This window comes from Myxococcus eversor, from assembly GCF_010894455.1.
In the GTDB taxonomy this organism is placed as follows: Bacteria; Myxococcota; Myxococcia; order Myxococcales; family Myxococcaceae; genus Myxococcus; species Myxococcus eversor.
Window position 1 is genome coordinate 1 of the sequence record NZ_JAAIXY010000035.1, and the last position, 57,671, is coordinate 57,671.

The window sequence follows — 57,671 nt, forward strand, 5'->3', positions numbered from 1 at the left end:
GGAGCGCCGACGACGACGTCGTCCTGGCCGGAGTAGCGGGAGAGGAGAAGCTGGAAGGCGGCCAGCAGCGTCATGAAGGGAGTGGTGCCCTGGCGCTGGCAGAAGGCGAGCAGCTCCTCGGAGAGGGAGTGGGAGAAGGAGACAGGGACGGAAGCGCCGCGGTGGGACTGGACGGAGGGGCGGGGCTTGTCGGTGGGCAACTCCAGCAGGGCAGGTGCACCGGAGAGCTGGTGACGCCAGTAGTCCAACTGACGCTGAAGCACGTCCCCCTGCAGCCAGCTGCGCTGCCAGGCCGCGAAGTCGGCGTACTGCACCGGCAGCGGTGGAAGCTGGGGCTGGGTGCCAGAAGTCCGCGCGGCGTAGAGCTCCGCCAGTTCGCGCACGAGCACGCCAGAGGACCAGGCATCGGACACGATGTGGTGCATGCACACGAGCAGCAGGTGCTGCTCCTCCGAGAGCCGGAACAGCAGCGCTCGGAAGAGCGGGCCCTGGGCGAGGTCGAAGGGCCGCATGACCTCCACGCCGATCAGTCGCTGTGCCTCGGCCTCTCGCTGCTCGGAAGCCAGTGCGCTCAGGTCCACCACCGGCAGCGAGAAGTCCGTGGCCGGGGGGATGACCTGGATGGGCTCGCCGTCCAGTACCGTGAAGGTGGTGCGCAGGGACTCATGGCGGCGGACCAGCAGGTCGAAGCCGTGCTCCAGCGTGTCGACCTCCAGCGAGCCCTCCAAGCGCAGCGCGGCGGGCATGTTGTAGACGGCGCTGCCGGGCTGGTACTGGTCGAGGAACCACAAGCGCTGCTGGGCGAACGACACGGGCAGCGGGCCCCCTCGGGGCACGGGGACGATGGCGGGCGCCAGGCCCGCGCTGGCGGATCGCCGGGCGGAGTCGACGCGCTCGGCGAGCGCGGCCACGTTGGGGGCCTCGAAGAGGGCACGGACGGGCAGCTCCACCTGGAAGGACTGCCGCAGCCGCGACACCACCTGCGTGGCCAGCAGCGAATGGCCTCCCAGTGCGAAGAAGTCCTCGCGCACGCCGACCTTCTCCACGCGCAGCAACCCCGCCCAGATGGAGGCGATCTCCTCCTCGGTGGGCGTGCGCGGGGCGACGTAGGAGGCCTCGCTGGAGGGCGCCTCCGGAGCGGGCAGGGCCTTGCGATCCACCTTGCCGTTGGCCGTCAGCGGAAGGGCCTCCAGTGCGACGAAGGCGGAGGGCACCATGTAGGCCGGCAGCCGCTCCTGCAGGAAGGCCCGGAGTGACTCGGTGGGCACGGGCTCGGACGGGACGACGTAGGCGACGAGCCGCTTGTCGCCGGGCACGTCCTCGCGTGCCACGACCAGTGCCTCGAACACGGCGGGGTGCTCGCGCAGGGCAGTGGCCACCTCGCCGGGCTCCACGCGGAAGCCACGCACCTTCACCTGGAAGTCGGCGCGGCCGATGAACTCCATGCGGCCGTCCAGCAGCCAGCGGACCTTGTCGCCGCTGCGGTACATGCGCGCGCCCGGCACCGGGCTGTAGGGGTCCGGCACGTACCGCTCGGCCGTCAGCTCCGGCTGGCCCTGATAGCCGCGCGTCACCTGGGCGCCGCCGATGAACAGCTCACCGGGCACGCCCACGGGCACCGGTTGCAGGCGCCCATCCAAAACATACAGGCGTGTGTGGTCCAGCGGCCGTCCCAGGGGCACGGTGGTGGGAGCCATGCCCGGAGCGGGCTGCTCCACGCGGCCCGCGAGCACGCCGACCGTCGTCTCGGTGGGGCCGTAGTGGTTGAACACCTCGCAGTCGGGAGCCAGCGCGCGCACCTGGTCCAGCAGGGCCCACGTGGAGGTCTCGCCGCCCAGCACCAGCTTCTTGCGGGGCAGGACGTGCCGGGGCTCGGCCGCCGTCATGAGCGCCGCCAGGTGCGAGGGGACGATCTTCACGCAGTCCACGGGGTGGCGCTCGAAGTACTCGGCCACGCCGGCGGGGCTGCTGGCGCGCTCCTGGGTGAGCACGTGCAGCAGTCCGCCGGTGCAGAGGGCGGGGAACAGCACCGTGTTGCCCAGGTCGGCCACGAAGGTGGACACCAGGGCGAAGCTGGCGCACTCCGTCAGGCCCAGCCGCTCGGTGGCCGCGCGCACGTACTGGACGAGCTGCGCGTGCGTCACGGCGACGCCCTTGGGCCGGCCGGTGCTGCCCGAGGTGAACAGCACGTAGGCCACGTGGTCCGCGGAGGACTCGCGCGGCGGCGCATCCGTGCGCTGCGCCGCCAGCGTCGCGGCGTCCACGTCCACCAATACCCGGTGCGCGAGGGACTCACCGAACGCCGCGGCGTACCGCGACTCCGTCACCACCACCGGTGCGCGGACCTCGTCCACCAGCGAGCGCAGGCGCGGGGCAGGCTGGGAAGGATCCAACGGCACATAGGCGCCGCCGGCCTTCCAGACGCCCAGCAGCGCCACCACCATGTCCACCGAGCGCTCCAGGCACAGGGCCACGCACCGCTCGGGGCCCACGCCCAGGGAGCGCAGGTGCCACGCGAGCTGGTTGGCGCGAGCGTCCAGCTCGCCATGGGTGAGGACCTGCTCCTCGCAGCGCACCGCCGGCTTGCCGGGGTTGAGCGCGGCCTGCTCCTCGATGAGGGCGTGCAGGACTCCCCCGGCGGAGAAGGGGGCTGGCGAGGCGTTGAAGGACTCCAGAACCTGGTACCGCTCGGAGGCCGGCAACAGGGAGAGCTCACCCACGCGGGTGTCCGGCGCGGCGGCCACGGCCTCCAGCAGGGTGGTCAGGTGCGCCACCATCCGGGCGGCGGTGGACGCGTCGAAGAGGTCCGTCCGGTAGTTCAGCGTGCCGCCGATTCCTTCCGGCGTGTGTCCCAGGAACAGCGTCAGGTCGAACTTCGCGGCCTGATGTCCCGTGTCCACGGGGTGCAGCTCTAGCGGGTCACTGCCCGGGGGGCCCACCAGCTTCGCGGACGCCGTGGGCGTGGTCTGCAGCGACAGCATGACCTGGAACAGCGGCGAGTGGCTGAGGCTGCGCTGGGGCTGCAGCTCTTCCACCAGCTTCTCGAAGGGCACGTCCTGGTGCTCGTAGGCCCCCACCGTGGTGGAGCGCACCTGGGCGAGCAGCTCGCGGAAGGTGGCCTCGGGCCGCACGCGGGCGCGCAGTACCAGCGTGTTGACGAAGAAGCCGATGAGGCCCTCGGTCTGTCCCTGGGTCCGGCCCGCGATGGGCGAGCCAACGCAGAGGTCGTCCTGGCCGGAGTAGCGCGACAGGAGCACCTGGAAGGCGGCCAGCAACACCATGAAGGGAGTGGCGCCCTCGCGCTGGCCCAGCGACTGGAGGCCCCCGGTCAGCTCCGCGGACAGGCGCACCGGCACGTGGGCGCCGCGGTGGGACTGCACGGCGGGGCGGGGCCTGTCGGTGGCCAGCTCCAGCAGCGCGGGAGCGCCGCCGAGCTCGCGCTTCCAGTAGTCCAGCCGCTTCGCCAGGGCCTCGTCGCGCAGCCAGCCGCGCTGCCACGCCGCGAAGTCACCGTACTGCACCGGCAACGGGGGCAGGCGTGCCTCGGTGCCGGAGGCATGCGCCGTGTACAGCGCGCCCAGCTCGCGCACCAGCACGCCCATGGACCAGCCGTCGGAGACGATGTGGTGCATCGTCACCAGCAACACGTGCTCATGCGCGTCCAGCCGCAGCAGGCCGGCGCGCAGGAGCGGGCCGTTGGCCAGGTCGAAGGGCCTCACGGCCTCCTCGTGGGCCAGTCTCCGGGCGGAGTCCTGCTGCTCGGATGCGGGCAGGTCCCGCAGGTCCACCACGGGCAGCGGCATGCGCGCGGGCGGGTGGATGCGCTGCAGGGGCTCGCCGTCGCGCGAGGTGAAGGTGGTGCGCAGCGCCTCGTGCCGGGCGACCACGTCCGTGAGGGCCCGCTCCATGGCCTCCACGTCCAGCGCTCCCGCCAGCCGCACCGCCGTGGGGATGTTGTAGAGGGCCGTCCCCGGCTCGAGCTGGTCGATGAACCACAGGCGCTGCTGCGCGAAGGACAGCGGCAGCTCGCCCGTGCGGGGCACCGGGGTGAGCGCGGGGAGGGCCAGGCCCTGGCGGGCCAGTCGGGCGACGTCCACCTCCCGGGCCAGGCCGAGGACGGTGGGCGCCTCGAACAGCTTTCGCAGGGGCAGCTCGGCGCCGAAGCTGGCGCGGATGCGGGAAACCAGTTGGGTGGCCAGCAGCGAGTGGCCGCCCAGCTCGAAGAAGCTGTCGTTCACACCCACGCGCTCGACGCCCAGCACCTGAACGAAGATCTCCGCGAGCGCGGACTCGGTGGGCGTGGACGGCGCCACGTATTGGGTGCGACCGGCCGCCGGGGCCTCCGGGGCGGGCAGGGCCTTGCGGTCCACCTTGCCACTCGGCGTCAGCGGCAGCGCCTCCAACCGCACGAAGGTGGAAGGCAACATGTACGCGGGCAGTTGCTTCAGCAGTGCGTCCCGCAGCGCCGCCTCGTCCAGCGTCCCGCCGTCCGCGACGACGTAGGCCACCAGGCGCTGATCTCCCGCCGCGTCCTGGCGCACCACCGCCACCGTGTCGCGCATGCCGGGCCACGCGAGCAGCGCGGCCTCGACTTCACCCAGCTCGATGCGGAAGCCGCGCAGCTTCACCTGGAAGTCGGCGCGGCCCAGGTACTCCACCGTGCCATCCGGCAGCCACTTCGCCAGGTCGCCCGTCTGGTACATCCGCGCGCCCGGCGTGGCGCTGAACGGGTCCGGGATGAAGCGCTCGGCGGTCAGCTGGGGCCGGCGCCAGTAGCCACGACCCACCTGCACGCCGCCGATGAAGAGCTCCCCGGGCACACCGGGGGGCACGGGCTGGCCATGGCGGTCCAGCAGGTGGATGCGGGTGTTGGGAACCGGGCGGCCAATGGGCACGCTCCGGCGCTCATCGCCCCTGGGGCAATCCCAGGCGGTGACCTCCACCGCGGCCTCGGTGGGGCCATAGAGGTTGTGCACCTCCGCCACCGGCAGGCGCGCGTGCGCCTTGCGCACCAGGTCCGAGGGCAGGGCCTCGCCGCTGCACACCACGCGGCGCAGCCCGGTCAGCCCCTCAAGCCCTGGCTCCTCCACGAAGGCACGGAGCATCGAGGGCACGAAGTGCACCGTGGTGACGCGCTCCTGCTCCATCACGCGCACCAGGTAGGCCGGGTCCTGGTGCCCACCCGGGCGGGCCAACAACAGCCTCGCGCCCGCCATCAGGGGCCAGAAGAACTCCCAGACGGAGACATCGAAGCTGAACGGCGTCTTCTGGAGCACCGTGTCCGCGGCGGTGATGCCGTAGCGCTGCTGCATCCACAGCAGACGGTTGACGACACCCGCGTGCGCATTCATGGCCCCCTTGGGGCGGCCGGTGCTGCCAGAGGTGAAGATGACGTAGGCCAGGGCCTCGGGGCCGGCCAGCGGGGCCGGGCGGGACTCCGGCTGGCGCGCCACGATGTCCCACTCGGAATCCAGGCGGAGCAGGTGGGCGGAGTGCGGCGGCAGCACGTCCTTCAGGTGCTCCTGGAGGAGGATGACGGGCGCGGCGGTGTCCTCGAGCATCCACGCCAGCCGCTCACGCGGGTAGGCGGGATCCATGGGGACGTAGGCGGCGCCGGCCTTGAGGACGCCGAACAGGGCGACCACCATCTCCAGCGAGCGCTCCACGCAGACGCCGACGAGGGACTCGGGGCCCACGCCCAGCGTGCGCAGGTGGTGCGCGAGCTGGTTGGCGCGAGCGTCGAGCTGGGCGTAGGTGAGCCGTTGGCCCTCGAAGTCCAGGGCGATGGCGTCGGGGGTGAGGGCGGCCTGGTCCTCGAAGAGCTGGTGGATGCACACGTCGCGCGCGTACTCCACGCGGGTGTCATTCCACTCCACCAGCACCTGCTGGCGCTCCTGCTCCGACAGCAGGGACACGGAGGTCAGGAGGGCCTCGGGCCGCTCCAGCATCGCCTCCAGGGCCGTCAGCCAGTGCCGCAGCAGCCGGTCCACGGTGCCGGGCGGGAAGCGGGTCTCATCGAACGTGAGGCGCAGCTCCAGCCGCGAGCCGGGCGACACGAGCGCCACGAGCGGCAGGTCCGGCTGCTCGGTGGTGGTGAAGTCGCGGATGTCGTACTGGCCCCCGCTGGAGCGGACGGCCTCGTCCACGGGGTAGTTCTCGAAGACGTAGAGGCTCTCGAACAGGCGCGAGCCGCGCGGCACGTCGCTCCAGGTCTGGGCGAGGGCCAGCGGCGTGTGCTCGTACTGGCGCAGCTCGAGCATGCGCGCGTGGAGGTCCGCCAGCCACTGCCGCACCTGCACCTGGGGCTCGACCTGGATGCGCACGGGCAGGGTGTTGATGAACATGCCCACCATGTGCTCGATGCCGGGCAGCTCGGCGCCGCGTCCGGAGACGGTGGCGCCGAAGAGGACGTCGGGCTCTCCGGCGTGGCGGGAGAGCACCAGGGCCCAGGCGCCTTGCAGCACCGTGTTGGCCGTGAGCTGGCGCTGCCGGACGAAGGCCTGGAGCGCGCGGGTGCTCTCCTCGCTCAGGTAGACGGCCTGACTGCCCTTGCGAGGCCTGGCCCTGTCCTGTCGGGGAGGCAGCGCGCCCGGCAGCGGGGTGGGCGAGGAGAAGCCGCTCAGGACCTTGCGCCAGTATTCCCGGGTGCGCTCCTCGGACTGCTGCCGCAGCCAGGCGATGAAGCCGCGGAAGGCCGACGCCTGCTCCAGCGAGGGCTGGCGGCCACCGACGGCGGCGTCGTAGGCGGTGAACAGCTCCTTGAAGAGGATGCCGAGGCTCCACCCGTCCAGCAGCAGGTGGTGAGAGCTCCAGAGCACGCGGTACGCGCCGTCCACCAGCCGTATCACGGTCAGCCGCATCAGCGGCGGCTGGCCCAGGTCGAAGCCGCGCTCGCGGTCCGCGGCCAACAGCGCGTCGAAGCGGGCCTGCTGCTCGGACGTGGGCAGCTCGCTCCAGTCGAGCTCCTCCCACGGCAGCACCGCGTTCGGGCTCACCCGCTGAAGGGGCTGCTCGAGTCCGTCCCAGGCGAACGAGGTCCGCAGGATGGCGTGCCGCTCCACCACCGCCTTCCAGGCGAGACGGAAGGCGGCCATGTCGACGCCCGCGCCGAACGTCCACGCGCACTGCGTGACGTAGACGCCGGAGCCGGGCGCCATCAGGGACTCGAACAGCATGCCGTGCTGCAGGGGCGACAGCGGGTAGAGGTCCTCCACGGGCGTGCCAGCGGGCAGCACGTGGTCCAGCGCCGCCTGAGACAGGCGCGCCAGGGGGAAGTCCGCGGGCGTGAATCGGAGCGCGTCCCCGGTCGCGCGGCCGTCAATCAACGCGCGCAGGGAGGCGAGCATGTCGCGGGCCAACCCCTCGATGGTGGTGCGCTCGTGCAGGTGCTCGCCGTAGGTGATGGAGAGGTGGAGCTTCCCGTCGCTGACGCGTCCGCCGACCTCCAGCAGGTGCGAGCGCGGGTCGCCAGCGTCGCGTGACGCGCCGGAGGACTCCCTGGCGAAGGCGAAGGCGGTGGAGGCCGAGGTCGACGCGTCGAGCTGGCCGAGGTAGTTGAAGGAGACCTGGGGCTGGGGCAGCGCGCGCAGGCGCGACGCCGCGTCCTCCTCGCCCATGTGGCGCAGCAGCCCGTAGCCCAAACCCTTGTTGGGCAGTTGGCGCAGTTCGTCGCGCACCGCGCGCAGCATGTCCCCTGGCGAGCCCGAAGGAGGCAGTTGGAAGAAGACGGGGTAGGTGGCGGTGAACCAGCCGACGGTGCGAGACAGGTCCACGCCCTCGAAGAGGTCCTCGCGGCCGTGGCCTTCCAGCTCCACCAGCACGTGGTGCCGGCCCGTCCAGCGCGACAGGGCGTGGGCGAGCGCCGTGAGGAGCACGTCCTCCAGGCGGGCCCGGTACGCGGTGGCCACGTCCTGAAGCAACAGTCGCGTCTCCTCCACCTCCAGCGAGAAGTCCACGGACTGGCTGGAGCCGAAGGTGTTGGTCTCGGGCGCGGACGCCTTGTCGACCGGCAGCGGCTGGACCTCCGCGCGCGCGCCGCTCAGCCAGTAGGTCAGCTCCTGTTGAACGGACTCGGAGCGGGCGTGCCGCTGGAGCTTCTCCGCCCAGGCCTTGAAGGACGTCGTCTTCGGAGGGAGGGCGGGCTGCTGGCGCTGGGCGAGCTGCTGGTAGACGGCCTCCAGGTCCTCCATGAGGACTCGCCAGGAGACGGCATCCACCACGAGGTGATGGGCCACGAGCAGCAGGCGGGACGGCTGTCCCGCGCCAGGGTCCATGAGGGTGGCGCGCAGCAGCAGCCCCTCGTCCAGGACGAGGCTCCGCTGCACGTCATTGGCCACGACCTGGATGGCGGAGGCGAGGTCCTCCGGAGCGACGCCGGAGAGGTCCTCCCGGCGCAGGCGCGGCGGGGCCTGCGGGCCCGGGGACTCCTGGTGCCAGGCGCCGTCGGGCTGGCGGGTGAAGCGCAGGCGCAGGGAGTCGTGGTGCTCCACCAGCTTGCCCAGGGCCTGCTCCAGCAGGGCCGGCTCCAGGGGCCGGCGCACCTCCAACAGCAGGGCCTGGTTGAAGTGGTGGGGCTGGCGAGGGGCCTGCTCGAAGTAGCCGTGCTGCACGGGCGTGAGGGGCACCGGGCCTTGCACCAGGCCCTGCTCGGCCGACGACGCCTGGGCCACCTTCACCACCGTGGCCAGCGCTTCCACCGTCTGGTGCTGGAAGAGCTGGCGCGGAGTCAGCTGCAGTCCGGCCTGCCTCGCCCGCGCCACCACCTGCAGGGTGATGATGGAGTCGCCGCCCAGCTCGAAGAAGTTGTCGCGGATGCCGACCTGGGGAAGGTTCAGAACCTGGGCCCAGACCTCGGCCAGTGTCTTCTCCGCGGCGTTGCGCGGCGGCAGGTATTGGGAGGACAGCTCCGCCTGCGCGCCGTCCACGGCGGGGAGCGCCTTGCGGTCCACCTTGCCGTTGTCCGTCAGCGGCAGCGCTTCCAGGCGCATGAAGGCGGCGGGCACCATGTACTCGGGCAGCCGCTGCTTGAGGAAGGCGCGCAGCTCGGTGATGGGGGCCTGGCCCTCGAAGTAGGCCACCAGACGCTTGAGGCCCTTGTCCTCGCGCGCGACGACGACGGCCTTGGTGACCGCCGGGTGGGCCAGCAGCGCCGCCTCCACCTCGGGCAGCTCGATGCGGAAGCCGCGGATCTTCACCTGCGTATCCGCGCGGCCCAGGAACTCCAGCACGCCGTCGGCGCGGCGGCGCACCAGGTCTCCGGTGCGGTACATGCGCGCGCCGGGCTGCGGGTGGAAGGGGTCGGGCAGGAAGCGCTCGGCGGTGAGGTCCGGCTGCCGCAGGTAGCCCCGGGCCAGGCCATCGCCGGAGATGAAGAGCTCACCGGGCACGCCGAAGGGCAGTGGGTGCAGGTGCTTGTCCAGCACGTACATCCGCGTGTTGCCAATGGGGGTGCCAATGGGCACCGAGGAGCCCGGCTGGGAGGGCTCCGTCATGCGGAAGCAGGAGGCGAACAGCGTGGACTCGGTGGGGCCGTAGCAGGCCGTCACCGGGATGCGCAGCCGCTCCAGCACGCGGCGCACGTGGGGCGCGGAGACGACGTCGCCGCCAGTGAGCAGTTGCTTGACGGAGCCCAGGCCCTCCAGGTGGGCATCCACCATCTGCGTGAAGAGGCCCGCGGTGAGGTGGAGCGTGGAGACGCGGTGGCGCTCCAGGACGAGCTGCAGCTCGCGCACGTCATTGGGCGCGTGGGGTGGGAAGAGGACCAGCCGGCCGCCGTGGAGCAGCGGTCCCCAGACCTCGAGCGTGGAGGCGTCGAAGGAGATGGGGGCGATGAGGAGGAAGGAGTGCTCGGGCCCCAGGTCCATGTAGTCGACGCGGCCCAGCAGCAGGCGCATGACGGAGCGGTGCTCGATGCAGACGCCCTTGGGCCTGCCGGTGGAGCCGGAGGTGAAGTCGATATAGGCCAGGTTGCGCGAGGTGGTGGCGCAGGGCGGAGGCGACGCGGGAAGCCCTGCCAGCTCCTCGGTGAGCTCCTCGATGAAGAGGCACGCCATGCCTTCGCAGGGGAGCTGGGAGGCCAGGGCGCGGGAGGTGATGAGGACCTGGGGCTGGGAGTCCTCCAGCATCTGGGTGAGGCGCTGGCGGGGGTAGGAGGCGTCGAGGGGGACGTAGCAGCCACCGGCCTTGAGGATGGCCAGCAGGGAGACGACGAGCTCGACGGAGCGCTCCAGGCAGAGGGCGACGCGAGAGTCGGGGCCCACGCCCTGGCGTTGCAGCAGCCAGGCGAGCGAGTTGGCCTGGGCGTCCAACTGACGGTACGTCAGTTGATGGGAGGCGTCCTCCAGGGCGATGGCGTCGGGGCGCAGGGCCACCTGCTGGGCGAAGACCTCGTGGATGCAGGCGTCGCGCGGGTAGTCGTACGCGGTGGCGTTGCACGCCTCCAGCGCCTGGTGCCGCTCGGCGCCGGTGAGCAGGCCGTGGACGGAGAGCGGAGCGTCCGGCCGCGCGGCGAGCGCCTCGAACAGGCCCTGGGCGTGGGCGGCGATGCGGCCGGCGGTGGCGGCGTCGAACAGGTCGGTGGCGTACTCCACCACGCCGTGGAAGCCCTCTTCTGATTCCACCAGCGTCAGCGTCAGGTCGAACTTGGCGGCGGTGCCTTCCGACTCCACCGGGCGCAGCACCACGCCGGGCAGCGAGAGGGGCGCCATCGGCGCGTTCTGCAGCGCGAACATCACCTGCGCCAGCGGCGTATGGCTGAGGTTTCGCTGGGGCTGGAGCGCGTCCACCAGCTTCTCGAAAGGGAACTCCTGATGGGCGAAGGCGCCCAGCGTCATCTCCCGCACCTGGACCAGAAGCTGGCGGAAGCTCCGCGTCCATTCCACCTGGGAGCGCAGCACCAGGGTGTTGATGAGGATGCCGATGAGTCCACCCAGTCCCGGGCGGTTGCGGCCAGCGATGGGGGTGGCGACGGAGATGTCGTCCTGCCCGGAGTAGCGGGAGAGCAGCACCTGCCACGCGGCCAGCAGCGCCATGAAGGGCGTGGCACCCTCCTTCTGGCACAGGGCCTTCAGCTCGTCGGAGGCCTGCCTGGAAAGGCGCACCGGCACGGTGGCGCCGCGGAAGGACTGCACCGCCGGACGGGGGTGGTCCGTGGGCAGCTCCAGCACCTGCGGCGCCCCGGAGAGCTGCTGGCGCCAGTAGCCGAGCTGCGTCTCCAGCACCTCGCCCTGGAGCCAGCCGCGCTGCCACACCGCGTAGTCCACGTACTGGAGGCCGGGCTCGGGCAGGGGAGAGGGACGGCCCGAGAGGAAGGCGTCGTAGAGCGCCGCGAACTCGCGGATGAAGACGCCCATGGACCAGCCATCCGAGACGATGTGGTGCATCGTCAGCAGGAGGATGTGGTCCTGGGGGGCGAGCCGGAGCAGGGTGCCGCGGATCAGCGGACCCTGGACGAGGTCGAAGGGGCGCAGGGCCTCCTCGCGCGCCAGGCGGAGCGCCTCTGGCTCACGTGCGTCCTCGGGCAGGTGGCCCAGGTCGACGACCGGGAGGGTGACGGACGCCGCGGGTGCGATGACCTGGACCGCGCTCTCCGGGCCGGGCCGGAAGGTGGTGCGCAGCGACTCGTGGCGGCGGACGACCTCGGACGCGCTGCGCTCCAGCGCCGCCACGTCCAGGACGCCCTCCATCCGGACGGCCGCGGGGATGTTGTACGCCGCGCTCCCCGGGTCCATCCGGTCGAAGAACCACAACCGCTGCTGTGAGAAGGACAGCGGGTAGGCATCCGCGCCGCGGGGTTGGACGGGGATGGCCGGCTGCTGGGCGCGAGTCGACTTCTCGCGCAGCTGCCGCATGAGCTGTTCCCGCTTGTCCGCGGGGAGGGAGGCGAGACGCTTGAGAATGTCACTGCTCATCTGACTTCACTCCAGGCGCAGCGTCCGTGCCATCCGGGGCCGCGAGCATCCGCTCCCGCATGTGACTTTCCGGAAGAGTTGGGTTCAGCGGGCCGACGAGGCCCGCAGCGGGCCGGAGGCGGCGGGAGCAGGGCTCACGGACACCTGGAGCCCATGGCGTGAACGGAGCGTGACGACGGGGTCTGGAATCACCGTCTGTCCCGGCACGACATTCACCTTGAAGCGCTGAAGCATCATCGTCAGCGCCACGGTGGACTGCATCAGGGCCATGTTGCTGCCAATGCACAGCCGCTGGCCCGCGCCGAAGGGGAAGTACGCGAAGCGCGGCCGCTTCCCGGCGCTCTCCGGCATGAAGCGCTCCGGCATGAACTTCTCCGGCTCTTCCCAGAACGCCGGGTGCTTGTGGACGATGGGCTGCATCATCATCATGACGGTGCCCGCCGGCACGTCGTAGGCGCCCAGCTTGTCCTGCTCCTTGGCCTGTCGGGCCATCACCCACGCGGGGGGGTACAGTCGCAGCACCTCCTCGAACACCGCGGTGATGTAGCGAAGCTTCGGCAGGTCCTGGAGCTGCGGGGGCCTGTCGCCGAGGGTGGAGACGATCTCGTCGCGCATCCGCTGCTCCACCTCGGGGTGCTGGCTGAGCAGCAGCCAGGTCCACGCCAGCGCCACGGCCGTGGTCTCATGGCCCGCGAAGAAGAGGTTGACGCACTCGTCGCGAAGCTGCTCGTCGCTCATGCCGTCGCCCGTCTTCGGGTCCCGAGCCGCCATCATCTGGCCGAGCATGTCGGGATGGGCCGTGGGGTTCTGGCGGCGGCTGGCGATGGCCGCGTACACGGCGGCGTCCAGGGTGGCGATTCCCGCGCGGAAGCGCTTGCGGCGCTGCGTGCGGAGCTTCAGCGCGGTGATGAGGTACACCATCCACCACTTGCGCCGCATGTTCTGCATCCGGACGATTTCCTGGCACGCCTCCAGGATCTCCGGCTGCTCTTCCACCATGTCGTCGGTGAAGACGCCGCGGCCGACGATGGAGAGCGACAGCCGGGTCATGTCGTTGGCGATGTCGAAGACCTCTCCCGTGCGCGTCCGGGCCTCCCACCGGTCCAACATCTTCCGCACGCTGTCCACCATGGTGGGGACCAGCGCCGCCATCCGCTCGGGGTGGAAGGCCGGCTGGATGAATCGCCGCTGCTGGCGCCAGAATTCGCCCTCGCTGGGGAACAGCCCCTTTCCGAGCAGCTTGCCCGGCGGGTTGTGCGGCTTGGGGTAGTTCTGCGCGTTGTCGACCAGGACATGTTTCACGTAGTCCGGGTGGCTCAACAGGAAGACGGTCTGTCGTGGACCGACCCGGATGCGGACCGCATCCCCATATTGCTGGAAGGTTCGTCCGAAGAAGCCAAGCGGGTCGGCCTGCGCCTCCAGCATGCTGCCGAACAACGGCTTTCCCTTGGGCCCGGGTGGGAGGGTCAAGAGGTCTTTCCCGGTGGTCATCGTGGTGTCTCCAGCGGAGCGCGTCAGGGGCACGGGCGCGGATCGAACCCGTGCCGCCTCCGTGCGGGTGGCTTTGCGAGAGGGAGCAGGGCTCCCGCGCGGTGGGGGATGGAATACGCTCCAGCGGAAGGGCCGCTCGCACCTGGCGGGGAGCGGCCTTCCACCCGGAGGCGGCCTACTTTCCGACGGGCATCGCGCGCCGCGCGGGAGCGGGGGCCTTGCCCGGGATGAACCAGCGAGGCCCGCCGAAATACATCAGCGCTTCCTGCTTCTTCACGAAGATATCCATCGCGATGGAGATGCGCTCGTGCTTGCCCAGGTAGGGCCGCACCTCGTGTCGGACGTAGCTGGGGAAGAAGAAGAGCTTGCCCTCGACGGGGGTGACACTCACTCGCCAGTCGTTGTCCCACGGGCTGGTCTGCCCCGCGGCCTTCCCTCCGTGGCTGCGGTCCAGGAAGCCGGGACGGAAGTACACCGTCTGACCGCCCTCGGACTCGTCCGGCGCCTCACCCGGGCCGTAACCCGTCTGCACCTGGTAATGGCCGCTGATGTACGAGGGGTCGTGGTGGTGGACCTCGAGGAACTCCCCGTACCGCAACACGTTCGCCCAGCAGGAGATGCCGACAATCTGCATGCCGGGGTCGTCCGGATTCTCGCCCTGCAACTTGAATGTCTCGCGGATTCCTTCCAGCACGTGCTTACGGAACTCGGCGATCTCAGGGTACTCCCAGTTGAGGACGTTGAACTCCAGCCAGTACGCCGTCAGGCCCTGCTTGATGCCCGCCACCAGCGTCGGCTTGTGCTTCGCGAGAATCTCCTGCTCCTTCTCCCGGATGATTCGCGCGAGCCCTTCGTTCAACTCTTTGGAATCCTTGAAGTGGATCGCCAAGGTGGTGGTCGGCCACATCACTTCTGCCTTGACGATTTTCTCCATCGGTTCTGCCCTGTGCCTTTTCGCGAGGTGTCGTGACTGTGCTGAAGGGGCCGCATGGTTCAGTCATGCGGTTCCCGGACAATCCTAGCAAAAGAGCCGAAAAACTGGGAATAGCCCTGGGAGTTGCTTCCTTGGGATGCAGGGGAGAGACTGCGGTCACCGGAATCAAGAGCGCGGGCTACCAGCGGCCCTGCATGTGCCGGATGAAGGCATAGGGGGTGCCGGGGTCCAGCACGCCCGCCGCATCCAGCCGCTTCATCTGCGAGGCGTCCAGCTTCAAGGCCGCCGCCTTCAGGTTCTCGTCGAACTGGCTCACGCTGCGCGCCCCGAACACGACGGACGTGACGGCCTTCTTGTGTAGCAACCAGGCGAGTGACACCTGGGCGGGAGTGGCGTCCAGCTCCTTCGCCACGGCCTCCACTTCGGCCAGGACACGCCAGTTGCGAGGGGTGTCGAACTCCGCCCTGCGCTCGCTCTCCACCGCCAGTCGAGTGGCCTCTGGCGGCTCCTGTCCCTGGCGATATTTGCCGGACAGGAAGCCCGAGGCGAGCGGTGCCCAGGCGAGGAGGCCTACGCCCAAATGCTCACAGAGCGGCAGGTACTCACGCTCGGCATCGCGCACCACCAGGCTGTATTGCGCCTGGAGCGACACGAACCGGGACAGCCCCAGGTGGCGGCTCGTCCACAGGGCGTCCACCATCCGGTAGGCGGCATAGTTGCTGGCGCCGATGTAGAGCACCTTGCCCTGGCGCACGAGGTCTTCCATGGCACGGAGCGTCTCCTCCACGGGCGTGTCCACGTCCTGCATGTGCACCTGATACAGGTCGATGCGGTCCGTTTTCAGCCGCCGCAGGCTGTCCTCCACCGAGGTGCGCAGGCTGAGTCGCGAGCCCCCCGCGTTGTTCGGCCCCGGCATCAAGCGCAGACGGAACTTGGAGGCCAGCACCATCTGGTCCCTCCGCTCGTTGCCTTGCCCGAACCACTTCCCAATCAGGGTCTCCGAGACCCCCATCCCGTACACGTTGGCCGTGTCCAGGAAGTTGATGCCCACCTCCAGGGCCCGATCCAGGATGGCAAGGGAGGTCTTCTCGTCCGTACCAAAGCCCTGGCTGGCCGAGCCCTCCAATGGCTCGCCGAGCGCCATGGTCCCGAAGCACAGCGTCGACACTCTCAACCCGCTTTGTCCCAGCCTGCGGTATTCCATACGCATGCAGCTCTCCGGTGTCATCCGCGTCCGGGATGGATGGCGGCGCCCCGTGAACTACTCCAGCCACGCATGATGCGCTACGGGTGTTCCAGGGATGTCTCGTGCGAGCCCTTCACCTTTTTGGGAAGCACGTCTGGAAGTTCGTCCTCTGCCGGGTGCGTCATTGGAGGCCCGTCCCGCCGGGAATGAGGCCCGAGGAAACAAGTCCGCGCCCAGGGCCGACAACTCCGGTGGCAGTGCATTTCATTCGCCACTGGGAGAGAGCTGGCCATGTCCACCCGCATCGACCGAAACCCTCGCACGAACGTGGGGGCGACGCAGAAGCAGGAGCCCGCGTCCACCGCGGCCAAGAGCACTGCCGGGAACAGCGTCGCGGAGCGCTCTCGCCTGAACGGCGCCACCGTGGATGCCTTTCAGGGGGCACCACTGACCCAGCGGGCGCTGGCCAGCCTGGGCAATCCGACGGCGACGGCGAACCAGATCGCCGCGACACCCGCTCCGGTCCTGAGTCGTGAGGAGGAGGCCGCGGCGAGGAAGGCCCTCGAAAACGCGACGAACCGCGAGGACCCCTCCTACATCACCGAGTGGCTGAAGGCCCATCCAGACCCCGCGCAGCAAGCGGCCTTCATGGACATGCTCTTCGAATACGGCGCGCCGGCCGGCAACCTCCTCGACAAGGCGGGGAAGCTGAGCCCCGAGGACCAGAAGCTCCTCTCCAAGGCCGTTGACGCGGCCTACCGCTCGGGCGCGCTCACCCTCGACGAATTGACGGAGGCGGTCGGCTCCCACGGCAACGGCTCCTGGGGGGGTGAGACGCACGAGACGCTGGCGAACATCATCGCCGGAACGGGGAACCCCGAGCTCATCAACGCCTATGTGGAGCGCGAGCTGGAGATCATGACGGCCAGCAACGCCGAGGACCCGGCGCGCTCCGTCGCCATCGCCACGGCCCTCGCGGGGCTTCCCCCGGCCGAGCTCCAGAAGTTCCTGGAGCGCCACCCGGACATCGTTCCGCTCCTGCTCAAGAACCTCGAGGACCCCATCGTCATCGGCGGCGGCTCCGCGCTCGGCAAGCTCCTGGACGCGGCCAGCGCCATCCAGCCTCCCACCGAGCAGTCCCTCCAGGTGTTCATGGACAGCATCAGCCACTTGGGGGAGAACTCCGACTCCCGCGCGGCGGCGGCCCGGTTCTTCCAACGCAACGCGGACGCGATTCTCTCCGCGCTCGAGGACGCCTCCGGGTCCATTGGCAGCCACGGTGCCGGAAAGCTCTCCGAGTTCTTTACCCGCACGCTCTTCACGGAGCCCGCCTACGAAGGACAGGAGGCGTTCCATGAGTTCGTCACGGGGAAGCTGAGCGAGATGCAGCAGGCGCTGGAGACGCAGGCCCAGGCCCGCTCTCCGTCGGAGGAGACCCAGCGCCTGGCCCGGACCATGGGCAGTCTCGTGGGAGCGATTGAGGGTGGCTTCCTTCTGGCCGTCGAGGAGCTGGACAAGCGCAACGAGGCCGTCGAGGGACTGGTGGGCCTGCTCTTCAAGCTCAAGGGGCTGCTCCCCAGCTCGAAACTCCCCGGCGCCGGGAAGCTCCAGGACCTCACCATCGACCAGATCGAGAAGTGGGTCGTGAATGCGCTGAAGGAGCACGCGGACGACCCGAAGGACGCCATTCCCTTCCACCGCCTCTTCGGGGAGCAGATCTCCAATCCCATTCTCCGCAGCCTCTACGACGCCGCCCGGTTGACGTCCCTGGAGAACCGCGAGCTCGGGCTCAACGATTGAGCCAGCGGTCTCCGCCCTGACGATGTCTGGCCATGCCCTCCAGGTGTGCGGGCATGGTCAGACAAGGCTGCGGGGCTCTTCCGGGCACCCTGATGCGCTCCAGTCAACGCCAATAACATCCACAATCCGTCGCGCGTGGAGGTTGGGTTGCGTCTCGCTTTCTCGATTGATTTATGTGCGGCCCGTTTTACCGGTCCGTTCCGAGAAGCGGGTTTTCCTGGAGGTTGTCGTGGTTTCTCAGCGTCATGTGTCGCGCGGTGTGGTGTTGTCCGTGGTGTCCCTGGTCCTGGCGTTCTCTTCGGCGTGTGGTGGCGGGGCTCCTGAGTCTGTCGATGAAGTGACGGAGCCTGTCCTGATGGATGAGGCCTCTGTCGAAACGCAGTCACAGGAGCTCGCCGGGCCGTGCGACTTCTACAATTACTATCGGGATGAGACCCGGAACCCGGGCGGGGCCTACCGGTGCAACAACAGTTGTCAGTGTGACGGCATGCGCACCTGCAGCCAGTGGGGGTGGTGCCAGGGCGCGGCGCGTCCTTCCGTGAGCTGCACCAGTCCCCAGTACCACTGGAACGAGGCCTGGAACTCGGGGGGCTCGAACCGCTGCTCCAACGCCTGCCAGTGTGATGGTCGTCGCACGTGCAGTTCATCCGGCTGGTGCCAGGGGACCGCGCGCTAGGTCCGGCGCACGGGGCTGGACGGCATGTGGCAGGCGTCCAGCCTTTCGCTGGTCCAGCACCCAGCCCGGCGGGGCTGAAGATTGCCGACTGCTGAACAATCCGGGGACGTCGAACGGTTGTTCGGGCTGGCAAGTGGCCCGAGTCAACCGCAGGTTGGGCCCTGTGTGCTCGCGCGCGCACACCTCTTGACCCGGGCCCCCCACACCTGGGTCCTCACGTTCCCCGGAATTCCCCAATGAGTCCGCCGCAGAACTTCGACACCGGAATCCCCAGCCTCAACGTGCTCCTGGCGGGTGGGCTGCCTCATCGCCAGTCCATCATCGTCACCGGCACGCCCGGCAGCGGCAAGACGGTGCTGTGCAGCCAGGTGGCCTTCGCGGCCGCGACGCGGGGCATCCCCGTCGTGGCGGTCACCGTCACTTCCGAGCCTCATGACAAGCTGGTGGAAGCGCTGTCCGGCTTCGCCTTCCACAAGCCCGAGGTATTGGGCGAAAACCTGTTCCTCATCAGCGCCTACTCGGCGCTGAAACGGGGCGCCAAGGAAGCAAGAGACCTGCTCCTCCAGACGGTGCGCGAGCGAGGCGCCCGCCTGCTCTTCATCGACGGCCTGCGCTCCATCCGCGACCTGTGGCAGGACGAGGCGCGGCTGCGCGAGTTCCTCTACGAGCTGGGGCTCGGCCTGGCGGCGCTCAACTGCATCGGCATCTTCACCACGGAGTATCCGCTCCAGCGACTGATGGAGCTGCCGGAAGCCACCACCATGGATGGCATCGTGGCGGTGTCCGTCCGGAGCCAGGGCGCGCTCCGCATGCGCCGGGTGGAGGTGGTGAAGCTGCGCGGTCGTCCGCACCTGCTGGGTGAGCACGTCATGCGCATCACCACGCAGGGCGTGGACTTCGTGCCTCGACTGGAGGCGACGCTGCCAGCCTTGCCGGAAGCGCCTCTGGACCACGAGCGCAGGGGCTTCGGGCTCCCGGAGCTGGACGCCTTGATGTACGCCGGCTTTCCGTCCAACAGCGCCACGTTGATCGCCGGGAGCATGGGCATCGGCAAGACGCTGCTGGCGTCGTACTTCGCGCTGGACGGCGCTCGCCGTGGGGAGAAGTCGCTCTTCGTCTCGTTCTTCGACTCACCCGAGCGCGTGCTCGCCCGAGCGCTGCGGGTGGGGCTGGACATGCGGCCCGCATACGAGTCAGGGATGCTGGAAATCATCAATGAGCTGCCCGTGGAGGTCGAGGCCGACGTCCTCGTCCGCCGCGTCCTCCAGCGCATCGAGGAGCGGGGCGTGAAGCGCGTCGTCCTGGATGGGCTGGCGGAACTGGAGCAGTCCATCATGGAGGGCGAGCGACGCCGCCCCTTCCTGGCGACCCTCGCGCTGCGCCTGCGACAACTGGGGGTGACGTCGTTGTTCACCCGCGAGGTGTCCAAGATCGTGGGCACCGAGCTGGATTTCAGCGACTCGCCCGTGGCCATGCTGGCGGAGAACGTGCTGCTGCTGCGCTTCGTGGAGCTGCACGGCCGCCTGCACAGAATCATCTCCATCCTGAAGATGCGCGACAGCAAGTACGACAGCACCGTGCGCGAGTTCGAGGTGGCCGACACGGGCCTGCGAGTGCTCGCCCCCATGCGTTCCTCCCAGGGATTGTTGACGGGGCAGGCCCGTCCGGTGGGAACCACCATCGGGGGGAGCACGACATGAGCCTGATCCTCATCGCCGAGGACGAAGAGGCGCTCCTGGAAGTGTTCTCCGAGGTGCTGGAGGACCTGGGCCACCGCGTCGTGCGCGCGAGCAATGGCGAGGAGGCCCTGATGCTCGCGCGCACGGAGCCTCCGGACCTGGTCATCAGCGACCACATGATGCCCCGGCGCACGGGGATGCAGTTGTTCTATGCGATGCGCTCGGAGCCCGCCCTGGCGCACGTGCCGTTCGTGCTGCTCAGCGCGGCGCGACCACCCGGTCGCGAAGAGGCGGAGACGTTCCTGGCCAAGCCGGTGGACCTGGCCACCTTCGAGAGAACCGTCACCGCCGCGCTGGCCCGTCACGACCGGACCCTGCCGGACACCCCTCCGCCTTCGCGCGAGTCCGCCTCCTCCTTGGGCGCGGCGCGCGAGGAGATGCTCAACTGGGTCGCACACGAGCTGAAGACACCGCTGAGCTCCGCGCGGCTCAACGTCCAGCTCCTGCTGCGCAGGCTGCTCAAGCGCGGCGCCTCCGAGGACGAGCAGCGCTCCGCGGAGTCGGTGATGCGCCAGCTCGACCAGATGAATGGGTTGGTGACCTCCATCCTGGACGCCTCACGGCTGGCGGATGGAAAGCTGGAGCTCCAGCGCGTGCCCGCGCCCCTGGTTCCCTTCCTCCAGGAGGTCGTCCAGGACTGGTCCGAGGCCCAGCCGGAGGTGACCTTCCGGCTGGAGGCGCAAGAGCCTCCGGAGCAGGTGTCCTTCGACGCGGAGCGGACGCGGCAGATCCTCAACAACCTGCTGTCCAATGCGGTGAAGTATCGCGGCAACTCTCGCGAGGTGGACATCCGGACGGCGTTGGACCCGGGCGCGGTCCTCATCCATGTGCGGGACAAGGGCGTGGGAATCCCGGCCGCTTCGCTGCCCCACGTCTTCGACCGCTTCCGCAGGGCGGACAGTCAACAGGGGCGAGGCCATGGACTGGGCCTGTTCATCGCCTCGTCGCTCGCGCGGCTTCACGGTGGCTCGCTGGCCGCCCGCTCGCAGATGGGCGAGGGCTCCACCTTCACCCTCCGACTGCCCCTCCGCTCCTGAAGAAGGGGGCCGGGATGTTCCTCCCGGTCCCCCTCCCGAGGGTTACTGCTGACGGCCTTCGATGGCGCACATCAGGACCGCCGCGGCGATGCCGAGCCGCCGGTCCAGCGCGTGCCGGTCGTCCATCGAGAAGTCCAAATCGATCTTCTGGATGAACGGGTTGAAGCGCTGGTGGAAGGCGAGGACCTGCGTGGTGCCCAGCGTGCCGGAGAAGGACTGGGGCACCAGGTTGGTGAGCAGGCGGCGCACGAGCGCCAGCATGATGCTGTCCTCTTCAATCTTCCCCACCTCCTGGTCGTTCGTGTCCAGGACGAGCCACTGGTCTCGGAGGAGGGAGCGCAGGCCCTTGCGGCGCAGCGCGCCCACGCGCTCTCCCGAGACGGCGTCCGTCACGTCGTAGGTCATCCCGAAGTCGAGGATGCCTCGGGCCTTGATGGTGAGCAGCTCCTCGCGCATGTCCTCATCGCCGTAGATGCGCAGGTCCTCCTTCAGCTTGAAGGCCTTCATCTTGGAGTAGAACGCGAGGTTGCCCGCCTCGTCGTAGATGTGGAAGGCGCCACCGAACAGCTTGAAGAACTGCCGGCGAATCATGTAGCGCGTCTGGCCAAAGCGGCCGGGGGCCAGCGTGCTGGGGGAACGGGTTTGGAGTGCGGAGGACATGGGGCCCTCCCATAGCAAAATCCGGGTCCGCTGGCCCAAGCCCACCAGGGCAGGGTCCGTGAGGACGCAACTCCCGGTCCTCATTCTGAGAGAATCGAATACCCGGAGGCCTGCTCTTGATCCCCTCGATTCCTCGCCGCGTCGCCACCCCCACGACCCAGACGGACGCCAAGAAGGCGCCGGCGGCCGAGGCTCCCGTGACGCCTCCAGCCCCCGCGCCCTTTTTCAAGGATGGCCTGGACGCCGCCAGGCCCAGCCCCGTGAATCTCACGGGCATCGGGCCCCAGGCCGCGGTCGCGGATTCCGCGCGAGTGGCGACTGCCGCGACTTCCACGAGTGGCTCGGCGCCCGTCGGTCCGGAGCTGCTGCATCTGGACGCGGGCTGGACGCCCCAGGGGCAAGGGTACGACGCGAAGCGCGGTGAAGTGCTCACGACGTATTACTCCGACGACCACGATGTGTTGCTGTCGGTGCAGGACAAGGACTCGGGCAGTGAGTCGCTCCAGGTGCAGCTCGGTGGGACCGACCCCAAGCACCCCGAGGAGGGCAAGCCCACACATGGCGGTGGTGTCTCGACGGACGGTGAGTTCGTCTACGTCTCCGACACCCGGGGCATCTACGTCTATACGCGCGAGGAGTTGGAGCGGGCGGCGAAGACGGGGACCGTGGCACAGGCCTCCCAGGTGATGGAGGTTCCGTTCCCCGAGGGCGTGAAGGACCCCGCCACCGGCATGGACCTGGTCTCCGCTGGCAGCTACATGACCGTGAAGGACGGCTACGCGTACATCGGCAGCTACAGCAAGGATGGCGATGGCAAGGCGGGCGCTGTCTGGCGTTACAAGCTCGACGAGAAGACAGGTGAGCTCATCCAGGACTCGCGGCAGGGTCCCATCCGTGCGCCGGACCGCGCGCAGGGCATGACGGTGGTCGACGGCGCGATCATCTTCACCACGGGCGACCAGAAGCTCATCTACCAGCCGTTCGAGGCCAGCGAGGACTCCTTCACGGCGAACATCGACAACCGCGTGGACATCGGCAACGGGTTGATCGACCCGTATGCCCAGGGCGTGAACGTCATCGATGGCGAGCTGTGGGTGACGTACGAGAGCGGCTCGCACAAGTATCGCGACGGCCTCAATTCCAAGTACGAGCCTCGCGAGCACATCCAACGCATCCCGCTGGAGGACCTGGACCTCGGCGCGGCCTGCGTCACGCCGGAGCAGCTCGACAGCTGAGCCAGACTGCCTCCCTCCGGGTCAGGGAGTCTTGCGCATCCGGTTCTTCTGGGGGCTTCCCGTCGCCATGGCCTTGCTCACGCGCGAATAGGCAGACACGTAGGGCTGAAGGACCGCGCGAGGCCAGCGTCCCGGAATCCACAGGTAGCTGTAGAGCGGATGTCGTCGCGCGCCCCGGCGTCGCTTCGTCTCGTACGCGCTGGGGCCGAGCCAGAGCTTCCGCGCGCCCAGCTCGTAGGCCCGACGCAGCGGCTCGTAGAAGCCGAGGTTGAAGTACAGCGGCGTCTCCGAGGCACCGGCCTCGGCGCGACCGACGCGGTAGAACCACACCTCGTCGTGCTTCTGCAGCAGCAGGGAGAACCCGATGGGCGCTCCGCCCTGATAGCCCACCACGACCTCGGCCTCGGGGGTGACGTGCTGCTCCAGCGCGGACCAGAACGCGGGCGGGTGGCGGAGGTGCTCGCTGCCGTACTTCGAGTAGGTCACCTCGTAGAACCGCTCCAGCAGCTCGCTCAGCTCGCCCATTCGCGAGACGCGCTCGAAGCTCACGCCCGCGTCCCGGACGTTCGCCATCTCCTTCTTGATGAACCTCCGGGCATCGCTCTTGAACTGGCCCAGGTACGCGTCGAGGCTCTCTCCCGGCGGCACGTCGATGACGTTGTCGTCGTAGATGAAGACCTCTTGGAACGACGCCGTGGTGAGCGCCTCTCGCAGCGCCGCGTCGTCTCCATCCACTCCGTAGAAGTAGACGGGGAGCCGCTCGCTCGTGGCCAGCTCACGCAGGCCCCGGAGGATGAGCTCCCGAGCCTGGCGCGCCAGGTCCGGTGTCTGGGGTGAGCAGATGATGCCGCTGCGCATGCTGAGCGGACTGGTGACGAAGACACCTCCGTCAATGCCAGCCCCCGTGAGCCGCGCCAGCGAGTGGTAGAGGTCCGCCACCGAGACGGCCACCCGGCTCAGGCCCCCCGCGTTGGCAAAGCCTTTCTTCCAACTGCTGAAGAAGAAACTCTCCAGGGCGTAGGGGGTGTAGATGTTCTTGCTGCGGGTGATGAAACACGGCGCCAGCGCGACGGGGATATCACCCTGGCTGACAATGGCATACCGAAGCGACAGCTCCCCCCGGACCATGAAGGGGAGGTCGACCGCGTCCAGCATCCGGAGCCAGCGCCGGCCGAAGAACACACTCGACTCGGACGTGAGGACATCCAGCGCCGCGTCACTCAGATGGCTGACGGAGTCATGGAACTTCAGGGTGAGCGTCATGGCCGGAGGGCTTCGGATGCAAGGGTTCCGCTCAGCCGTTGAGGAGCTGGACGGGCGGGTTGCGCTTCGGGGAGGCGATGTATCGCGCGAGGTTGGGGCGCTGGCCCATCCGCTCGAAGAACGAGCGCAGGCGCGGGTAGTTGTTCTCCAGCACCTCCATCAGCCCGTTGTCGACGAGCAGCTCCAGGAAGCCGAAGACGCTGGTGTCCGCCACGCTCACCGCGGTGCCGACGAAGAAGCCGTCGCCGCTGCCGTTGTTCGTGAGCACCCGCTCGAAGTGGGCGAGCCACTGGGGCAGCTCCTCGCCCAGGATGATGGGGAGCTGCTCGCCCAACTGGTCCGGGCTGAGGGACGTCAGGCTGCGCGCGCGCGCGGTGACCTCCTCGACGCCTTCGATGATCATGTCGCAAGCGGCGCTCTCACGCGGGTTTGAGCCGTAGAGGCCCCGGGTGCGCGCGACGTGGCGCAGGATGGCCAGGCTCTGGACGACGCGGAACCCGTCCGGCTCCTCCCACAAGGGCACCTTGTCGAAGGCCAGCTTTCCAGCGCGCTTCAGCTCCTCGAACGGAGGCGTCTTCTCCTTCGCCTGCACGTCGTACTTGCCCAGGTCGATGTCCTCGTACTCGGTTGCGGACTCGGCCAGCGCCAGGCGGATCTTCTCCGCGACACCTCGGCCCGTGAAATACGAAAGACGCGGCAATGATGATTGATCGCTCATACAGGGAACGCCGTTGAGAGGGACGGGCTGTATACTAGAGTAGGCGGACAATCCGGAAGGGGCAGACTTCCTTGACCGCTGTACCCGAGCCTCTGGAATTCACGATGTCCGTTTCACCCTCGCTTGTCCCGCTTGCTCCAGGCATGGCGCTGTGGCCCTGGGCCGCGCTGCGCGGCGCCGGTTTCCCCGCGGAGGATGTGCTCCGGCTCGCGGCGCCCACGGCCGCGGCCGCCGCCGAGGCCTGGCTCGAGACGGGGTCTGATACACCCGGTGACGCGCTGCGTGCCGCGTTCGACGCGGACCTGCTGAACATCAGCGGAGCGCTGCGCTCACTGGCGGGTGAAACACGACTGCGCGAGGCCCTCCTCTGGCAGAACCGCCATGCCTACAAGACGGGAGTCGAGCCGCTCGCGGCGCTCCCCGCCACGGCTCGCAACAGCAAGGCCCGGCAGCGCGAGCGCCTGGTGGCCTCCTACGTCCAGCGATACAGCACGAAGAACGACACCATCGGCTTCTTCGGCCCGGTGGGTTGGGCGCGGCTGACGCAGTCGAGCGACGCCCTGAGTCTTCTCCCCGGACAGCAGCTCGTCTCGCGGCGCGCGGTCTACTTCGAGGCGTGGTGCATGGACACGCTCGGCGCCGCGCTGGCCCAGGACGCGTCCTTGCGCCGCTGGGCTCAGCCCCGACTGTTGCCGTACTTCCGACTGGAGGGCCACGTGCTCCACGGCCCCATGCCCGAGCCCGTGGAGCTGTTGCCGTCGCAGGCCGCGGTGCTCGCGCGGTGTGATGGCTCGGTCAGCGCCGTGGCCATCTCGGAGGCGCTCACGCGTGGCGACGCGCCCGCCTTCGCGAACGTGGACGATGTCTACGACGCGCTGGACCAGGCGAGCGGCATGGGTGTCCTCGCCTGGGGTTGGGACGTGCCGCTGCTGGTGCGACCCGAGGCGGTGCTGCGCGGCGCGCTGATGGCGATTCCCGATGCGGAGGCGCGGGCTCGCGCGCTGGCCCCGCTGGAGCGGCTGGAGCGCGCGCGCGCCGGTGTCGAGGCCGCGGCGGGTTCTCCCGAGGCGCTGGATGCGGCGCTCGCGGAGCTGGAGGGCGTGTTCAAGGACGTGACGGGCGCGCTTCCGACGCGCGCGGCGGGCAAGACGTACGCCTCGCGGACGCTCATCTACGAGGACTGTGTGCGAGATGGCTCGCTGGAGCTGGGAGCTCCGCTGCTCGCGCGGCTCGGTCCCGTGCTGGAGCTGCTGCTGACAGGAGCTCGCTGGTTGGTGGGCGAGGTGACCCGGCGCACCGGCGTGGGGTTGGAGGTGCTGTTCGACAAGCTGTCTCAGGGGGGCTCGCCCGTGGAGCTCACCACGCTCCAGCTCGCCTTCGTCCAGGGCATCCAGGACCCGGCGTCCTCGGGAGCGCTGATGCCCATCCACGAGATTGTCGCCGAGCACCGTCGGCGCTGGCGTGAGCTCTTCGCGCTCGAACCGGGCGTGCGCCGGCAGACGCGCACCGTGGAGTCGCTGCGTCCTCTCGTGCGCGAGGCCTTCGTCACGCGTGGGGCAGGGTGGAAGCCCCGGTGGCATGCGTCACCAGACGTGATGATCGACGCGGCGAGCGCCGAGGCGGTCCGCGCTGGTGACTACCAGTTGGTGCTGGGCGAGCTGCACCTGTGCAACAGCCTCTCCTCTCTCTTCGTGGAGCAGCACCCCGCGCCCGCGGAGCTGTTCGCGCTCGCGGAGCGCTGCGCCTCCGAGGCGGACATCGTCCCCGTGTTCCCCAAGTCCGAGTGGAGCCAGCGGACGTTGCCGTGCCTCTTTCCTCGCGGCAGCCTCCACTACCTCTCCGGACAGGAGCCGTCGCCCAATCCGGGCGCGCGGGCGCTGCGCGTGGGCGACCTGGTGGTGGAGCGGCGTGACGGGGCGCTGGAGGTGGTCGACCGCGTGAGCGGGCGTCGCTTCGGGCTGATGGACTTCCTGGCCGTCTACCTGGAGCACCGCTGCGCGAGCGCCTTCGACCTGGCGCTGGGCGAGGACTACTCGCCGCGACTGACGGTGGACGGGGTCATCGTCGCCCGCGAGCGGTGGAGCGTGCCGGCGGCCAGCCTGGGCTTCGCGGGTATCACGGAGGCGCTGGAGCAGTGGCTGGAGGCCCGGCGCTGGCAGCGCGGACTCGGCATCCCACGCTTCGCGTTCTTCAAGGTGGAGAACGAGCGCAAGCCCTGCTTCGTGGACTTCGACAGCCCGCTCCTGGTCGAGATGCTGGCCAAGCTCGTGCGGCGGGCGGTGGAAGAAGCTCCCGCTTCACGGGTCAGCTTCTCGGAGATGGTGCCGGACCCGGACCACCTCTGGCTCACGGATGCGGCGAAGCACAGGTACACGAGCGAGCTTCGCGTGGTCTGCGAGCTGTCTTGAGCCACTCCCACGCGGTCAACGTGTTTCACTTCTACACATGAAGGAGCAGTACGGCATGCGCGCGCCCGAGCGGATTCCCGGCGGAACGTTCCCTCCCGACATCAAGGCGTTGCACGGGGGATTGTCCTCCGCGGCCGCGGAGTTCCTGGACTTCGCCGAGCGCGTTCCAGAGACCTTCGCGCGGCACCATTTCACGCCGAGCGAGGCGTCGCCGCTCTTCCCTTATCCGCTTCACGCCTGGCCCCTCTTCATCGACGGCGCGGCGGTATCGACGATGCGGGAGATGGCCACGGGCTTATGCCGACTCATCAAACGCGCACCTCGGCGACTGCTCGGGGACGCGGCTCGCGCTGCGGCCTGGTATGGGCTCTCCCAGGAGCGCGCCAGCGTGGCGCTGGACTCCCTCGCGCGCACGGACGACGCGCGGGGCGCCATCAGCCGGGGGGACTTCATCCACGATGGCACGGCCCTGAAGTGCCTGGAGTTCAACCTGACGGCGGGCGTCGGTGGCTGGGAGACGGCCTTCCTGGTCCAGCAGGTCATGTCGCAGCCCGCGATGCACCGCTTCGCCACCGAGCAGGGGCTGCGCATCCGTCAACCCCGCACACTGCGCGACTTCTTCGCCAACATCGTGACCTGCGTGCGCCGCGACACCGAGTGGGAGGGCGAGTGCAACATCGGCATCCTCTTCCCTCCGAGCGGCCTTCCAGCGCCGGCGCTCGCGGAGCAGGCGTGCGGGCTCTTCACCGGCCAGCTCATGGAGCTCCTTCGGCCGGAGGGTGCACGGGGCGAGGTCTTGATGACGACCTACGGCGCGGTGAAGAGCGCCGAGGGACACCGCCTCACCACCCAGGGCAAGCGGCTGCACGCCGTGGTCGAATATGAAGCCAGGGATCGCCTCCTGATGGCGGGCCCGGAGTTCATCGCGAACGCCCAGGCCGCCATCTCCGCCCGCGCCATCAGCCTCTTCAACGGCCCGGCGCAGGACGTGCTCGACGACAAGCGCAACCTCGCGCTCCTGTCGGAGCATGTGACGTCGTCCCTGCTGTCTCCCGAGGAGCAGGCGCTGGTGCGCCACCACGTTCCCTGGTCTCGCCGCGTCGAACGGGCCCACGTCGAGCGCGGAGGCGAGCGCGTCTTCCTGCCGGACCTCCTGTCCTCCCGGCGCGAGGAGCTGGTGCTCAAGGCGGGGCGGGACTTTGGTGGCGCCTCGGTGTTGCTCGGTGAGTCGACGCCCGCGCCGGAGTGGGACGAGGCCGCGCGCAAGGCGCTCGATGATGGCGGCTGGGTGGTGCAGGAGCGGGTGCGGTCCGCTCCCTTCCAGTACTCGGGACCCGACGGCGTGGTGACGCCCCACAGCGTCATCTGGGGCCTCTTCGTCCTCGGTGAGACCTACGGCGGCCACTCGCTGCGCGTGTGCCCCATGGGGAAGGGCACCGGCGTCGTCAATGTCTCGCAGGGCGCGATGTTCGCCGCCCTCATCGAGGTGGAGTGAGCCGCCGGCCTCCGCGTCACTGCTCGCGGAACTCGCGACCGAGCGTCTGCTGCTTGCGCATCTTCTTCACCGCGCTCACCGCGATGGAGGGGATGAGCCTGGGGCCGATGCGGGCCAGCATGGACCACGTCCACCACCAGTAGTTGGTGGCGATGGCGTCCTCCACCGTGTACACGCGGTGCCACCAGCCATAGGGCAGGTAGAGAATCTCTCCGGCCTCCAGGACGAAGTCGTAGTCCGGAAGCTTGCCCGCGGGGAGCTGGTCCGGCTGGCCACCATGCGGCGTCAGGTCATGCGAGCTCATCACCGACCAGGGGTGGCTGAGCTTCGCCGGCTTCAGCTCCACGTCTCGTGACGGCGCGTACAACTGCCACTGCTTGCGGCCCACCATGACGGCGTGCAGGTTGTGCGCGCGGTCGAAGTGGAGCTGGGTGAACGTCCCCTTCGGCCCCATGAAGAAGAGCTGCTCGGTGAGACGCCGCTGCACGGCGTACTCGTCGAAGCGCACGTCGCGGTGCAGGGCGGGGAGGGTGCGGAACAAGTCGTTGCCGATGAGGTAGCCCGGCGTCTCCTCGCCCTCCTTCCCCTTCACCTTCAGGGACGCGACGTAGTCCTTCATCGTCATCTTCCGCACGCGGCCCACGCGCTCCACGTCGCCAGCGGGGCGGGCGTTGTAGCGCAGCCACTCCACGGGGACGCTCACGTCGCCGTACTGCTGGGTGAACCAGTCGAAGGACCACCGCTCCGCGGCGGGCCAGCCCGTCATGGCATCGGTGAAGATGATGGGCTTGTTGTTGGCTTCCAGGCCCTCGTAGAAGGCCCGGCGGTTGTCGAGCGGCATGCGCTCGGGGACGAGGGGCGTGACGACATCCCGTGGTGCGGTGGCGGTGCTCATGACTGCTCTCCTGGGTGGCGCGTCACGCCGCGGTGTCTTCGGCCTTGGCCGGAGGGCCGTCTCGCTTCAGGCGCTCGAAGTTGTTGTCGATGCCGTGGCGCACGTCCGCCAGCATGTGGATCTCGAACTCCTGGAACGCGAACGACGGCCACGCGCGCAGCAGCGTCAGCAGCGATTCGTGCGAGTCGGCGTTGACGATACACAGCCCCATCTTCGGCAGGACGTAATAGGCACAGTCGATGGTGCCGTCCTGGAGGCGGGCGCCCACCCAGTCGCGGACGGCGCGGTTGAGGGCGATGGGGTCGGGGGGCACGGGGCCCGACGTACGGTCCTTGACGTAGATGAGGTACTTCATCTGGGCAGCTCCTTGAGAAGGGTCAGCGAGATTGCGCGGGCCGCGACTTCGCGAGGCTCCGGCGGATGTTCTGCAACAGGCCGCGAGGCGTCTGCCGCAGGAAGAAGTGGTCCCCCAGGAACGTCTGGGTGGAGAACGCGCCCGAGGTGAGCTGACGCCACGCCTCCGTCGCGTCCTCGGGGACGTAGTCGTCGAAGCCTCGGAAGGCGGACAGCGGGCAGACCAGGGCGGGGCCCGGCTTCCACGTGTAGCCCTCGCACACGGCGGTGTCCGCCAGCAGGGTGGTGCGAATCAGCTTCAGCAGCTCTTCGGCCATGTCACCCGACACGGAGATGGCCTCGCCCATGCGCCGCGCCTCGGACGCGTCGATGTCGTGGGTGATCGCCGTGGGCGGGTGGGCCCGCAGCGTCTGGGGCGCGCGGTAGCTGGCGACGAAGAGGTGCAGCGGCGTGGGGAGTCCCCGCTCGCGCAGGGCTCGCGTCAGCTCGTAGGCGAGCAGCGCGCCCATGCTGTGGCCGAAGAGGGCGAAGGGCTTGTCCGCATGCCGCGCCACCACCTCCACCAGGAAGTCGACGACCGCGGGCAGCTCGCGCAGGGGCGGCTCACGCAGCCGGTTCTCCCGGCCAGGGAGCTGCACCGGGCAGACCTCGATGTCCTGACCCAGCTCCGCCTGCCAGGTGCGGAACAGCGAGGCGCTGCCGCCCGCGTGGGGCAGGCAGAACAGCCGCGCCCAGGCGGTCGGCTGCGGGACGTGGAAGGCGAGCCACTCCACCGCGGCCAGCGCCGAGGTCGATGACACTTGCGACGTCATGAGTGCACCTCGCGCCGTGCGACGGGGGCTTCAATCCGCTGATGGGCGGGAAGGTCGATGAGCTTCTGGTACACGACGCGGTTGGCGGCCACCATGCGCGGCAGGCCGAAGAGCTCCACCACGCGCTGCTGACCGGCCTGGCCCATGCGCTTCGCGCGCTCACGGTCCTCCAGCAGGGCGAGCTGCGCGTCGGCGAGCGCCTCGATGTCCACCTCGCGCGGACCGCCGGGCTCGCCGGGAAGCACCGGGACGAGCATCCCCGTCTTCTCGTGCTCGACAATCTCCGCGGGGCCACCGGAGCGCGTCGCCACGAGGGGAAGGCCGGACGCCATGGCCTCGATGGCCGTGTAGCCGAAGGGCTCGTACAGCGAAGGCACCAGCGCCAGGTCGGAGATGCGGTGCAGCAGGCCGAGCTGACGGCGCGGCAGCTTGCCCAGCAGTTTGATGCGATGGCGCAGGTGCGCGTAGCGCTGGCTCAACCCCTGGACCATCTGCGTGGACTCGCGCGAGTCGGTGCCACCCGCCAGGAGGAAGCGCACCTCGGGACGCTTCGCGAGCACGCGCTCGGCGGCGGCGAAGATGGCGGTGATGCCCTTCTGCGGATGCAGCCGGCCCGTGTAGAGGACGACCGGGTCCTTGGGCGTGGCCACCGTGGCGCGCAGCCGGGCGTACTGCTCGGGCGTGTGCGAGGGCTGGAGGAACGGCCCCGCGTCCATGCCGCAGTGGATGGTGTGCAGCAGCGACGCCGACAGGCCGTAGGTCTCCCGGATGAGCTCGCTCATGGACTCGCTCACCGAGATGACCGGCGTCGTCCCGTCGTAGAAGCTGCGCTCCTCCTCGAGGATCTCCGGGTCGGGCGTCTGGCCCCACCAGCGCTCGGCGGGCTCGGAGATGTAGTGGCTGGTGCCCAGCACGGGCACGCCGGCCTCGCGGCCCAGCTCCCGCGCGGCGCGGTGCGTGTGCCACTGGTGGAAGTGGATGAGGTCCGGCTGCTCCTCGCGGATGCGCTCACGGCCATGGTGGAGCAGGTCCTCGTTGAAGAGGCGGATGCCGCCCACGAGCGACAGTTGCGCCGCCTGCGAGAGGCTGCCCCGGCTCGGGGGGACCATGTGCACGGTGAGCTGCGGCTCGCGCAGCACGGCCGGCTCGCCCGGGGTGTACGCCACGACGGTGACCTTGCAGCCGCCACGCGCCAGCCCTCGGGCCAGTTCGTAGACGTAGGTGCCCACGCCGCCGGCCACGTTCGGCGTGTACTCCATGGCCAGGATGAGGACCTTCAGGGGGGTGGAGTTGGGGAGTGCCATCGGCTGTTTCTCGAAAGGGGTGTGGAGCGCGACTAGCGACTGACCGCGACCTCTTCGGGGGTGAGCTCCGTCAGCATCCTCAGCAGGGCTTCGACTTCCGGGTCATCGTGTCCGGGGCGCTGGCGCTGCTCGGCCACCAGTGACGCGAGGCGGGCGACTGTCGGTGCCTCGAACAGGGACTGCAGGGGCACGGTGAAGCCGAAGGTGTCTCGCAGCCGGCCCACCACCGTGGTGGCCAGCAGCGAGTGTCCGCCCAGCGCGAAGAAGTCGTCGTTGAGGCCCACCGGTCGCACGCCCAGCACGTCCTCCCAGATGCGCGCCACCGTGCGTGCATCCTCGGTGTCGGGCGACACGTACGGCGTGGCCAGCGCGGGGCGCGTGTAGCCCGCGGACGCCGCCTCTTCATGCTCCCGGGCCTCGGGTGCTCGCTCCGGTGCCAGGGATGCGCCCAGCGCGCGGTGTCCGTCCGGCGACACCCAGTAGCGCTTGCGCTCGAAGGGGTAGGCGGGCAGCGGCACGCGAAGGCGCCGCTCTCCTCCGTGGAAGGCGTCCCAGTCCACGTCCACGCCCGCCATCCACACCTGTCCCAGCGCGCCCAGCAACACGGCCGCGTCGGGCTGCCGCGTGTCGGGGTGGCGCAGCGAGGTGATGGTGGTGGGGACCTGCGCGAGCGCGCCGGGCTGCGCCGCGAAGGTGGACAGCGCGCGACCGGGACCGACCTCCAGCAACACCTGCGCGGGCCGCAGCAGCCCGAGCCCCGCGGCGAAGCGCACGGGCTGGCGCAGGTGACGGGCCCAGTAGCCCGGGTCCGTCGCCTCGGCGGCCGTCACCCAGGTGCCGGTGACGTTGGAGATGTAGGGCACCTGGGGCGCGGACAGCTTGACCTTGCGCACGCGCCCGGTGAACGGCGCGAGGATGGGGTCCATCATCGCCGAGTGGAACGCGTGCGAGGTGTGCAGCTTGCGGCACTGGATGCCGCGCTCCTCGAGGCGGGTCTTCACCGCGGCCACCGCGTCCTCGGGGCCAGCGACCACCGTGAGCGACGGCGCGTTCACCGCGGCCACGGACACCCGCGCATCCAGCAGGGGCGCCAACGCCTCCTGCGAGAGCACGACGGAGAGCATGGTCCCCGGAGGAAGCTCCTGCATGAGCTTCCCGCGCGCGGCCACCAGCGCCAGCGCATCCGGCAGGCTGAAGACCCCCGCGAGGCACGCGGCCACGTACTCGCCGATGCTGTGGCCAATCATCGCCTCGGGCTTCACGCCCCAGCTCATCCACAGCTTCGCCAGCGCGTACTCGATGGTGAAGAGGGCGGGCTGGGCCAGCCGCGTCTGCTGCAACTGGCGCTGCGCCTCCTCGGCGCGCTCGGGGGAAGGGAAGAGGACGTCGCGCAGGTTCAGGCCCAGCTCGGGGGCGAGCCGGGTCGCGCAGTCATCCACCACCGCGCGGAAGGCGCGCTCGCTCTCGTAGAGGCCCTGGGCCATTCCCGCGTACTGCGCGCCCTGGCCGGGGAACATGAACACGGTGGAGCGGCTCGTGCGCTCCTCGGTGACGGACAGGTGCCGCGTGGGGTCGAGCAGGGCCGCGAGCGCGTCCTCTCGTCCCTGACAGACGATGGCGCGGCGCTGCGTGTGGCGACGCCTGCCCACCTGGAGGGTGTACGCCGCGTCCGCGGGCTCCAGGCCCGGGTTCGCGCGGAGGTGCTCCGCCAGCCGCTGCGCCTGCGTGTTGAGCGCGGTGGAGCTGCGCGCGGAGAGCAGCAGGAGCTGGTGTGCGCGGGTGGCCCGGACAGGCGCGCGAGCCGGCGGCTCCTCCAGGATGACGTGGGCGTTGGTGCCGCCCATGCCGAAGCTGCTCACGCCGGCGCGCCGGGGCCCGTGGGCCGAGGCCTTCCACTCGCGCAGCGCGGTGTTGACGTAGAAGGGACTCTCGCCCCAGGGGATGTTGGGGTTGGGCGCCTCGAAGTTGAGGCTGGGAGTCAGCTTGCGGTGCTTGAGCGACAGCGCCGTCTTGATGAGGCCCGCCACGCCCGCGGCCGCGTCCAGGTGGCCCACGTTCGGCTTCAGCGAGCCGATGGCGCACGTGCGCGGTCCCGCCGCTTCGTCGCCGAAGGCCCGGGTGAGGGCCTGCACTTCAATCGGGTCGCCCAGCGCGGTGCCGGTGCCGTGCGCCTCCACGTAGCCGATGCTCGCGGCGGACACGCCCGCGGTGCCCAGGGCCTCGGAGATGACGGCGGCCTGTCCCTCGACGCCCGGCGCGGTGTAGCCCACACGCGCGGCGCCGTCATTGTTCACCGCGGAGCCCTTGATGACGGCGTAGATGGGGCTGCCGTCCGCCAGCGCGTCCTCCAGCCGTCGCAGCGCCACCACGCCCGCGCCGCTGCCGAAGACGATGCCCTTCGCCTGCGCGTCGAAGGTGCGACATCGACCATCCGGCGAGAGGATTCCACCTTCCATGAAGCGGTAGCCGCCCTGGAGCTGGAGGTTGATGGACACGCCTCCCGCGAGCGCCACGTCGCACTCATGGTTGAGCAGGCTCTGGCAGGCGACGTGGACGGCGACGAGCGACGTGGAGCACGCGCTCTCCACGTTGAAGCTGGGGCCTCGCAGGTCCAGCTTGTAGGAGACCCGCGTGGTGAGGAAGCTGCCCGCGTTGCCCAGGTTGAGCTGGAGCGGGTCCGAGGTGCGCAGCAGCTCCGAGTTCCCCATCAGGTTGAGCAGCAGATAGGTGCTCAGCGCCTGTCCGCCGAAGACGCCCACCAGGACGTCCTGGGACGGCGCTCCCTGGCCCGCGTCTTCCAACGCCTCCAGCGCGCACTCCAGGAAGAGGCGCTGCTGCGGGTCCATCACCTCCGCCTCGCGCGGCGTGTAGCCGAAGAAGGCCGCGTCGAAGCCCGTCACGTCCTCGAGTCGCGAGGCGACCTTGATGAAGTGCGGATCCTTGAGCACCTCCGGGGGCAGGCCGGCCTTCAAGACGGCTTCATCCGAGAGCGGCTCGATGGCCTCCACGCCGTCGCACAGGTTGCGCCACAGCTCCTCGAGGCTGCGCGCGCCCGGGAAGCGTCCGGCCATGCCGGTGATTGCGATCTCCATGCCCGTGTTGCCTTCCGACACGCTGAATCCTCCCCCTCAATGACCGGACTGGCGGCGCTGCATCTGCTCCCGGCGCCGCGCCCCACGGCTCCTCCGGTCGCTGGTGTTCGTCGTCGGGGCCTGCTCCTGCCCTCGGGTCAGCAGCCGTGCCATGGCGCTCAACGTCGGATTCTCGAAGAGCGCGACGACGGGGACGTCCGTGCCGAAGCGGCGCTTCACCTCGTTGATGACCTTGAGGCCAATCAGCGAGTTGCCACCCAGCTCGAAGAAGTTCTCGTGCAGCGACACGCTCTCCACGCCCAGGAAGCGCCGCCAGATGTCCGCCAGCTCGCGCTCCGCCTCGTCCATGGTGGCGAGCACCGCGCGCTCCACCGGGGCCGAGTCATCCGTCTGGGCCGGGCCCATCAGGTCCTGGAGGAACGAGGCGCTGCGAGCCATCGCCGCCCGCAGGTCCTGCGTGGACACCACCACGTGCGTGGGCATCTGCGCGAGGACGCGCTCGAACACGTCCACGCCCTCCGCGGGGGACAGGGCGTGGGCGAGCATCGCCTCGCGCAGCGCGCTGGCCCCGTCGGGGAGCTGCGTGGTGACGGCCTGGCCCACCTCGCGCCAGGTGTCCCAGCCCAGGGAGACCACCGGCAGGCCTCCCGTCGCCGAGGCGTGGTGGGCGAAGGCGTCCTGGAAGGCACACGCCGCGCAGTGGTCAATCTGCCCGGGCTCGGCGGTGAACGCGGTGCGGGACGAGCACAACATGAGGAAGTCGAGCGGCATGCCGCTCAACAGCTCGTTCAGCACCCACGTGCCCTGGAGCTTGGGGCGCAGGACGTCCTCCACCGCCTTCCGGCCGCGAAGCTGCGCCAGTCCGCCCGCGGGAACACCCGCCGCGTGGATGACGCCGTGGAGGGTGCCAAAGGTCTCTCGCGTGCGGCGCAGCACCTCCGCCATCTGCCCGAGGTCTCCCACGTCCGCCTGGAGCACCAGGACCTCGGACCCGAGCGCCTCCAACACGAGGACCCGGCGGATGCGCTGGCTCACCGTGTCCTGTGCGTCGTGCGTGGCAAGCCACGCATCCCAGGCAGCGCGCTCCGGCAGCGCGCGGTGGCCCACCAGCACCAGCTTCGCTTGCACCTTGCGCGCGAGGGACTCCGCCAGCACCAGGCCGATGCCACCCAGGCCACCGGTGATGAGGTACGTGCCGCCCGAGCGCAGCCGCGTCGGAGTCCCAGGCTCGTGAGGCGTGAGGCGCGCGGACTCGAGCGCCTGCTCCCAGCGCTGGGCCCCTCGCAGCGCCAAAGCGCCGTTGGAGGAGGCCGCGCACACCTCGCCCGCCAGCCGTGCCGCCAGCGTCTGGAGTTCCTTCGGTCCCTCGGGCAGCTCCACGTCGATGCTTCGACACGTGAGGCCCGGGACCTCGTGGGGCAGCACGCGACATGCGCCCAGCAGCGTGGCCTTGGAGGGCGCGAGCGACTCGTGCCCGCTGACGGCCTGCACCCCCGTGGAGACCACGGTGAGGTGCACCTGTCCGGGAGTGCCCTGTCCGCCCAGCGCCTGCGCGAGGAAGAGCAGGCTGAGGAATCCGGTGTCCTGGGCGCGCTCGATGCCGGCCAGTCCCGTGACGGCGGCCTCCGTGCTCCACAGGTGGATGATGCGCTCGGGCTTCGTCCCGTCCTCGGCGAGCGCGGCCATCAGCGCCGCGTAGGAGTCCGCGCGGCCCGGGTTCACTTCGTAGTCTCCGTCCTCCAGGCGGCGGAAGTCGGGGCCCTGCTTCACGCGGGTGACGCGGCCACCGGTCTCCATGAGCCGCGCGGCCAGCGCGTCGCCCAGGCCTCGCTCGTCGACGAAGAGCAGCCAGTGTCCCAGCGTGGCGGCGGGCGGGCGCGGGGCCAGCGTCCGCTTCCACGACGGCAGGTAGAACCAGTCGGAGGCGTCCTTGTGACGCGCGAGCGAGGCCTCCGCGCTCACCATGGCGCTCCTCGGCTTCGGCTCCAGCCAGTGCCGCTTGCGCTCGAAGGGGTAGGTGGGGAGCACCACGCGCCGACGCTTCTCGCCGGCATGCAGCCGATTCCAGTCCACCGGCACCCCCGCCACCCAGAGGCGGCCCAGCGTGGTGAGCACGAAGCGCAGGTCCGAGCCGGGCTCGCGAGGCGCGCGCATCGACGTGAGCACCACCGCTTGTTGATCGCGCTCCAGTTGCAGGCGCGCGAGCGAGCCCAGCGTCCGTCCAGGGCCCACCTCCAGCAGCACGCGCGAGGGGTCCTCCATCAAGCAGCGCAGGCCGGGGCCAAAGCGCACCGTCTGGCGGAGGTGCCGCACCCAGTAGCTCGGATTCGTCGCCTCCTCCTCGGTCACCCACGTCCCCGTCACGCCGGACACGAAGGGCAGCTTCGGAGGCAGCAGCTTCAGGCGACCGACGAACGAGGAGAACGCCGGAAGGATGGAGTCGATGAGATGCGAGTGCGCCGCCACGTCGATGTGGACGCGCCGGTGTTCGATACCCCGCGCCGCCAGCTCCGTCGAGAGCGCGTCGACCGAGGCGGTGTCGCCCGCCACCACGCACTGCGTGGGGCCGTTGACGGCGGCCACGGACAGGCGCTCGTTCAAGAGGGGCAGCAGCTCCTGCTCGGACAGGGCCACGCTCACCATCGCGCCCGAGGGGAGCTGCTCGAAGAGGCGACCGCGCTCCGTCACCAGCGCCAGCGCGTCCTCCAGCGAGAAGACGCCCGCGAGACACGCGGCGACGTACTCGCCCATGCTGTGGCCAATCATCGCCTCGGGCTGGACGCCCCAGGACTCCCACAGCTTCGCCAGCGCGTACTCCACCGTGAAGAGCGCGGGCAGGCCCACGGACGGGCGGGGCAGGGGCGCCGAGGCGTCCGACTCACCCGGCGGATAGAGCACCGCGCGCAGCGACGGCCCCCCTCGTCGCTGGTGCAGGGCGGCGCACGCGTCGAAGGCCTCGCGGAAGGCGGGCTCCTTCTCGTACAGCTCCTGCCCCATGCGCATGTGCTGGGCACCGCCGCCGGGGAAGAGGAACACGACGGGACGCCCGCCATCCTTCGCCATGCCGGTGAAGACCCGCTCGGGAGCGCCATCCGTCAGCACCGTGGCCGCGTCCTGGCCGTTCTCGCAGACCATGACGCGCCGATGCGCGAACGCCTTGCGGCCGAGCTGGAGCGTGTAGGCCACGTCCGCCAGGTCCTGCTCGGGATGCGCGCCCAGGTGCGTGGCCAGGTTCTGCCCGAGCGTGTCCAGCGTGCCCGGCTTCTTCGCGGAGAGCGCCACCAGCTTCCAGGACCGCGAGGGGCCGGACGGAGGCGGCGGAGGCGGCGCCTCCAGCAGCGCGTGCGCGTTGGTGCCGCCGATGCCGAAGGAGCTCACGCCCGCGTGGCGCCGGTGGCCCTTCGGCTGCCAGTCCTTCAGGGTCGCGTTCACATAGAAGGGGCTCTGAGCCCAGTCGATGTTGGGGTTGGGCGTGCGGCAGTGCAGGGTGGGAGGGATTTGCCCGTGCTCCACCGTCAGCGCCGCCTTGATGAGGCCGGCCACGCCCGCCGCCGCGTCCAGGTGGCCGATGTTCGACTTCACGGAGCCGAGCGCGCAGAAGCTCTTGGCCTCGGTGCCCGCGCGGAACGCGCTCGTGAGCGCGGAGACCTCCACGGGGTCTCCCAGCAACGTGCCGGTGCCGTGCGTCTCCACGAAGCCCACCGTGTCCGGCGTCACACCCGCCAGGGCGTGCGTCCGGGCGATGACCTCCGCCTGCCCCTCGGCGCTGGGGGCCGTGAAGCCGAGCTTCGAGGCGCCGTCGTTGTTGATGGCGGTGGCGCGGATGACGGCGTGGATGTGGCTGCCGTCCGCGAGCGCGTCCTCCAGCCGCTTGAGCACCACCACGCCCACGCCGCTGCCGAAGAGGGTGCCCTGGGCCTCCGCGTCGAAGGGGCGACAGTGCCCGTCCGGTGATGCGATGCCGCCGGGCTGGTGCACGTAACCGGTCCGCTGGGGCATGTCCACGGACACGCCCCCCGCGAGGGCCACGTCACACTGGAAGCCGAGCAGCGCCTGACAGGCCAGGTGCGTGGCGACCAGCGACGTGGAACATCCCGTCTGCACGTCCAGGCTCGGGCCCTTGAGGTCCAGGTGGTACGCGAGCCGCGTCGCCAGGAAGTCCTTGTCGTTGCCAATCATCACCTGGAAGCTGTCGCCCGATTCGAGCAGCTCCGGGTGGGTGTGCAGGTTGAAGAGCAGGTACGTGCTCAGGCTCATGCCGGCGAACACGCCCACCGAGCGCGTCTCCGTGTCGAGTCCGTGAGCCGCGTGCTCCATCGCCTCCCAGGCGCACTCCAGGAAGATGCGGTGCTGCGGGTCCATCAGCGCCGCCTCGCGAGGCGAGTAGCCGAAGAAGCCCGCGTCGAAGGCGTCCACGTTGTCCAACACCGCCCCGGCCCGGACGAAGCCTGGCTGCTTCAACCGCTCCTCGGGGACGCCCCGCGCGCGCAGCTCGTCGTCCGTGAAGAAGCGGATGCCCTCCACGCCGTCGCAGAGGTTGCGCCAGTACGTCGCCACGTCGGGGGAGCCCGGGAAGCGGCCCGCCATGCCGACGATGGCAATGGCCAGGGCATCGCCCTCATTCAGGTTGGCATCGCTCATGTCAGTCGGAGAACTCACATCGAGGAAGAGTCGTTGAGCTGGGGCTTGCGCGCCGAACCCGGAGTCAAGGGGGCCTCGCAATATACGGAAATATACGGAAGACGCCGGTTGACGGTTTCAAGCGTGGGGTGCTCCCGGCGAAAGCGCGGTGGCCTTCACCGACGAGAACTCTTCCGGGGTCGTCACCCCCGGGCGCGACTCACGTCCCCGTTCGGACGGGGGTTGGGGCTTCCTCACGGGGGTTCGTGAGGGAGAACGCGTCGGCGAGCAGCTCGTAGGAGCGCAGCCGGGCCTGGTGGTCGTGGCAGATGGTCGTGATGATCAGCTCGTCCGCCTGGAAGTCCGCGGCCATGCTCAGCAGGGTCTCCTTCACCTGAGCCGGGCTCCCGCAGACGACGCGCTTGCGGTCGAACTCGAGCGTGGCCTGGTCCTCGGGTGTGTAGGCATACGCCTCCGCCTCCTCGACGGAAGGAATGGGCTCCTCGTTGCGCCCCTTGCGCGTGTTGATGGTCAGCAGGTCGCTGCTTCGTGCGATGCGCCGGGCTTCCTGCTCTGTCGGGGCACAGATGACGTACACACTGACGGAGGAGCGCGGCGCCGATTGCACGTGCGACGGCTGGAACTTCGCGCGGTAGCCCCGCGTCACGGGACCGCCGTGGATGGGGTTGAAGAAGTGGGCGAAGCAGAAGGAGATTCCCAGCCGCGCCGCGAGCACGGAGCTCTGCTCTCCCGAGCCCAGCGCCCACAGCTGCGGCATCCCCGGCGCCATCGTCTTCAAGCTCAGCGCCTGGAAGTCCGCCGTCGCGGGCGCGCTCCCGGAGAGGAACGCAATCAGGTCCTCGAGCTTCGTCGGGAAGCTCTCGTTGCTCGCGGGCACGCCGTAGGCCAGCGCCTTGGCCACCAGGTCCGCGCTGCCGGAGGTCCGGCCGATGCCCAGGTCGATGCGGCCCGGGTGCAGCGCCTCCAGCAGCCGGAAGACCTCGGCGACCTTGAAGGGGCTGTAGTTCGTCAACAGCACGCCGCCGGTGCCCACGCGGATGCGCGACGTCGCCGCGGCCACGTGCGCCACCATGATTTCAGGCGCCACCCCGGCGAAGTGTCCGGAGCCGTGGTGCTCAGCCACCCAGAAGCGGTGATACCCGAGCTGCTCCGCCGTCCGGGCCAGCTCTACCGTGTTCCGGAAAGCCTCATGTGTCGTGCTGCCTCGGGCGACGATGGAATGATCAAGAACACTGAGCTTCACGGCGAGCATTTCTCCCCGGGCAAACCACCGCCTCGGAGGCCGCTGACTCCACGGGCCGAGGGGTCGGGTTGACCGCGTTTCGTTGGGGGTGGGCACTATAATAGCACTGTCAGCCAAGATAAATATGGCTTGGCTGATTTTGATTGAAGTCCGAGAAAATGTGACAACCTGGAGGACTCGTGGACTCGCGGGTTCCTTCATCACCCGCGTCGCGACCTGTTATCAGCGCCCTCCCATGTACCAACGCGTCATCACGCACCCGCCCGCGGTCTTCGGGCTCACCTGGTTCGCGCAGTTGGTCTCGTCCCTGGGCTCGGCGCTGGCTGGCTTCTCGGTGATGGTCCACGTGTATCGGAGCAGCGACTCCATCACCGAGTACTCGCTCGCGTCGTTCTTCTCGTTCCTGCCGATGGTGTTGATATCCCCCGTGGCGGGAGCCGTCGTGGACCGGTGGGACCGGCGCCGCATCATGATGCTGGCGGACGTGGGGGCGGGGCTCACCATGCTCCTGATGTGGCTCATGCTGATGGCGGACGGGGCGGGGCTCTGGGCCCTGCGAAGCTGGCACCTGTACCTGCCCATCGCGGTGTGCTCGGCGGCGGGGACGTTCCGGGCCCTGGCCTACTCGGCCTCCACGGTGCTGCTGGTGCCCAAGCAGCACCTGGGGCGGGCCAACGGGCTGATTGAGCTGGCCCTGGGAATCGGTCAGCTCGGGGGGCCCGCGCTGGCGGGGCTCCTGGTGGTGCGAATCGGGCTGCAGGGGGTGTTGCTCATCAACCTGGGGTCCTTCTTCCTCTCGGCGCTGGTGCTGTTGTGCGTGGGGTTCCCCCAGCCCGAGCGCGGCGCCGCGCACGCGGTCCGGGCATCCCTGCTGGAGCAGGTGGCGGTGGGGTGGGATTTCATCCAGAAGAGACCCGGCTTGCTGGGGCTGCTCACATGTATCGCCGTGGCCAACCTGTTCGTGAGCCTGGTGACGGTGCTCATCACACCCCTGGTCTTGAGCTTTGCTGACGCATCGACCCTGGGCTGGATTGCCTCGTGTTCAGGCATGGGCGTGTTGATGGGGGCGCTCTTGATGAGCGTATGGGGCGGGCCGCGGCGACGCATCCTCGGGGTGCTTGGCTTCGAGCTGCTGGCTGGGCTGGCCCTGTTCGCGGCGGCGCTGCCTGCCTCCGCCACGGTGGTGGCCGGCGCGGCGTTCGTCTTCATGTTCACCGCCCCAGGGGTCATGGGGTGCTCTCAGTCCATCTGGCAGAGCAAGGTGCCCTCGGACCTGCAGGGGCGGGTCTTCGCGGTGCGTCGGATGATTGCCCTGTCCACGCCTCCGGTGGCGGCGCTGGTGTCCGGGCCGCTGGCGGACGGCCTCTTCGAGCCCTGGATGGCTCAAGGCGGCGCGCTGTCGGGGCGGCTGGGCCCCATGCTCGGCGTAGGCCCGGGGCGGGGCATCGCGCTGCTCTACCTGGTGCTGGGTGTGTTGTGCGCGGTGAACGTGCTGGTGGCGTGGCTGTCTCCCCGCGTCAGGAACGTGGAGCTGGAGCTGCCGGATGTCCTGCGCGAGCCGCCCGCGAGCGTGGGGCCCCAGCCGACGCCGACCTCGGCGTGAGACGGGGCCTCGGAGCCGCTACTCGACGACGACGAGCGCGCACATCAGCGCGCCCTGCGTCGCGTTGACCACGTCCTTGCCACGGCCCATCGGGTTCATCCGCACCATCGTCCCGCCGTAGCGCTCGCCGAAGACGAAGGAGCCCCAGATGAGGATGTGGGGGCCCACGGAGCCGTCGTCCCGCATGAAGTGGTAGGGGCGGGGCTCGACGCGCTCCTGGATGATCCACCCTCCGCTGGCCAGCGCCTCCAGGACGGCCGCGTCCCAGGCCTCGGCCGTCATCGAGCGACCGATGAGCACCGACTTGCCGCCGTAGGCGCGGCCCGCCTTCAACACGAGCCCCTCGCGCTTGTCGGCGGTGACCTGGTCGGGCAACCACACGCGCTCCCCCCCGCGAAGGCTGTGGGTGCGAAGGAGCCGCCGCGTCCAGGGGATGTGCTGGCGGATGAGGTCGCGCTCCTCGGCGGAGAGCGTGGGCGCGTCCTCGTTCTCCGACAGCAGCGCGATGTTGAGCTTGTCGTCGAGCAGCTCCTGCGCGGGGCCGTTGTAGAGGCAGAGGGTGCGCGCGGAGAGCGCCGCGCGGACGCGCGCATCGAACGGCAGTCCCACCACTTCGAGCCTGTCCCGCGCGTCGTGCTCCTGCATGGCGTGCACGCGCCGGCCGCGCATGGTGAAACAGTGGCCCTCCGCGTCCTGGACCTCGCCATAGGTGCCGATGAGCACCTCGCCCTTCGCGCCTTCCGCTTCGAGCAGCTCGCCGAACGTGGTGTTGAGCAACAGGGTCGCCATCTCGACACCCACCGGGTCCGGCAGCTCGTTGTCCGGGAAGAGCACGGCCAGGTTGCACTCGCCCTCCCAGGTGACGGTGCGGCGCACGTCGTCGAGGACGTGGGCGAGGAAGGCGCGCAGCGTGTCCTGGAGCTGGATGCGCAGGCCCTGCTCCTGGGTGAAGCGCTGGAGCACCGGCTGGTCCATCACCACCTGGGCCTTGAGCGCCGTCTCCCAGCCACCCAGGCCCGCCATCATGTTGACCTCGAGGCACTTCAGCCCGTCCGCCGAGTCGATGAAGTCTCCCCGGCTGAGCACACCGCGCGCGTCCTCCGTGAGGGCCAGGGCTTCGACAGCCACGCGGGCCCGCTCCAGCGGGAGGCCGAAGTAGTCGGACACGAGGGCGGGGTCGCCGCCGAGCAGCAGGCGCGGCCCGCGCTTGACGAGCCGGCTGAGCTTCACCGAGACATCTTCCAGCTCCCGGTTGCGGCGCGCGTCGATGAGGATGGGCCAGCGGTGCAGCTCGTAATACATGAGCGGTGACTCTTCGAACTTGCCGAACCGGTGCTTCTCGAAGGCCTCCGGAGTCCGCTCCGCGAACTTCAGGAACGCCACCGCCGCCGCGGACAGCTCACCGTGCAGCGCGCGCGTCTCCTCGGAGAACATCGAGCTGGGGACCGACTCCGGCTTCATGGACATCTCGAAAGCTCCACTCCAAGAAATTCACGCAATTGCACTCTGTCGCTGTGCGCAAGTAAAGCAGTTGCTTACGCGGAGCGGGGTTTGAGTCATCCTCCACGCCGACGCCATGAAACTCGAGCGCCATGTCGGAGGGCTCTCCCTCGCGCGGAAGGCCAACTACCTGCGGGCGCGCGGCTGGCGTGAAGACGAGGGCCAGTGGTCGAGTGAAATCTTCGGCCAGCATCCGTTGGCGAAGGCCATCCACCACCAGCTCACCGACGACCTGGCCCAGGCGATGTGTCAGCGCGGCTGGCAGGTGCTCGGCTACTCCGAGAGAGGCTACGTCCAGCTTCGAGATGGAGAGCGCGGCAAGCCGTGCTCGTTGCCCAAGGCGCTGCGCACCCAGGCGCGCCGCGAGAAGCGGCCGGTGGCGGAGTTGACCTACTCGCTGTTCCTCGCGGCGCTGCTCGAAGCGGACGCGGGGTAGGGCGCCCGAGAGCACGGGCCGTGGCCCGGCCGTGCGTCTGCTGCGTGCCGTGTCGGGCAGGACCATCTTTCCCTTTTGAGCGAGAGGGAGTTCGCATGGTCGCCCGCCGTCTCCGCAGGCTCATCCGGGACCCGTATTGGTTGCTGCTCCTCGCCGCGCTCGTCATCGGCGGCATGCTGGGCCTGGAGCTGTCGCGCATCCAGTCGGACAGCGCCTCGCCCTTCTTCGGGCAGGCATGGCGAGGCGACCCCAGTGAGACGCGCTCCGTGCTCACGGCGCTGTTCGGACTGCAGATCACCGTCCTCACGGTCGTCCTCTCCTTGAATGCCCCCGTCATCCAATCCGCGGCGAACCAGTACTCGCCCCGGCTGGTCCCGCTCTACTTGAAGAGCGCGCCGTTGCGCCGGGCCATCCCCCTGTTCTGCCTCTCCAGTGGGTTCATCCTCGTGTCCGTGCGCGAGCTGGGGCTGATCGCGGATGAAGCGGTTCGGCCACGCCCCGTCCTCTCGGGGGCCTTCATCCTGGTCCTCTGCGCGCTCGTGGCCCTGAGCCTCTGCATGATTCGCACGTTCCGCTACATGCGCGTGGAGCGGGTCCTCGGCCTCGTCCAGGACCTGGTGGTCTCCGCGGCGGAGCGACGCATCCGCGCGAGACTGAGCCGACTCCCGCTGGACCCCACCGCGACGCTGACGCTGCCTCCCGAGTCCATCGCGCTCATGGTGCCATCCTCGGGCTACCTCACCGAGGTCGACCTCCGACGGCTCACGCGACTTGCACGAAAGTGGAGCGTGCGGACCCGCATCGACGCCCTGGTAGGGGACTATCTCGACGCGGGTTCGGTCGTCGGCTGGGTGGTGCCGGAAGCTCCAGGGCACATGGACCCTCGCGCGATGCATGGCCTGGGGAGCGCCCTCATCCTCACCCCGGCGCGCGAGCCCGACTGCGACCCCGCGCTCGGGATTCGCATCCTGGTCGATGTCGCCAACCGGGCGCTCTCTTCCTCCGCGAACGATGCCTATACGGCGCGACAGGCGCTGCAGCAGGTCCGCTCGGTGCTGCGTCGACTGGGGCACCTGCCGCTGGGGGACTGGAACGTGGTCGACTCCGACGGCCAGGTGCGGGCGTCCGTCGCGGGGATGCGCCTGCGCGACTATCTCTTCCTCGCGGTCGATGGTCCCCTCCACCACGCCATGGGCAATCCCGAGGTCCTCGAGGAGGTGCTGCAGATCGCCCTCGCGGTGGGGCTGACCGCCGAGGACGAGGAGGACCGTGGCGCGGCCCAGGCGCTGGTGACTCGCGTGCTCTCGGAGGCCGCCACGCAGGAGCCTCCAGCGCGCGAGCGCCTCCACCGCCTGCTCACGGAAGCGCGGCGGGTCCGCGCGTCATATGCGCTGGACCCACCGCGATGGGACGACGCTCACTGAGTCCTCACCCGAGGCCCCATGGCAGCCCCAGCACCTGCCACGCCACCAGGAGGAGGATCCACGCGATGAAGACGACGACGACGTAGGGCAACATCAGCGCCACGATGGTGCCCACGCCTGCTTCCTTCTGGTACTTCTGGGCGAAGGTGACGATCAACGCGAAGTAGGCGTTCAGCGGTGAGATGGCGTTGAACGGACCGTCACCCACGCGGTACGCGGCCAGCACGGCCTCCGGGTCGACATTCAGCCGCATCAGCAGCGGCACGAAGACGGGGGCGAAGATGGCCCACTTCGGAATGGCGCCCGTCATGATGAGGTCCAGCACGGCGACGACGCCGACGAACCCGACGAGCAACGGCAGCGCCCCGAGCCCCGCGTCCTCCAGGAAGTCACCCATCTTCACGGCCGCGAGCGTCGCCATGTTGGTGTACGTGAACAGGGCGATGAACTGGCTGATGATGAAGAGCAGGAAGATGAGCGAGCCCAGCCCCGACACCGCCTTCTCCATCGCCTTGATGACGTCGACGCTGCTCTTGATGGTCTTCGCGCCGATGCCGTAGGCCGCGCCCGCCACGAGGAACAGCAGGGTGATTGCGACAATCAGGCCGTTCATGAACGGCGAGTCGCCCACGATGGCGCCCGTCTCCGGATTGCGCAGCGGCGCCCCCGGCGGCAGCGTCAGCAGCCCGAAGAACACCAAGACCGCCAGCACCCCCAGCCCCGCGAACTTGAGCCCGCGCGACTCGTCCGCGCTCATCGTCGCACCCGCCGCGTCCGGCTTCTCGCCCTTGTACTCACCCAGTCGGGGAGAGATGACCCTGTCGGTGATGAACGAGACGATGAAGGTCAACATGATGACCGACGCGACGGAGAACCAGAAGTTCGCCGTCAGGTCGATGGAGCGCTCGGGATTGAGGATGTGGATGGCGTCGTTGGTGATCTCCGTCAGGATGCCGTCGAGCGGTTTGATGAGGATGTTGACGGTGAACACCGCCGCCACGCCCGCGAAGGACGCCGCCAGACCCGCCAGGGGATGACGCCCCACGGTGAGGAAGGCCGCTGCCGCGAGGGGAATCAGGACCAGATACCCGGCATCGGCCGCGATGCTCGACAGGATGCCGACGAAGACGAGGATGTACGTCAGCGCCTTGCGAGGCGCGACGGCCACCAGCTTGCGAATCAGTGCCGCCACCAGGCCCGCCGCGTCAGCGACACCGACGCCGAGCATGGCGACGATGATGACGCCCACGGCGTTGAAGTTCATGAAGTTCTGGACGACGCCCTCGAACATGAAGCGAAGGCCGTCGCCCGTCAGCAGGCTCTTCGCCGCGGCGGTCGTCTGCTCCGGGACGTGGGTCTCCGGATTGATGGTCTGGTAGGTGACGCTGAATCCCATCATGTAGAAGACATGGGAGAGCAGGATGACGATGCCAATCAGCGCGACGAAAATCACGGCGGGGTGGGGGACCTTGTTTCCCACCCGCTCGACGGTGTCGAGGATCCGCTCCAGTCCCTTCTTCTTGGGCGGTGTCTCCGACTGTCGGTCCGGCATCGAATCGTTGAAATGAGCTGCCTTCATGGTCGTCCCGATCCTTTCCTTCCGGGGACACGCTGCCGCTCATTCCCGCGACGATGCGCGAGCCCCCTGCGTCAAAGCGTCAGCTCTCCACCCACGGTGAGCGCGGTGTCCGTGGAGGCTTTTCCCTCCGCGGGCGAGCTGTCATGCCGTACGTCGAAGAACGTGGTGAGCGCGAAGCGCCCGGTCAGGTTCACGGAGAGCTTCGTGGTGGAGGTCAGCAGCACGCGCGTGTCGCCGAAGACGTCCGGGAGGAGCATGGCGTACTCGCGAAGCTCCACCCGCTCGTTGATGTCATAGCGGAACATCACCGCGAGCGAGGGCGACCACAGGTCCACCCCGGGGAGGTCTTTCCGCGTGGGCACGTACTGGAACCTGCGGTCATGGGCGTAGTGCGCGCCGAGGTAGGCCCGCAGGAACAGTTCGTCCGACTTGCGCTTCTCACGCTCCAGCAAGGTGAAGCCGATCCCCAGCTCGGCTTCCGCGCGCAGTTCGAGGCTCGACAGGTGGTCGGTCTCCGCTCCCAGGTACGCATACGCGCTGAGCAGGGGCGTGGCCCGATACTCTCCGCGCACCCACGCTCCGAGCGCCTCCGCGATGAGCTCCCGCTCTTCCTCATCCGCCGAGGCGGCCTTCCCGTAGGCCCCATCGGCTTCCAGCGTGAGCGCCCACTTGGGCGACTCGTACTCGGCCAGCGCGTTCGCCGTCAGCGTGTAGGAGCGGCTGTTGCCCGAGAGGAATGAGAAGCCGACGCCGAAGGAGCCGGTCCAGGGAGGAATGTCCTCCTCTTCGTCCTCGGTGCATTGTCGTGCCGGCGTGTCCTCCACCGCCGCGTCGGACGACGGCGTGGGAGTCTGTGCCAGGACAGAGAGCAGGAGGAGGAGCGGATTCATGTTCCGGCAAACACTCGGCATGGGTGACGGGGCACGCAATGGAACGCGAGGGCAGCCAACTGGTCATGGCTCGGGCCGCAAATGCTCCCTCAGTCGCGCGGTCTTCTCGTTCGTCCAGCCCTCGGGTCGCAGCAGCGCGAGCCAGCCGTCCACGTGCTCGCCCGTGTAGACGTGCCCGTAGCCCTGAGGGACCTCCATCCCGAGCGGCAGGTCGGCTGTCACCTGCCAGAACGTCACGAAGGGCAGCCACACCATCGCGCTCGAGACATCGTCGCCACGTGGCTCCCGCAACCAGTCCGGACGCCGCAGCAGGAGCCCGGGGCTCCACCACGTAATCGGGTCCGACGGATGGAGGAGATATAGCACCCGGGAGTCGCCCCACGGCGCGGACGCCGGAGGAATCTCCTCACCCGGGCGACGGCTGAAGCGCACGATGCGCCCGTCGCGGTAGATGGGCTCCACCTCGGGGCTGCCCGCATCGCGTTGGTCGGTGAACTCGCGATACAGCGTGTTGAAATTGGGCGGACCGACGAAGAGCGCGCCGTCCGTCCGGTTGGCCAGGTCCCGCTCACCACTGAACGCCGTCTCGCCGCCGTACGAGCCCAGGCTCTCCCCGAACACGAGCAACTTCGGGCGCTGACCCTCGGGCAGTCGCGACCACCGTTCGTAGACGGCGTCGAAGAGGGCCCTTCCTGCCTCGCGGGCCCGCTGCTGGTCCACCAGGACGGAGAGCCACGACCACAGATGTGAGTACTGCATGGAGACGATGGCGGAGTCGCCGCCCGTCAGATACTCGAAGGCGTCCACGGACTCCGGTACCACCCAGCCGCTGCCCGTCGTCGTCACCACGAGCAGGTACTCGCGCTGAAATCCGCCGGCGCGCTCCAGGTCCTCGACCGCCAACTCCGCGCGCGCCTCCGCATCCGGCGCGGACGCGTAGCCGGCATACACGCGGATGGGCTCCTTCGCGGTGGTGCCGGTGAGCGCCGACAGCTCCTCCACGGAGGGGCCCCGGCCCACGAAGTTCCGTCCCTCGCGGCCCAGTGTCTCCCAGCCCACGCGCGAGCCGGGGCCACCGGAGCGCAGCGCGCTGCGCGGGGGATGCACGCCCTCCGCGGTCGTCTTGTCCTGCACGGCCAGCGTGCGGTCCGCCAGCGAGATGAGTCCGTCCCACAACACGCCGCTGGCGAAGAGGACGGTGAGCGCCGCCACCACCAGGCCACTCGTCGCGCGCGCCGCACGCGGGCCGATGTGTCGCGCGAGCCGAGCGTCGAGGCGACGATAGAGGGCGCGCAGGCCCCGTCCCGCCGCGACGAGCAGGAAGAAGAGGAGCGCCGCGACGAAGGGCGCGAACAGGTAGCCGGCCCGGCCAGGGTGGGGCATCCCCATGCGCTCGCGGATGCCCGCCTGCCAATGCCAGCCCATCGCCAGCGCGGCGACCAGGGCCACGCTTCCCACCATGAAGAAGCCACGCCAGGCACGGAGACTCGCGACACGCGCGGGACGGTTGGCGAACTCGCGCCAGAGCCACGCGCCGAGGACTCCCAGCCCATAGCCGATGACCGCGCTGATGCCACTGACCAGTCCTTGGAAGGGACCGCTTCGTGGCAGCAGGGACGGGGTGAAGGAGAGACACGCGAACGCGAGCGCCGCCCAAGCCCCCGGCAGCGTGTAGTGGAGCCACCGGGACGCGGTCCGACTCCCACGCCAGACACCCCGTGCCAACGGTTGCGGCGCGGCGCGATCAAGTAGGCGCTCCATGTGAATCCCCCCGGGGAAGCACGCTCGCGGACCCGCACCGCACCCCTCGTGCAAGGAGGGTAGGGCTGGACACAAGGAGCGGCGGGAGACCGCGGGCGCGTGCCTGCTCGCCTGTTGCCCCCCAGCCAGGCTCCAGCTTCCCGCCCATCAGGCCCTCAACGCTGGAGACGAACCCGCGCTCTTGTGGTAATGAAATTGCGAGTCAATATCGTAGTCTTGGCTGTCGGACCGTTCCTCGGGGCGGGCCTGAAGGCAGCGTGAAGAGAAGAGGAGCGCGGCGTGACGACGAGCGTGAGCGAGAAGGTGTTCCGTCGGGGACCCTTCCCCGTGAAGTTCCGACTGCTGGAGGTGCTGCGCGTCGCTCGCATCACTCCGCATGTGGTGCGCATCACCTTTGGGGGCGAGGACATCCAGGGCTTCAACAGCGAGGGTGCCGACGACCACGTGAAGCTGCTGTTCCCGGAGGAGGGGAAGCTCAAGCCGGTCATCCCCACCATGGGGCCCACCGGTCCGGTGCTGCAGCCGGGTGAGAAGAAGCCGGACTCGCGTGACTACACGCCCCGGCGCCATGACGCGGTGGCGGGCGAACTGGACATCGACTTCGTCCTCCACGGCTCCGGGCCCGCGTCGTCCTGGGCGGCGAAGGCGAAGCCGGGAGACTTCCTCGGCGTGGGCGGGCCCAAGGGCTCGCTGTTCGTCTCCAACGATTTCGACTGGTACCTGCTCGCGGGCGACGAGACGGCCATCCCCGCCATCGGCCGCCGGCTGGAGGAGTTGCCCGCGGGGGCGCGCGCCATCGTCTTCATCGAGGTGTCGGACGCCAGCGAGGAGCAGAAGTTCGACACCAAGGCGAACGTGACGCTCACCTGGCTGCACCGCGATGGCGCGGAGGCCGGGACGACGGACTTGCTGAACCAGGCGATTCGCGGGCTCGACTTCCCGCCCGGCGACTACTTCGCCTGGGTGTCGGGTGAGTCGCTCTCCATGCGCCCCATCCGCGACCACCTGCTCAATGAGCGGGGCACGAAGAAGAGCTGGGTCCGCGTCACCGGCTACTGGAAGCGCGGCCTGTCGGACCACCACCACGACTCGCAGAACTGAGTCGTCGCCCCGGGGAGGTTGAATCACCTCGACCTCCCCGGGACTCGCGACGAAGGCTACGCGGGCTTCGCGAGCGAGCGCAGCACTTCGCCCGCCATCTCCACCGTGTAGTCGATCTGCTCCTCGGTGTGCGCGGCCCCGGGGAAGTTCACATCACGGCGCAGGAGGACTCCCCGGCGCGCCATTCCGCCCTGGAACGGCGTCATCAGCTTCGCGTGCTCCACCATGTCCGTGGAGTAACGGAAGAAGGGAATCGAGTCGTAGCCGAGCACGCGCAGCGGCGAGCCCACCGCCTCCGCGTGGGCGTTGATGCCCTCGCGCAGCTTGCGGCCCAGCTTCGCCACGTGCTGGATGTGGTTGCCGTTCTTGTAGAACTTCAGGACGGCCTCGGTCACGGCCAGCGTCAGCAGCTCACCGCCGAAGGTGGTGGACACCTGGAGGTCGGCCAGCTTGCTCAGGTACTTCGCGGGGCCGGAGATGGCCGACAGCGGCATGCCCGCGGCGATGCCCTTGGACATGCAGACGATATCGGCCTGCACGCCGAAGAACTCCTGCGCGCCGCCCATCGCCAGACGGAAGCCGGTGACGACCTCGTCCATGACCAGCAGGACGCCATTCGCCGTACACGTCGCGCGCACCTGCTGCATGAACGCGGACGTGAGCACGCGGTTGTAGGGGATGGAGAGAATCACCGCCGCCAACTGGCTGGCCTGCTTCTCGATGGTGGACAGCAGCACCGCCTCGTCCGGAGGCGTGAAGAGCGGCAGGCGCGTCGTCAGGCCCGCGTGCGCGGCCGGCACGCCCGGTGTGTCGAACATGAAGTGGTCGTGCCAGCCGTTGTAGCCGACCGTGATGATGCGCTCCTTGCCGGTGACGTAGCGCGACAGGCGCACCGCCGCCGACGTCGCGTCCGCGCCCGTCTTGAAGAACCGGGCCTGCTCGGCGCCGGGGACCAGCTCCAGCAGCGCCTGGATGGAAGTCACTTCCACGGGCGTGGGCAGCGAGTGGAGGACGCCTTCCTCCAGGTGCTTGCGGATGGTGTCCACCACCGCGGGGTGGTTGTGGCCCAGCATGTTGGCGCCGAGGCCGCTGATGAAGTCGATGTACTCCTGTCCGTCCACGTCCTCCACCAGGGCGCCCTGGCCCTTGGCGAGGAACACGGGGAAGGAGCCGGGCGCGAAGAACTCCGGCTTCTTCATCATCGACTGGGTGACGCCGGGGACCGTCTTGCGCGCCTCGGCGAGCAGCTGGTTCGAGCGCTCCAGCTTCAGCTCACCCAGGATGGGGCGAGGGAGGGAGGGGTGCTTCCTGACGGGCATGTCCATGAGGCTTCCTTTGCTTGATTCGGGGGTCGCGTACCGCGGTTCAGGTTTCAGGGAGGAGGCAGGGGCTCAGGTCGTCGCGGCCTTCAGCGCCATGGCGCTACGGCCCAACGTCCAGAGCAGGCACAGCGAGAGCGTCGTCACCGCCACGGCAATCCAGCCCACCTGCCCGAAGCCGATGAGCGCGCCCTCCGGCGACGTCGCGATGAGCAGCCCGCTCACCCAGGCGGAGAGGCCGGAGGCGCCGTCGCTCGCGGCCATGTTCACCGCGAGGAACCGGCCACGCAGCGCGGGCGGCACGCGCGCCGTCACCAGCGCGATGGTGGGAATGGCCCGCGTGGACGTGAGCGCCATGAACATCACGAACGCGCCCATGACGACGGGCAGCGGCGAGGGCGACAGGTGGGTGAAGAGCAGGTGCGGGCCCACGGTGCCCACCAGGAGCAACGCGAGCATCCGGCCCGGGCCGAGCCGGTCCGTGAACCGGCCCACCAGCTTCGCCGACACGAGCGTCCCCGCGCCGCCCGCCAGATACACCCACGGCAGGTCCGTCTGCGCGAGGCCCAGGTTCCCGACCATGTATGTGCCCAGGTAGGGGATGAGCAGGAAGCTGGCGAACGCCACGCTGAAGGTGAGCAGCCAGCCCAGCGCGAGGCCCGGCGCGGCCAGCGTCGACAGGGGATTCTGGCGGGTCTCCTCGGCGCTCCGGGAGAGGTGCTGGTCCAGGCGCGGCAATACCTTCAACAGCCCCAGCCACAGCACCGCGGCCAGCGCGCAGATGGCCCAGAACGGAGCGCGCCAGCCCAACAGATTCGCCAGGGCGAGTCCCAGCGGAACACCCGCGACGGCGGACAGGCCGATGGTGGACATCACCGTGCCGATGGCGCGGCCCCGTCGCTCGGGAGGAACGACGTCCGCGATGATGGCCATGATGACCGCGCCCATCAGCCCCGCGCACGCGCCCGCGAGCGAGCGCGCCACCAGCATCGACACGTAGCCGGTGGCCGCGCCGCACGCCAACGTGGAGAGGATGAAGCCCGCGTAGATGGCGAGCAGCGTGCGCTTGCGGTCGAACCGGTCCAACCAGAACAGGCCCAGCACGCCCATGGCCGCGGAGGCCAGGGTGTACGAGGAGACCATCGCTCCGAATTGCGCTGTCGTCAGGCCGAAGCGCCGGATGAACTCCGGCCCCAGCGGCATGATGATCATGAAGTCCAGGAGGTGGCTGAACTGAACCCCGGCGAGCAGCAGGGTCAGCGCTCTTTCCTGCCGGGCCTGTCGAGGCGGAGATGCGGCGTTCACGAAGGACTCCAGGTGTCGCGCGCGGCGGGGGCCGCGAGGCTCAAGGGCGGACGAACCGGACCCGAATGGGAGGGGAGGTCGCCGCGTAGGGCCGGCCATCGCGGTCCAGCGCGGTGTCGAAGCGCGCCTTGCGCGCACAGGCCAGGGCCGCCTGGCCGAAGCCATGCCCCGGGTCCGACAGCAGCTCGGTCGACGTCACTTCACCGTCGGCGTCCACGGCGACGCGCAGCACGACGAGCTGGTCATCGATGCGCAGGGCGTCGGCTTCCTTCGGCCACGGGCAGCTCCAGCTTCGCGCCGCGAGCTGGATGGAGCGCGCCCGGCTTCCACCGGTGCCCTGGCCCCGAGTGTCACCCGCGGGCACGGTGTCGACCGCCGTCGCCGAGCGGCCGGTGGACGCCGTCACGCCTCCCGCATAGCGAGGCGCGTCCCCGCTCGTCATCTCGAAGTCCGTGAAGTCGAGCGGGGCCGCCGGCTCCTTCGCGGCCACCACGGCTCCCGCCTGCGCGGGCTCGGCCTGCGCGGGACGTGACGATTCGCGGGGCGCGGGGCCCGGCGTCTTCACTCGCGGCGGAGGGTCCGCCCTGGTGATGCGCTGGGGTGGAGGAGGCGGGGGCTCGGGCGGGAGCGGGGGAGGCTTCAGGTCCACCACGTGGTCGATTTGAAGCGTCTGCTTCTTCTGGGCGACCTTGGGCGCCGGGGACTCGCCCTTGCGCCAGGCCTGGTACGCGAGCACGCCCGCGACGCCGTGCAACGACGCGGTGGCCACCATGGCCCAGAGCAACCCGGTGCGCCGCCGGGGAGGCGGCGGGCCCAGGATGATGCTCGCGATGCTCGCGTCGGGGCGCGACGTGGGGTCAGGGGATGACACGCCCGTCCTCCGTCGTCGCGGGAGTCTCGGGCGTCGCCGGCTCGGCGGGACGCACGGTGCCGAAGGCCACCTTCGTGAGCCCGGCTTCCTTGAGCTGGTCCAACACGGCGATGACCTGCCGGTGCGGCACGGCGCCATCCGCCTGGATGACCGCGCGCAGCTCGGGGTCCTTCGCCAGCGCGCGCCTCGCGCTGTCTCGCAGCGCGGCCTCCGTGATTCCCTCGCCGTTGACCAGGAGCTGGCCCGTGGCGGTGATGGAGACGGCGAACACCGTCTGCACGTCCTCGCTCTGCGAGGCCTTGGGCAGATCCAGGGGCACGGCGGGGCTGTCCACCAGCCGGGCGGTCACCATGAAGATGATGAGCAGCACCAGCATGATGTCCACGAGCGGCGTGACGTTGATGCCTTCAATCAGGCCGCCGCGGGGCTGTGTTCCGCCCGCCATGTTCAGGCGCCCCCGGTGGAGGAGCGCGCCATCGCCCGCTCACGGGCGGAGACATAGGCCAGCACCAGGTTGGTGAGGGCCTCGGCGTCCGACAGGATGCTCGCGATGCGCCGCTGGAAGTAGTTGTAGGCGGCCACCGCGGGCAGGGCCACGCCGATGCCCACGGCCGTGGCGACCAGCGCCTCGGCGATGCTGCCCATCACCGCGTTGGAGGCGACCTGGCTCGTCTTGCCCACCACCGCGCCGGCCGTCGTCTCGCTCAGCGCCTCGAAGGCCAGGAGCACGCCGATGACGGTGCCGAACAGCCCGATGAAGGGCGCGTTGTTGCCCAGCGTTCCCAGGAAGGCCAGCCGGTTCTCCAGCGTGGAGCGCTCAATCGCGAGCGCGCTCTGCATGCCCTTCTCCGCCGCCGTCATTCCCTGCGGCGCCAGCCGGAGTCCCGCGCGGGCCACCGTGGCGCCCACGGACGTGCGCTTCTCCAGCTTGGAGATGGCGGAGGGGAAGTCGCCGCTCGCCAGCGTCTCCTCCAGTGCGCCGGACAGCTCGCGCACCAGGTCCTGCTTGCTGCGGAAGACAATCCACCGCTCGATGATGATGCCAATGCTCACCAGCGACAGGGCGAACAGCAGCCAGAGCACCCAGTTGGCACCCCACTGCACGAAGACATCCTTGACGATTTCCACGATGTGCATGGTCGGTCTCTCAGGCGTCGTCGGGATGACCACTCGTCATCGCAGCGTCGGGTGTCATGGGGTTGCGTTGAAGCCAGCTTCCATGACGCCGGATGCGACCTCCGCACCCGGCGCCACGGAAGAATGAAGGGGACTAGCGCAGCTGCAGGAAGGAGAAGACCAGGCCCTGCGTGCTGAAGGCGACCGCGCCGTTCTGGCTGGTCAGGTCGCGGAAGTTCGTCACGGAGGAGTTGTTGGTGAACTCCGTGAAGAGCGTGCGGCTGTCCGTCACGTCATACAGGAACGTGCTGCCCGTGGACGCGGGGATGGTGGTGATCTGCGTGGCCACGAAGGTGCTGAGGTTCAGCTGCCAGAAGCGCCACGCGGACGCGCTGGCCACGGCGCGGGGGTGCGTGCCCGGGACGACGGTGTAGGACGTCTCGTCCAGGACGCGCAGGTACGCGGTGCCGTTGGGGCCGCGCAGCAGGGAGCCCGTGGCGTTGCCGTTGGTCAGGTCGCCCAGCTCGCGGAAGAAGTCCGTGTCATAGGTCTCGGTCTGCGTGTTGAAGCGCAGCAGGCAGGGCACCGGCGTGGTCTCCGGGCCCGCCGTGCGATACACGGCCGCGCCGTACGCCTCGGTGGCCAGGTAGACGAGGCCATCCGGACCGACGACGCCGTCACGCACATAGCCGCAGCGGTCGTCCGTCACGATCTTCGCCGTGTCCGCCGCCGTGTCCACCACGATGACGCCGGCCTGCTTGGTGATGCCGATGCTCGCGCTCGGGCGCCAGCCGATGGGGATGATGATCTTGCCGCCCACGCGCACCGGCGCCGACGCGAAGGTGCTCAGCGCGCCCTCGACGGCCAGGCCTTCCAGGGTGATGGCCTTGGTGACCGTCATCGCGGTGGGGTTCCAGACGATGACCTTCCCCGAGCGGCCGTCGACGTAATACGCCTTCGTCTCCGACACGTACTGGAACTGGTGCTGGTACTCACCGATGGAGCTGACGCCGCTTCCCTGGAAGCTGACCTCGGCGTCGCGGCCCTGCGAGTCCTTGTCCTTCTCCAGCGTGCCGTTCGCCGTCAGCGTGTAGCGCGTGACGACGGCGCCCTCGCTGCTGCTCACGTACAGCAGGCCATTCTTCGCGATGCCCGAGCCCAGCGCGCGGCCCGGGACCTCGATGGCGTTCTCGAGCGACAGGGGCGTGGTGGCGTCGACCTTGTCGGTCAGGACGACATAGCTCAGCGACTCGTTGTCGGCGCTCACCTGGGTGATGGCGGCGTAGATGGGGCCGGTGCCGGGCGTCGGATCCGGATCCTTGTCGTCGTCGTCATCGTTGCAGCCCGCGAACAGCGACAGCGCGAGCGCCGCGGCGGTGATGCGCGACAGGGGGAAGAACGAGCGAATCTTCATGGGTGAATGCCTTTCGGAGAAAGATGACTGCGACTGCGTGTTGATGACTCAGAGCTCCGCGACCACCTTGGCGGAGACACTTCGGCCGGGACGCTGCACGCCCATGAAGTCCATGGCGGTGGCGTCGGTCAGGTTCTGCACGTCGACCGTCCAGCTGAAGGTCGCGCGCGCGGTCCGGGTGACGTAGGTGAGGGCCAGCGAGTGCAGGAGCTGCGCGTCGATGTCCTGCTTCGAGGCCTGGCTGCCCAGCTTCTCCCAGCCCCGGTAGAACGCGTGGATGTACCGGGTGTGCCAGGTCAGCGACAGCTCGTCGCGAGACGAGGCCACGCCGCTCAACTGGAACCGGGCGCTGCCGTTGGCCAGCAGGTGAGGCCGGTTGGGGAGGCGCTGCCCCTCGAAGAGTCCGAAGGCGCCCTCGCTGGAGACATTGCGGACGTCCTGCCAGGTGAGGTTGCCGTCC

36 protein-coding genes (1 of these 36 running past the window's edge) are annotated in these 57,671 nt (G+C 69.4%); 11 read left to right on the forward strand and 25 right to left on the reverse strand.

Going from position 1 to position 57,671, the window contains the following annotated elements; genetic code table 11:
• The 4 genes from G4D83_RS43325 to G4D83_RS43340 all read right to left on the reverse strand — a co-directional run.
• The coding region (locus tag G4D83_RS43325) for a non-ribosomal peptide synthetase (protein ID WP_163870829.1) at positions 1-11,909 on the reverse strand (11,909 nt) is incomplete at its 3' end.
• A gap of 84 nt (positions 11,910-11,993) precedes the next feature.
• Positions 11,994-13,400: a cytochrome P450 gene (locus G4D83_RS43330; RefSeq protein WP_163870830.1), complete on the reverse strand. Its 1,407-nt coding sequence runs from the start codon at positions 13,398-13,400 to the stop codon at positions 11,994-11,996.
• A 175-nt stretch (positions 13,401-13,575) separates the two neighbouring features.
• A complete protein-coding gene (locus G4D83_RS43335) occupies positions 13,576-14,259 on the reverse strand; it encodes a putative 2OG-Fe(II) oxygenase (protein WP_163870831.1) in 684 nt (227 codons plus the stop codon).
• A 253-nt stretch (positions 14,260-14,512) separates the two neighbouring features.
• Positions 14,513-15,544, reverse strand: a complete 1,032-nt coding sequence (locus tag G4D83_RS43340; protein ID WP_240357147.1) for an aldo/keto reductase — start codon at positions 15,542-15,544, stop codon at positions 14,513-14,515.
• A gap of 267 nt (positions 15,545-15,811) precedes the next feature.
• Here G4D83_RS43340 and G4D83_RS43345 point away from each other — a divergent pair, with 267 nt between their 5' ends.
• The 4 genes from G4D83_RS43345 (at position 15,812) to G4D83_RS43360 (ending at position 20,772) form a co-directional block, all read left to right on the forward strand.
• Positions 15,812-17,320, forward strand: coding sequence for a hypothetical protein (locus G4D83_RS43345; protein ID WP_163870828.1), 1,509 nt, complete (start codon positions 15,812-15,814; stop codon positions 17,318-17,320).
• A 355-nt stretch (positions 17,321-17,675) separates the two neighbouring features.
• Entirely contained in the window at positions 17,676-17,996 is a 321-nt protein-coding gene (locus G4D83_RS47360; protein WP_420826706.1) for a hypothetical protein, read from the forward strand.
• 236 nt (positions 17,997-18,232) lie between these two features.
• On the forward strand, positions 18,233-19,696 hold the full coding sequence (locus G4D83_RS43355) for an ATPase domain-containing protein (protein ID WP_163870833.1): 1,464 nt from the start codon (positions 18,233-18,235) through the stop codon (positions 19,694-19,696).
• Positions 19,693-20,772, forward strand: coding sequence for an ATP-binding response regulator (locus G4D83_RS43360; protein ID WP_163870834.1), 1,080 nt, complete (start codon positions 19,693-19,695; stop codon positions 20,770-20,772). Before G4D83_RS43355 ends, G4D83_RS43360 begins: the two co-directional genes overlap by 4 nt.
• Positions 20,773-20,814: 42 nt before the next feature.
• Here G4D83_RS43360 and G4D83_RS43365 read toward each other — a convergent pair whose 3' ends face one another.
• On the reverse strand, positions 20,815-21,432 hold the full coding sequence (locus G4D83_RS43365; protein WP_163870835.1) for an LURP-one-related family protein: 618 nt from the start codon (positions 21,430-21,432) through the stop codon (positions 20,815-20,817).
• 116 nt (positions 21,433-21,548) lie between these two features.
• Here G4D83_RS43365 and G4D83_RS43370 point away from each other — a divergent pair, with 116 nt between their 5' ends.
• Complete coding sequence (locus tag G4D83_RS43370) at positions 21,549-22,667, forward strand: hypothetical protein (protein ID WP_163870836.1); 1,119 nt, start codon at positions 21,549-21,551, stop codon at positions 22,665-22,667.
• A 21-nt stretch (positions 22,668-22,688) separates the two neighbouring features.
• Here G4D83_RS43370 and G4D83_RS43375 read toward each other — a convergent pair whose 3' ends face one another.
• Both G4D83_RS43375 and G4D83_RS43380 read right to left on the reverse strand, forming a co-directional pair.
• Positions 22,689-23,930 (reverse strand): GNAT family N-acetyltransferase, encoded by a 1,242-nt coding sequence (locus tag G4D83_RS43375; RefSeq protein WP_163870837.1) that lies wholly within the window; start codon positions 23,928-23,930, stop codon positions 22,689-22,691.
• 31 nt (positions 23,931-23,961) lie between these two features.
• Positions 23,962-24,648: a glutathione S-transferase gene (locus G4D83_RS43380; RefSeq protein WP_163870838.1), complete on the reverse strand. Its 687-nt coding sequence runs from the start codon at positions 24,646-24,648 to the stop codon at positions 23,962-23,964.
• Between the two features lie 104 nt (positions 24,649-24,752).
• Here G4D83_RS43380 and G4D83_RS43385 point away from each other — a divergent pair, with 104 nt between their 5' ends.
• Together G4D83_RS43385 and G4D83_RS43390 are read left to right on the forward strand one after the other, a co-directional pair.
• Positions 24,753-27,056, forward strand: a complete 2,304-nt coding sequence (locus tag G4D83_RS43385) for a lantibiotic dehydratase (RefSeq protein WP_240357148.1) — start codon at positions 24,753-24,755, stop codon at positions 27,054-27,056.
• 37 nt (positions 27,057-27,093) lie between these two features.
• Positions 27,094-28,551 carry a hypothetical protein gene (locus G4D83_RS43390; protein WP_240357149.1) on the forward strand — a complete coding sequence of 486 codons (1,458 nt, stop codon included), beginning with the start codon at positions 27,094-27,096 and terminating at the stop codon, positions 28,549-28,551.
• 16 nt (positions 28,552-28,567) lie between these two features.
• Here the strand turns inward: G4D83_RS43390 and G4D83_RS43395 are convergent, their stop codons facing one another.
• The 7 genes from G4D83_RS43395 to G4D83_RS43425 form a co-directional block, all read right to left on the reverse strand.
• A complete protein-coding gene (locus tag G4D83_RS43395; protein ID WP_163870839.1) occupies positions 28,568-29,446 on the reverse strand; it encodes a cupin-like domain-containing protein in 879 nt (292 codons plus the stop codon).
• A 22-nt stretch (positions 29,447-29,468) separates the two neighbouring features.
• Positions 29,469-29,801 (reverse strand): hypothetical protein, encoded by a 333-nt coding sequence (locus G4D83_RS43400; RefSeq protein WP_163870840.1) that lies wholly within the window; start codon positions 29,799-29,801, stop codon positions 29,469-29,471.
• A 22-nt stretch (positions 29,802-29,823) separates the two neighbouring features.
• Complete coding sequence (locus tag G4D83_RS43405) at positions 29,824-30,612, reverse strand: thioesterase II family protein (RefSeq protein ID WP_163870841.1); 789 nt, start codon at positions 30,610-30,612, stop codon at positions 29,824-29,826.
• Positions 30,609-31,916, reverse strand: a complete 1,308-nt coding sequence (locus G4D83_RS43410) for a glycosyltransferase family 4 protein (RefSeq protein ID WP_163870842.1) — start codon at positions 31,914-31,916, stop codon at positions 30,609-30,611. Before G4D83_RS43410 ends, G4D83_RS43405 begins: the two co-directional genes overlap by 4 nt.
• A 32-nt stretch (positions 31,917-31,948) precedes the next feature.
• Complete coding sequence (locus tag G4D83_RS43415) at positions 31,949-35,029, reverse strand: type I polyketide synthase (RefSeq protein ID WP_240357150.1); 3,081 nt, start codon at positions 35,027-35,029, stop codon at positions 31,949-31,951.
• 15 nt (positions 35,030-35,044) lie between these two features.
• Complete coding sequence (locus G4D83_RS43420) at positions 35,045-39,649, reverse strand: type I polyketide synthase (RefSeq protein WP_163870843.1); 4,605 nt, start codon at positions 39,647-39,649, stop codon at positions 35,045-35,047.
• Positions 39,650-39,848: 199 nt separating this feature from the next.
• Entirely contained in the window at positions 39,849-40,892 is a 1,044-nt protein-coding gene (locus G4D83_RS43425; RefSeq protein ID WP_163870844.1) for an LLM class flavin-dependent oxidoreductase, read from the reverse strand.
• Positions 40,893-41,127: 235 nt separating this feature from the next.
• Here G4D83_RS43425 and G4D83_RS43430 point away from each other — a divergent pair, with 235 nt between their 5' ends.
• A complete protein-coding gene (locus tag G4D83_RS43430) occupies positions 41,128-42,495 on the forward strand; it encodes an MFS transporter (protein WP_163870845.1) in 1,368 nt (455 codons plus the stop codon).
• 18 nt (positions 42,496-42,513) lie between these two features.
• On the opposite strand, the gene G4D83_RS43435 is transcribed toward G4D83_RS43430, so the two are convergent.
• Positions 42,514-43,956, reverse strand: coding sequence for a hypothetical protein (locus tag G4D83_RS43435; protein ID WP_240357151.1), 1,443 nt, complete (start codon positions 43,954-43,956; stop codon positions 42,514-42,516).
• 115 nt (positions 43,957-44,071) lie between these two features.
• Between G4D83_RS43435 and G4D83_RS43440 the strand changes: the two genes are divergently transcribed.
• Positions 44,072-44,431 (forward strand): hypothetical protein, encoded by a 360-nt coding sequence (locus G4D83_RS43440; RefSeq protein WP_163870847.1) that lies wholly within the window; start codon positions 44,072-44,074, stop codon positions 44,429-44,431.
• A gap of 95 nt (positions 44,432-44,526) precedes the next feature.
• Positions 44,527-45,855 (forward strand): DUF2254 domain-containing protein, encoded by a 1,329-nt coding sequence (locus G4D83_RS43445; protein WP_163870848.1) that lies wholly within the window; start codon positions 44,527-44,529, stop codon positions 45,853-45,855.
• Positions 45,856-45,859: 4 nt separating this feature from the next.
• Here G4D83_RS43445 and G4D83_RS43450 read toward each other — a convergent pair whose 3' ends face one another.
• The 3 genes from G4D83_RS43450 to G4D83_RS43460 all read right to left on the reverse strand — a co-directional run bounded on the left by G4D83_RS43450 (position 45,860) and on the right by G4D83_RS43460 (position 50,085).
• A complete protein-coding gene (locus G4D83_RS43450) occupies positions 45,860-47,434 on the reverse strand; it encodes an AbgT family transporter (protein WP_163870849.1) in 1,575 nt (524 codons plus the stop codon).
• Positions 47,435-47,505: 71 nt separating this feature from the next.
• Positions 47,506-48,324 (reverse strand): DUF481 domain-containing protein, encoded by an 819-nt coding sequence (locus G4D83_RS43455; protein ID WP_163870850.1) that lies wholly within the window; start codon positions 48,322-48,324, stop codon positions 47,506-47,508.
• Between the two features lie 63 nt (positions 48,325-48,387).
• Positions 48,388-50,085 (reverse strand): alpha/beta hydrolase, encoded by a 1,698-nt coding sequence (locus G4D83_RS43460; RefSeq protein ID WP_163870851.1) that lies wholly within the window; start codon positions 50,083-50,085, stop codon positions 48,388-48,390.
• Between the two features lie 279 nt (positions 50,086-50,364).
• Between G4D83_RS43460 and G4D83_RS43465 the strand changes: the two genes are divergently transcribed.
• Complete coding sequence (locus G4D83_RS43465; RefSeq protein ID WP_163870852.1) at positions 50,365-51,186, forward strand: siderophore-interacting protein; 822 nt, start codon at positions 50,365-50,367, stop codon at positions 51,184-51,186.
• 56 nt (positions 51,187-51,242) lie between these two features.
• On the opposite strand, the gene mxcL is transcribed toward G4D83_RS43465, so the two are convergent.
• From mxcL to mxcH, 7 genes are all read right to left on the reverse strand, one after another.
• Complete coding sequence (gene mxcL / locus G4D83_RS43470) at positions 51,243-52,511, reverse strand: myxochelin B biosynthesis transaminase MxcL (protein WP_163870853.1); 1,269 nt, start codon at positions 52,509-52,511, stop codon at positions 51,243-51,245.
• 66 nt (positions 52,512-52,577) lie between these two features.
• The gene (gene mxcK / locus G4D83_RS43475; RefSeq protein WP_240357152.1) at positions 52,578-53,810 is read right to left on the reverse strand and encodes a myxochelin export MFS transporter MxcK; all 1,233 of its coding nucleotides are present in this window, start codon (positions 53,808-53,810) and stop codon (positions 52,578-52,580) included.
• Positions 53,811-53,850: 40 nt separating this feature from the next.
• On the reverse strand, positions 53,851-54,681 hold the full coding sequence (locus tag G4D83_RS43480) for a TonB family protein (protein WP_163870855.1): 831 nt from the start codon (positions 54,679-54,681) through the stop codon (positions 53,851-53,853).
• On the reverse strand, positions 54,668-55,126 hold the full coding sequence (locus G4D83_RS43485; protein ID WP_163870856.1) for an ExbD/TolR family protein: 459 nt from the start codon (positions 55,124-55,126) through the stop codon (positions 54,668-54,670). The genes G4D83_RS43480 and G4D83_RS43485 overlap by 14 nt, the downstream gene beginning before the upstream one ends.
• Before the next feature lie 2 nt (positions 55,127-55,128).
• A complete protein-coding gene (locus G4D83_RS43490) occupies positions 55,129-55,818 on the reverse strand; it encodes a MotA/TolQ/ExbB proton channel family protein (RefSeq protein WP_163870857.1) in 690 nt (229 codons plus the stop codon).
• 133 nt (positions 55,819-55,951) lie between these two features.
• Positions 55,952-57,211 carry a hypothetical protein gene (locus G4D83_RS43495; protein WP_163870858.1) on the reverse strand — a complete coding sequence of 420 codons (1,260 nt, stop codon included), beginning with the start codon at positions 57,209-57,211 and terminating at the stop codon, positions 55,952-55,954.
• Between the two features lie 48 nt (positions 57,212-57,259).
• Positions 57,260-57,671: the 3' portion of a TonB-dependent siderophore myxochelin receptor MxcH gene (gene mxcH, locus G4D83_RS43500; protein WP_163870859.1), read on the reverse strand. The gene runs 2,222 nt beyond the window's last position; the window shows 412 of its 2,634 coding nt (coding positions 2,223-2,634); the start codon falls outside the window, past its right edge; the stop codon is at positions 57,260-57,262.

Coding starts and splice junctions, on each gene's coding strand:
- G4D83_RS43435 (WP_240357151.1), bottom strand. CDS start 43,956: ATGAAGCCGGAGTCGGTCCCCAGCTCGATGTTCTCCGAGGAGACGCGC.
- G4D83_RS43405 (WP_163870841.1), bottom strand. CDS start 30,612: ATGACGTCGCAAGTGTCATCGACCTCGGCGCTGGCCGCGGTGGAGTGG.
- G4D83_RS43355 (WP_163870833.1), top strand. CDS start 18,233: ATGAGTCCGCCGCAGAACTTCGACACCGGAATCCCCAGCCTCAACGTG.
- G4D83_RS43420 (WP_163870843.1), bottom strand. CDS start 39,649: ATGAGCGATGCCAACCTGAATGAGGGCGATGCCCTGGCCATTGCCATC.
- G4D83_RS43430 (WP_163870845.1), top strand. CDS start 41,128: ATGTACCAACGCGTCATCACGCACCCGCCCGCGGTCTTCGGGCTCACC.
- G4D83_RS43385 (WP_240357148.1), top strand. CDS start 24,753: ATGTCCGTTTCACCCTCGCTTGTCCCGCTTGCTCCAGGCATGGCGCTG.
- G4D83_RS43455 (WP_163870850.1), bottom strand. CDS start 48,324: ATGAATCCGCTCCTCCTCCTGCTCTCTGTCCTGGCACAGACTCCCACG.
- G4D83_RS43365 (WP_163870835.1), bottom strand. CDS start 21,432: ATGTCCTCCGCACTCCAAACCCGTTCCCCCAGCACGCTGGCCCCCGGC.
- G4D83_RS43380 (WP_163870838.1), bottom strand. CDS start 24,648: ATGAGCGATCAATCATCATTGCCGCGTCTTTCGTATTTCACGGGCCGA.
- G4D83_RS43440 (WP_163870847.1), top strand. CDS start 44,072: ATGAAACTCGAGCGCCATGTCGGAGGGCTCTCCCTCGCGCGGAAGGCC.
- G4D83_RS43495 (WP_163870858.1), bottom strand. CDS start 57,211: ATGAAGATTCGCTCGTTCTTCCCCCTGTCGCGCATCACCGCCGCGGCG.
- G4D83_RS43445 (WP_163870848.1), top strand. CDS start 44,527: ATGGTCGCCCGCCGTCTCCGCAGGCTCATCCGGGACCCGTATTGGTTG.
- G4D83_RS43345 (WP_163870828.1), top strand. CDS start 15,812: ATGTCCACCCGCATCGACCGAAACCCTCGCACGAACGTGGGGGCGACG.
- G4D83_RS43485 (WP_163870856.1), bottom strand. CDS start 55,126: ATGGCGGGCGGAACACAGCCCCGCGGCGGCCTGATTGAAGGCATCAAC.
- G4D83_RS47360 (WP_420826706.1), top strand. CDS start 17,676: ATGGATGAGGCCTCTGTCGAAACGCAGTCACAGGAGCTCGCCGGGCCG.
- G4D83_RS43410 (WP_163870842.1), bottom strand. CDS start 31,916: ATGGCACTCCCCAACTCCACCCCCCTGAAGGTCCTCATCCTGGCCATG.
- mxcL (WP_163870853.1), bottom strand. CDS start 52,511: ATGGACATGCCCGTCAGGAAGCACCCCTCCCTCCCTCGCCCCATCCTG.
- G4D83_RS43375 (WP_163870837.1), bottom strand. CDS start 23,930: ATGACGCTCACCCTGAAGTTCCATGACTCCGTCAGCCATCTGAGTGAC.
- G4D83_RS43450 (WP_163870849.1), bottom strand. CDS start 47,434: ATGAAGGCAGCTCATTTCAACGATTCGATGCCGGACCGACAGTCGGAG.
- G4D83_RS43460 (WP_163870851.1), bottom strand. CDS start 50,085: ATGGAGCGCCTACTTGATCGCGCCGCGCCGCAACCGTTGGCACGGGGT.
- G4D83_RS43360 (WP_163870834.1), top strand. CDS start 19,693: ATGAGCCTGATCCTCATCGCCGAGGACGAAGAGGCGCTCCTGGAAGTG.
- G4D83_RS43490 (WP_163870857.1), bottom strand. CDS start 55,818: ATGCACATCGTGGAAATCGTCAAGGATGTCTTCGTGCAGTGGGGTGCC.
- G4D83_RS43390 (WP_240357149.1), top strand. CDS start 27,094: ATGAAGGAGCAGTACGGCATGCGCGCGCCCGAGCGGATTCCCGGCGGA.
- G4D83_RS43400 (WP_163870840.1), bottom strand. CDS start 29,801: ATGAAGTACCTCATCTACGTCAAGGACCGTACGTCGGGCCCCGTGCCC.
- G4D83_RS43340 (WP_240357147.1), bottom strand. CDS start 15,544: ATGCGTATGGAATACCGCAGGCTGGGACAAAGCGGGTTGAGAGTGTCG.
- G4D83_RS43330 (WP_163870830.1), bottom strand. CDS start 13,400: ATGACCACCGGGAAAGACCTCTTGACCCTCCCACCCGGGCCCAAGGGA.
- G4D83_RS43395 (WP_163870839.1), bottom strand. CDS start 29,446: ATGAGCACCGCCACCGCACCACGGGATGTCGTCACGCCCCTCGTCCCC.